This is a genomic window from Streptomyces sp. WAC03905 (genome assembly GCF_057371075.1).
This window is the reverse complement of the sequence record NZ_JBXYDZ010000003.1, coordinates 6,435,064-6,487,500: the sequence shown is the minus strand read 5'-3', so window position 1 is coordinate 6,487,500 and position 52,437 is coordinate 6,435,064. Positions and strand designations below refer to the sequence as shown.

Below are 52,437 nucleotides of genomic sequence, written 5' to 3'. Positions count from 1 at the left end.
ACGGTGTACTCACGCACCTCGGCATCGACACGGTCCAGCTCAACGGCGAGGGCTTCGAGCTGCTCGTCAACAAGGGCGACACCGTGACCCGCGGCCAGGCAGTCATCCGTTGGAACCCCGCTGCCGTCGAGGCCCTCGGCAAGTCCCCGATCTGCCCGGTCGTGGCGCTCGAGGCAACGGCCGAGTCCCTGTCCGGCGTCGTCGAGTCCGGCGACGTGAAGGCTGACGAAGTCCTCTTCAGCTGGCAGTGAGCCCTCCGCCCCGCGCGGGCGTGACGGACATCCATCGCGGCGGCCAGGGCCGCCGCTCAATCGGAGACGGGTGTAATGGAGACAACGCTGCGAGGCGTCGGCGTGAGCCACGGGGTGGCGATCGGCGAGGTGCGGCACATGGGCACGGCGGTCCTCGAGCCGCCGGCCAGGCAGATCACCGCCGATGAGGCGGCGCGCGAACAGGGGCGCGCCCGCCAGGCCGTGAGTGCCGTGGCGGCCGACCTGATCGCGCGTGGCCAGCTGGCCGGTGGCGAGGCCCAGCACGTGCTCGAGGCCCAGGCGATGATCGCCGAGGATCCCGAGCTGATGGCGGACGTGGACCGTCGGATCGCCGTCGGCAGCACCGCCGAGCGCGGTGTGTACGACGCCTTCGCCGCCTACCGCGACCTGCTCGCGGGGGCCGGCGAGTACATGGCCGGGCGGGTGGCCGACCTGGACGACGTACGGAACCGGATCGTGGCGCGGTTGCTGGGCGTGCCGATGCCGGGCGTACCCGACAGCGACGAACCGTACGTGCTGATCGCGCGGGACCTGGCTCCCGCCGACACCGCCCTGCTCGACCCGGCTCTCGTCCTCGGCTTCGTCACCGAGGAGGGCGGGCCGACCAGTCACAGCGCGATCCTCGCCCGTGCGCTGGGCGTGCCGGCGATCGTGGCTCTGCCGGGCGCCGGGGAGCTCGCGGAGGGGACCGTGATCGCGGTGGACGGCAGCACCGGCGACCTGTTCGTCGAGCCGTCCGCCGAGAAGCGGGCCGAGCTGGAGGCCGCTGCCGCCGAGCGCAAGGCGGCGCTGGCCGCCTCGTCCGGTCCCGGTGCGACCTCCGACGGCCACAAGGTGCCGCTGCTCGCCAACGTCGGCGGTCCCGCGGACGTGCCGGCGGCCGTCGAGGCCGGGGCCGAGGGCGTGGGCCTGTTCCGCACGGAGTTCCTGTTCCTGGACGACAGCAAGAAGGCGCCGTCCGAGGAGAAGCAGATCGAGTCCTACCGCAAGGTGCTCGAAGCCTTCCCCGAGGGGCGTGTCGTCGTACGGGTGCTCGACGCGGGCGCCGACAAGCCGCTGGAGTTCCTGACTCCGGCGGACGAGCCGAACCCGGCGCTGGGCGTGCGGGGGCTGCGTTCGCTCCTGGACCACCCGGAGGTGCTGCGTACGCAGCTCACCGCGCTGGCGAAGGCGGCCGAGGGCCTGCCGGTGCACCTTGAGGTCATGGCTCCGATGGTCGCCGACCGGGCGGACGCGAAGGCCTTCGCCGATGCCTGCCGCGAGGCCGGTCTGCAGGCGAAGTTCGGGGCGATGGTGGAGATCCCCTCCGCCGCGCTCCGCGCGCGCTCGATCCTGCGGGAGGTCGAGTTCCTCTCGCTGGGCACCAATGACCTGGCGCAGTACGCCTTCGCCGCCGACCGGCAGGTCGGCGCGGTCTCCCGCCTCCAGGACCCGTGGCAGCCCGCGCTGCTCGACCTGATCGCCATGGCGGCGGGGGCGGCCAAGGCCGAGGGCAAGAGCTGCGGTGTCTGTGGCGAGGCCGCGGCCGACCCGCTGCTGGCCTGTGTGCTGACCGGTCTGGGTGTCACCTCCCTGTCGATGGGTGCCGCGTCGATCCCCTACGTCCGGGCGACGCTCGCCAAGTACACGCTGGCGCAGTGCGAGCGGGCCGCGGCGGCGGCCCGTGCTGCGGACAGCGCCGAGGAGGCCCGCGTGGCCGCGCAGGCGGTGCTCTCCGGCGAGTAACCGGACGCCCGTCGGGCGGATCGTGGGGCCCCCGCCGGTGGCGGGGGCCCCACGGTCGTTCAGTGGTGCGGGCCGGGGGCGTCGACCTCGTAGCCGGGGCAGTACTCGACGCCCGGCTCTGGGGCGACGAGGTCTCCGGTGTCGGCGTCGGTGCAGTAGGCGTTGAAGACGGCGGCCGCCGACAGGGCCGTGAGGCGGCCGCGGTCCAGGCGCCAGCCGTGGACCCGGTCGCGGTGGCCCTCGGTGGTGCTGCGCACCACCAGTCCCCCGGGGCCCCCGAGGGCGAGGCCGGCGGCGAGGACCGTCACGAAGTCGAGGCTCTCGCGCCCGTCGATGCGCGGCTGCGCGTCCGGGTCGCCGGTGGTGTCGGCGTGGAGCACCGCGACGAGCTGCTCGTCCTCGGTCGGGACGCTGCAGACGAAGTGGTGGTGGCCGGGACCGGCTCCGGCGACGAGGCGTTTGAGCGCGTCGGCGGCACGGTCGAAGGAGGCGTGGCCGATGTCCTCGCCGCAGTCCGCGCAGCGTCCCACCCGGGCGAGGACGGCGGTGGCGTACTCCCAGGTGGCGTGGCGGACGGCTTCGTCGACGAGGAGCGGGACGAGTTCGTCGATGGGCTGGCCGGTGTAGGGCAGGACGGTCCCGCTGCCGGCGAGCTCCGCGGTGAAGCGGGTACGGGTCTCGGACGTGTCCGGGTCCAGTCCGTGTTCTCCGCAGTACTCGGCGTACTCGTCGGGGTCGAACAGGGCGACGGTGGTGTGCAGGCCGCGGGCGGCGAAGGACCGGAGCAGGCCGTCCACGTGGTGGAGGTAGTCGGCGTAGTCGGCGTGGCGGTCGAAGCCGAAGCTGCGGTAGCCGCACATGGCCGCGAAGTCCCCGGCGTCGGCCAGGAGGCCGACGGTGCCGGGGACCTCGCGGCGCAGCGCGCGGCGCCGGTGGGTGCTGCTGGTCCGGTGGGTACCGGTGTCGTTCTTGCGTGGCATGGCTGGCTCCCCCTGAGTGCGAACACTTGCTCACTCAGCGTAACCATGACCACTGACAGTGACCTCAGTCGCTGGTGCGGGTGCCGGTGCGCGTGCGGCCCAGCTGCTCGTAGAAGTCGAGGAGGCCGATGTCGTCGACGGAGCCCGCGTTGACCGCCTTGGCCAGCGGGGTGCCCTGGAGGAGGCGCTTGACCGGGACCTCGATGCGCTTGCCGGTGAGGGTGTGCGGGATGCCCGGCACCTCGATGACCTCGTCGGGGACGTGGCGCGGGGACAGTTCCTCGCGGATGGTCGCCTTGATGCGGGCGCGCAGCTCGTCGTCCAGGGCCGCGCCCGGCGCGAGGTGGACGAAGAGCGGCATCCAGTAGCCGCCGTTCGGTTCCTCCAGGCCGATGACCAGGGACTCCTTGATCTCGGGGAGCCGCTCCACGGCCTCGTAGATGTCGGCGGAGCCCATCCGGACGCCCTGGCGGTTCAGCGTGGAGTCGGAGCGGCCGTGGATGATCACCGAGCCGTGGTCGGTGATCGTGATCCAGTCCCCGTGGCGCCAGACGCCGGGGAACATCTCGAAGTAGCTGTCGCGGTAGCGGCTGCCGTCGGGGTCGTTCCAGAAGTGGATCGGCATGGACGGCATGGGGTTGGTGACGACGAGTTCGCCGACCTCGCCGACGACCGGCTTGCCCGAGGGGTCCCACGACTGGAGGTCCGTGCCGAGGCAGGCCGCCTGGAGTTCGCCGATGTGCACGGGGAGGGTGGGAACGGCGCCGGCGAAGCAGCTGCAGACGTCGGTGCCGCCGCTGACGGAGGCGATCCAGAGGTCTTCGGCGACTTCGTCGTGGAGCCATCGGAAGCCGTCGGGCGGGAGCGGGGAGCCGGTGGTGGCGACGCACTTCACCGCGGAGAGGTCGAAGTCGCGGGACGGGTGGACCCCGGCCTTGCGGCAGGCCATGACGTAGGCGGCGGAGGTGCCGTAGAGGGTGGCGCGGGTGCGTTCGGCGATGCGCCACTGGGCGCCCGTGTCCGGGTGGCCGGGGCTGCCTTCGTACAGGACCACGGTGGTGCCGGTGAGGAGTCCGGAGACGAGGAAGTTCCACATCATCCAGCCGGTGGAGGTGTACCAGAAGAACCGGTCCTCCGGGCCGAGGTCGCAGTGCAGGCCGAGCTGCTTGAGGTGTTCGAGGAGGATGCCGCCCTGGGACTGGACGATGGCCTTGGGCAGGCCGGTCGTCCCGGAGGAGTAGAGCACCCAAAGGGGGTGGTCGAAGGGCACCGGCTCGAAGACGGGTTCGGTGTCGGCGCCGGTGAGCGCGGACCAGTCGAGGGCGCCGTCCGGGGCGGGCGTGCCGAGGAGCGGGATATGGACGACGGCGCGCAGGGAGGGGAGCTCCGCGCGGAGCTCGGCGACGGCCTCGCGGCGGTCGTGCTCCTTGCCGCCGTAGCGGTAGCCGTCCACGGTGAACAGGACGACGGGCTCGACCTGCTGGAAGCGGTCGAGGACGCTGCGCGCGCCGAAGTCGGGGGCGCAGGAGGTCCACACGCCGCCGACCGCGGCGGTGGCGAGGAGGGCCACGGCCGCTTCGGGGATGTTGGGGAGGTAGCCGCTGACGCGGTCGCCGGGGCGTACGCCGAGGGCGCGCAGCTCGGCGGCGAGGGAGCCGACCCGGCGGCGGAGTTCGGCCCAGGTGACGGGGACGGGCTCGTGGGTCTCGTCGACGTACAGCAGGGCGGGGTCGTCGGCTCGGGCCGGGTCCTCGGCGGCGCGGAGCGCGTGCTCGGCGTAGTTGAGGGTGGCTCCGGTGAACCACTGGGCGCCGGGCATGGACCGGTCGGCGAGGACGGAGTCGTACGGGGTGGTGAAGCGGACGTCGAACCATTCGGCTACGGCCTGCCAGAAGGTGTCGAGCTCGTCGACGGACCAGCGGTGCAGGGCGGGGTAGCCGCCGTCGGCCGGGGCTCCGAAGCGCGTCGCGGCCCAGGCCTGGAAGGCGGTAATCCGGGCCGCGGAGATCCGGTCGGGGCCCGGCGCCCAGAGGGGTTCCGGCTGGGTGGCTGAGGTCATGGGTCGGCTCCCGGTCAAGTCTGCGGCTCGCGCTTCGTGTGCGTACGGTGCCATCGCGCGGGGGGTGCGCGCGCGGCGGCTCACAGGGACGATGCCATGTGATCGACGGCTGCACCAGGGCGGACCTGGCCGGTGGGGTGAGCGGGCGGGATCCGGCGTGTCCTGCGGATCCGGCCCGACCGGCAGGACGCCGCCCCGGCCCCGGGGGTGCCCCCCGGTGGCCGGTGGGCCGTGCTCGCGGGTGAACGGCAGTTGAACGCCGTCCCCTCGGCCGGGGGCCGGTGGCAGGGTGATCGGCATGGACGGTCGTGAACTGGTGCGTGCGGTGATGGACATCGGTACGGAGCGCGGTCGGCGCGCCTGGCTCTCGGCGTGGCGCCGACGGCGCGCGGACGCGCTGGGGCTCCCGCGCCGGGGCGCGGAGCGGGCGCGGGTGCCGGGTCTGCTGACCGGTACGGAGCCCCGGCCGGGCGGGGGCGTGCTGCGGTTCGCGCGCTCGGAACTGGTGGTGCGGGTGATGGCGGGCGGGGTGGTGTTCTGGGCCTGGGACGGCGCCGGGGCGACGCCGTCGTACGCGGTGGTGGGGAGCGGGCCCGAGCCGGACCTGCGGGCCGTGCTGGAACCGGACACCGGGGGCGGCTGGCGCGTGGTGTCGGAGCGGGTGACGGTGGCGGTGTCGCGGCACGGGGCGGTGGAGGTGCGCACGCCGGGCGGGACGGTGCTGCGGCGGGAGTCGCCGCCGCGGTGGTGGGAGCCGGTCTCCCTCGCCGCGGAGGCCGTGGCCGAAGCCGCCCCGACCGCGGGCGGGCCGCTCCTGGCCGGTCCGCGCCCCGGCGGGGGCGGCAAGGAGGACCGGACGGGCCGGGCAGGCGGGGCGGGAGGGACGGGCGGGACGGACCGGACGGTCGGGGCGGGAGGGACGGACAGGGCAGGCGGACCAGGCAGGACGGGCGGGGCGGGCGGGACGGACCGGACGGTCGGGGCGGGCGGGACGGTTGCGGCCGTGGGGGTGGTCGGGCCGCACCCCGCGGAGGAGCCGACCGACTCGGGACCGCCGGCGGGCGGGCGGTGGGTGGTGCGCAGTGAGGTCTCGGCGGACGCACGGTTCTTCGGGCTCGGGGGGCGGGCCGCGGGGCCGAGGCTGCGCGACGGGGTGTACCGCCTGTGGAACACGGATCCGAAGAGGGGCTTCGGGCCCGCCGTCGATCCGCTGTACCTCACCATGCCGGTCCAGATGGTCGTGGCGGACGCGGGGACGCACCTGGTGTTCCACGACAACTGCTGGGACGGCCGGGTGGTGCTCCGGGAGGGCGAGGAGGGCGTGGGGTCGGGGCCGGACCGCCCGGGAGCGAGCGAGTTGCGCATGGACGGCGGGCCGCTGCGGTGCTGGGTGCTGGTGGGGACGCCGGCCCGGGTGCTCCAGGGCTGGTCGGGGCTGACGGGCTCGGCCGCGGTGCCGCCGGAGTGGGCGCTGGGGTACCAGCACGCGCGGTGGGGGTTCGGGAGTGCGGCCGAGGTGCGGCGGGTGGTCGCCGGGTACGCGTCGCGCGGGCTCGCGCTGGCGGCCGTACACCTGGACATCGACCATTACGACGGGCACCGGGTGTTCACGGTGGACGAGGAGAAGTTCCCTGATCTGCCGGGCCTGGCCGGGGAGTTGCGGGAGCAGGGCGTGCGGCTCGTCTCGATCGTGGATCCGGCGGTCAAGGCGGGGGACGCGCTGCACGCCGCGGGGCTGGCAGTGGGGTCGGGTGGCGCGTTCGTACGGGACGCGCGGGGACAGGAGGTGCGCGGGGAGGTCTGGCCGGGCGAGTGCGTCTATCCGGACTTCACGGATCCGGTGGTGCGGGAGTGGTGGGGCGGGCTGTACGCGGAGCGGCTCGCCCAGGGTTTCTCCGGCTTCTGGCACGACATGAACGAACCGGTGTCCTTCGCGGCGTTCGGGGACTCCACGCTGCCGCGGTCGGCGCGGCACGCGATGGACGGGGCGGGCGGCGACCACCGCGAGGGGCACAACGTGTACGCGCTGGCGATGGCGCGGGCGGGGTGGGAGGGCCTCGTGCGGCTGCGGCCCGCGGAACGGCCGTTCCTGTTCTCCCGGTCAGGCTGGGCGGGGATGCAGCGGTACGGGGGCACCTGGTCGGGCGACGTGGAGAGCAGCTGGGAGGGGCTGCGGGCCTCGTTGGCGCTGGTGCTGGGACTGGGCCTGTGCGGGGTGCCGTACTCGGGGCCGGACGTGGGCGGGTTCGGCGGCTCGCCGACGCCGGAGCTGTACGTGCGGTGGCTGCAGCTCGGCTCCTACCTGCCGCTGTTCCGTACGCACTCGGCGATCTGGGCCGGGCGGCGGGAGCCGTGGGAGTTCGGTCCGGAGGCCGAGGAGCAGGCGCGGGCCGTGATGGCGGAACGGGAGCGGCTGCGGCCGTACTTCGTGACGCTGGCGCACATGGCGCGGCGCACGGGAGCTCCGTACGTGCGGCCGGTGTGGTGGGGGGCTCCGGAGGACCGGCGGCTGCGGGACTGCGAGGACTCGTTCCTGCTGGGGGACGCGCTGCTGGTCGCGCCGGTGCTGGAGTGCGGGGCGGACCGGCGGGCGGTACGGCTGCCGCGCGGCCGGTGGTACGACACCGCGACCGGGGCCGCGCACGAGGGGCCGGGCCAGATCCTGCTGGACGCCCCGCAGGGCCGGATCCCGGTGCTGGCGCGGGCGGGCGCGGTGCTGCCGGTGCGGTCCGGCGACGGGGGCGGGGTGCGGTTGGAGGTCTGGGCTCCGGCCCGGGGCCGCACGGGCGGCGGGGTGGTGGTCCGGGACCCGGGTCCGGGCTTCGGGGCGGGCGTGGTCGAGCGGTACACCTCGCGGTGGGCCGGTGACTCCGTGGTGGTGGAGGACGAGACCGGGGTCGCGGTGCAGGACGCCGTGGTGCGGGGCCTGTAGGCGGGCGGTGGGACGCGCGCAAGTTCAGGACGGGGCTCCGGCCCCGGACCCCGCGACTCGGACGACGGCGGCGCCGGAGATGGCTGTGCCTCGGCCGCCTGCGGGGCGCGGACGGCCCCCGGCACGCGGCTGGGGCCGTCAGGTGTAGGCGCCCGCGAACCAGGAGAAGGCCGCCTGGGTGTGGAGGGGGAAGGCCAGGGGGGCGGGGGCGTGGAGGACGTGCCAGCCCGTCGTTTCGTCCGTCGGCTTCGAGGCCGGGAGGGTGTCCGCGGGGCGGGGCGGGAGGAGGCCGAAGAGGAGGAGGTGGCCGGCCGGGGAGCTGAGGGCGTCGGCCAGGGTGACGTCGGCGGCGGAGGCGGTGATGCCGGTCTCCTCGCGCAGCTCGCGGACGACGGCGTCGCGCCAGTCCTCGCCGAAGTCGATGAAGCCGCCGGGGAGGGCGGTGCCTCCGAGGGCCGGTTCGATCGTCCGGGTGATGACCACGAGGCCGGTGCCGTCCGCGTCCTCGACGGGGAGGAGGGTGACGGCCACGGGGAGGGGGTTGCGGTAGGCGGTGGCACCGCACGACGGGCAGGTGCGGGGCCAGGTGGTCGTACCGTACGGCGCTCCGCAGGTGGAGCAGTGCGAGTCCCTCAGGTGTGCCGGCATGCGGCGATGGTATGCCAAGGGGCATGCGGATGACGGCGGTTGTGGGGTTGGTCGGGGTGCTGGCGGGCGGGGCGGGCGCGCCGCCGGGGTTCACGGCGCTCCGGGAGGTGGATCCGAGCGTCCGGCAGGACATGCGGTACGCCGGCGGGCACAACTTCACGGGGGGTGCGGTCGACGGGTACGAGGAGGCGGAGTGCCTGCTGGCCCGTCCGGCCGCGGAGGCGCTGCGGCGGGCGCAGCGGGTGCTGCTGCGGCGCGGTTACTCGCTGCGGGTGTACGACTGCTACCGGCCGCAGCGGGCGGTGGACCGGTTCGTGCGGTGGGCCCGGGAGGAGGACGGTCCGCACGACATGGCGCGGAAGGCGGAGTTCTATCCGCGGGTGGAGCGCGGCCGGCTGATTCCCGAGGGGTACATCGCGGAGCGGTCGGGCCACAGCCGCGGGAGCACGGTCGACGTGACGCTGGTGGAACTCTCCGGCGGGGAGGTCGACATGGGGACTGCGTTCGACTTCTTCGACCCGCTGTCGCACACCGACGACCCGCGGGTGACGGGTGCGGCCCGCGCCAACCGGGAGTTGCTGAAGCGGGTGCTGGGCGGGCAGGGGTTCGTGAACCTGCCCGAGGAGTGGTGGCACTTCACCTACAGGCCGGAGGCCTACCCGGACGCGTACTTCGACTTCCCCGTCGCTGTCGCCGAGGTCCGGCCGTGAGTACCGTGCCCGCATGACCTTTCGCTCGTACGAGGAGTTCTGGCCGTACTACGTCGCGATGCACTCCCGCGCGGCCACCCGGTGGGTGCACCTCGCCGGCACGCTCACCGGTCTGGCGCTGACCGCGTACGGCGTGGCGCGCGGCCGCAAGCGCTGCCTCGCCGCCCTCCCGCTCATCGGGTACGGGACGGCCTGGCCGGCGCATTTCCTGATCGAGGGGAACAATCCGGCCACCTTCGGTCATCCGGGGTGGTCGCTGCGCGGCGACGCGCAGATGATCCGGATGATGCTGGCCGGGCGGGACGCGGAGCTGGACGAGATCGCCCGGAAGTGGCTCGCCGAGAACCGGTGACCCGGGCCGTCCGGCCGTGGCAGACTCCTCACTTCTGACGTTGCGTCAGCTCTTCGGCATGGGAGGGGTCTTGGCACGCACACGCACACCCGTCGTGAGCGGGTGGTTCACCGAGAACGCGCCGGACGGGGGCGGCTTCCGGCTGCTCGGCACCCGGTGCTCGGCCTGCACGGCGGTGTTCTTCCCGCGCGAGGACGTCTTCTGCCGCAATCCGCGGTGCACCGGCGGTGGGGAGCTCGCCGAGGTGCCCCTGTCCCCGCGGGGCCGGGTCTGGTCCTACACCGACGGGCGCTACCGGCCGCCGGCGCCGTACGTGTCCGACCCGGCCGCGCCCTGGGAGCCGTACACCCTGGTCGCCGTGGAGCTGGAGGCGGAGGGGATGGTGGTGCTGGGGCAGGCCGCGCCGGGGGTCGGGGTCGCCGACCTGGCTGTCGGCATGGAGGTCGAGGTGGTGGGCGGCGTGCTGAACGAGGATGTCGGGACTGCCTGGACCACCTGGCTCTTCCGGCCCGTGGGAGGGGTCGCGTGAGCGCCGAGGTGGCCGTCCTGGGGGCCGGGATGCACCCGTGGGGCAAATGGGGTCGCAGTTTCGTCGAGTACGGGCGCGGCGCGGCGCGTGCGGCGCTGGCGGACGCGGGCCTGGACTGGACGGACGTGGGGTCGGTCGTCGGCGCCGACACCGTACGGTCCGGGTACCCGGGCTACGTGGCCGGCGCCACCTTCGCCCGGGCCCTCGGCTGGCAGGGCGCCCGGGTGACCAGCGTGTACGCGGCGTGCGCGTCCGGGGCCCAGGCGATCGGGGCGGCCCGCGCGCAGATCCTGGCGGGTCTGGCCGACGTGGTGCTCGTGGTGGGCGCGGACGCGGCGCCCAAGGGGTTCTTCGCACCGGCGGGCGGGGACCGGCCGGACGATCCCGACTGGCTGCGGTTCCGTGTGCTGGGCGCGACCAACCCGGCGTACTTCGCGCTGTACGCTCGCCGCCGGATGGCCGTGCACGGGGACACCCTGGAGGACTTCGCGCAGGTCAAGGTGAAGAACGCGGCGGCCGGACGGCTCAACCCGAACGCCCGCTACCGCAAGGCCGTCACCGCCGACGAGGTGGCCGCCTCGGCGGTGGTCGCCGATCCGCTGCGGCTGCTGGACATCTGCGCGACATCCGACGGGGGCGCGGCGCTGGTGCTCACCAGCATGGACTTCGCGCGCTCGCGCGGGGTCGCCAATCCGGTGCGGATCCGGGCGGTGTCGACGGTGACGCCCACCTATCCGCGGACCGTGCTGGACCTGCCGGACATCGCCACCGACTCGACCACGGCCGTGGAGCCGATGGCCGGATCCTTCCGGTCCTCGATCGCGCGCGCCGCGTACGAGGAGGCCGGGCTCGGTCCGGAAGACCTCTCGCTCGCCGAGGTGTACGACCTGTCCACCGCGCTGGAGTTGGAGTGGTACGAGGACATCGGGCTGTGCGCGGAGGGCGAGGGGGCGAAGCTGGTACGGGAGGGTGCCACGGCCCTGGGTGGCCGGATCCCCGTCAACACCAGTGGTGGCCTGGCCTCGTTCGGGGAGGCGGTGCCGGCCCAGGCCATCGCCCAGGTGTGCGAGCTGACGTGGCAGTTGCGGGGTACGGCCGGGGAGCGGCAGGTACCGGGTGCGCGGGTGGGCATCACCGCCAACCAGGGGCTGTTCGGGCACGGGTCGGCCGTCGTCGCCGTGCGCTGAACGGGCCGCACTGCCCCCGCCGGACGGTTCGTCGGCGTGCCCGGAACAGCTCGTGCTGTCCTGACGCTTGACGGCTCCCGGCGGCAGGTTCACACTCGCTCCACGGTCCCGCACCGCCTGTCGGGCCCACGAGACCCCCCGTGAGAGCTGCGGCCCGTACCCCAGTCGGCGGGGGTACGGGCCGCGCCCGTGCCGGCGCGCGGGACGGCCCGGTTCAGGCGCCCGCGGACAGGCTCCGGCGCCGCTCCCGAGCCAGGGACATCGCGTGTTCCACGACCCCCACCAGGACGTCCTTCACGGACTCCCGGTCCCGGGCGTCGCACAGCAGCACCGGAACACCGGGGTCGAGGTCGAGTGCCGCCCGTACGGTCACCACGGGGTGGCGGTCCGCGCCGTCGAAGCAGTTGACCGCCACGACGAACGGGATCGCGCGCCGCTCGAAGTAGTCGACGGCGGCGAAGCAGTCGGCGAGGCGGCGGGTGTCCGCCAGGACCACGGCGCCCAGGGAACCCTGGGCGAGCTCGTCCCACAGGAACCAGAAGCGGTCCTGTCCGGGCGTGCCGAACAGGTACAGCACCAGGTCCTCGCGGAGCGTGATGCGCCCGAAGTCCATGGCCACGGTCGTGGTGCTCTTGCCCTCCACTCCCCCGGTGTCGTCGACGCCGACGCCGGACTCGGAGAGCCGTTCCTCGGTCCGGAGCGGTCTGATCTCGCTGACCGCGCTGACCAGGGTGGTCTTGCCCACCCCGAAGCCGCCCGCGACCAGGATCTTCAAGGTCAGCGGCTCGACCGGCGACACCGCGTGCATGGCACCGGTGCGGCTAAAGCGCCCGAAGGCCATCGATCACCTCACGCAGAATGGATTCATCGGGCAGTTCGGCCGGGGGCACCGGCCTGGTCACGTGGACCAGTTCCTCATCGACCAGGTCGCCGATGAGGACGCGGACGACCCCGACCGCGAGGTCGAGGTCGGCCGCGAGTTCGGCCACGGACTGGGGGCGTTCCCGGCACAGCCCCAGGATGTGGGCGTGTTCCGGGGAGAGGGTCATGTCCCAGACCGGATCGTCGGCGGCCGGTTCGGCGACGACCAGGGCGATCAGGTCGAGGCGGTGCTGACCCGCGTGGCTGGTCCGGCCGCGGGTCATGGCATAGGGGCGTACGACGGGACCCGCGTCGTCGTCGAACCAGTGCGCCGGGTCGGGGACGGAGGGGTCGAACGGCATGCCGGCGGGAACGTCGGCGAGATGGTCCTGGCCTGGGTCGCTCATGCCTTCCGACTCACCCTCCGGCTGGCAGCCCGGTGCGTGGGGCGGTCGCCAGGTGGTCCCCCACCCGCTTCACCATGAGCGTCATCTCGTACGCGACCTGGCCCACGTCGGAGTCGGCGTCTGCGAGCACGGCCAGGCAGCTGCCGTCGCCCGCGGCCATGACGAAGAGGAACGCCTCGTCCAGCTCGACCACGGTCTGGCGGACGCGGCCGGAGTCGAAGTGCCGGCCGACGCCCTTGGCCAGGCTGTGGAAGCCGGACGCGACCGCCGCCAGGTGCTCGCTGTCCTCGCGGGTCAGGTCCTTGGAGCTGCCCGTGGGCAGGCCGTCGCCGGAGAGGACCACCGCCTTGCGGATGGACCCGACCCGGTCGACGAGCTCGTCGAGGAGCCAGTTCAGCGGGCCGGAGCCGCGGCCCCTGCTGTCGTTGCCGGTCTGCGGTGCGGTCATCGACCGTCCCCTTCGTTCTCGTTCGCGGGACCGCCGGCGGGGCGTGTGCCCGCCTCGGTCTCGGACTGCTGCTGTGCGTGCCGGTTCCGGCCCGCCGTCCAGCCGCGCTGGAGGGCGGACATGCGCGTGCGTACGTCCTCCGGGTCGCGGTCCGCCACCTGGTCGGGTGCGGCTTCGGCGGGCGCGGACGACGTGGCGTTCTTGAGCTGCGGGGCCAGGCTGGCCTGGCGGATGCGGCGGGGCAGCCCGCCGGTGTCCGGGGCGACGGCGGGTTCCGTGTCGTCGGGGCCGGCCGTGGGGGCGTGCTGCGGGACCACCGACACCGGGCGGGTGTCCACCCGGCGACCGTGCTCGGCGACCAGGGTCGGGGTGGGACGGCGGCGCGGCAGCGGTACGGCTCCCGGGGAGCGGGGGCCGTCGGGTCGGGGCGCGTCCACGCGCTGGGTGTCCAGCCGGACCGGCCCGGTGGGGGTCAGCGGCTCGCGCTGCCGGTCGCGGTCCCCGTTGCGGGGGGATCCGTTGCGCGGGGATCCGTTGCGGGAGGCGCCGTTGCGCTCGGTGTGCCGGTCGGTGTGCGGCCGGTCCGCGGGGCGCAGGCCGAGCAGGGCGCTGCGCGGGGTGCCGTTCGGCGGGGTCTCGTCGTCGAGGGTGGCCATGGCCGGGCGGGGGTTGCCGGTGCGGCCAGCGACGGCCGGCGGGTCGTCGAGCGCGGCGGTGTCGTCGAGGGGGTCCGGGCCGTCCGGGCCGCGGCTGCCGAGCGGGGCCTCCAGCTCGACGGGTCCGCGCAGTTCGGCGGTGGGCAGCGGGCGGCCGGATGGCGCCCGCTCGACGGCGGAGGTGACGGGGCGCTCGGAGTGCGTCCGGCCGATCTGGCCGGCCTTCGCGGCCCTGCTGCCGGCCTTGCCGGGCCGGGGGCCGTCCAGCCGCACGCCGCTGCCGCTGGTCTCGGGGGCGTCGGTGAGCAGGGCCGACGGGAGGAAGACCACCGCGGTGGTGCCTCCGTACGGGCTGGGCTGGAGGACGACCTTCACGCTGTGGCGCTGCGCGAGGCGGCTCACGACGAACAAGCCGAGCCGGTCGGTGTCGGAGAGTTCGAACTCGGGGGTCTCGGCGAGCCGGAGGTTCGCGTCCAGCAGTGCCTCCGGGGTCATGCCGAGGCCCCGGTCGTGGATCTCCAGGGTGAAGCCGTTGGCGACGCGCTCGCCGTGGACCTGGACCGCGGTGTGCGGCGGGGAGAACACGGTCGCGTTCTCCAGGAGTTCGGCGATGAGGTGGGTGACGTCGGCGACGGCCGGGCCGACGATGCCCAGGCGGCTGAGGCGGCGCACCTCGATGCGCTCGTAGTCCTCGACCTCGGCGACGGCGGCCCGTACGACGTCCATGAGCTGGACGGGCTTGCGCCACTGGCGGGACGGGGCGGCTCCGGAGAGGATCACCAGGCCCTCGGCGTGGCGGCGCATGCGGGTGGTCATGTGGTCGAGGCGGAAGAGGTCGGCGAGTTCCTCGGTGTCCTCGGTGCGGCGCTCCATGGTGTCGAGGAGGGTCAGCTGGCGGTGCAGCAGCACCTGGTTGCGGCGGGCCAGGTTGACGAACACCTCGGAGACGCCGCGGCGCAGGTCGGCCTGCTTGACGGCGGCCTCGACGGCGGCGCGCTGGAGGGTGTTGAGGGCCTGGCCGACCTGGCCGACCTCGTCCTTCTCGTATTCCAGGTGGGGCGCCTCGGTCTCGACGTCGACGTGCTCGCCGGCGGCGAGGCGGCGCATGACGCTCGGGAGCCGGACGCCGGAGGCCTCGTGGGCGTCCTTGCGCAGCCGGGAGAGGTCGCGGACCAGATCGCGGCCGATGCGCACGGACAGGACCAGGGAGACGATGAGGGCGAGGAAACCGAGGAAGCCGGCGGCGGCGGCCTGGATCATCACGTCCGTGGCCACGGGCTCGATGCGCCGCTGGTAGCGGTCGCCGGCGTCGGTGTTCATGTCCGCGAGGTCGTCGAGGACCTTGGAGGAGGCCTCGTCCCACTGGGCGGCGGTGAGGTTGCGCGGCTTGTTGACCGCGCCGCCGGAGATGAAGCGCTCCTCGGCGTCGCGCAGCGGCGCGGTCTGCGGGTCCTTCCAGAACTGCTCGAAGCGCTCGCGGTCGTCGGCGGGGAGGGTGACGAGGTTGAACTCGTAGAGCAGCGCGCGGTTGGCGGCGAGGTCGGAGACGCGGCGGACGTCGACGGCGGTGATGTTGCGCGCGGCGAGGGCGGAGGCGACCACGGCGTCCTCGCGGGAGAGCAGCTCGCGGGCGCGGCTGATGCCGACGAGCGCGCGGCCCTCCTTGTCGACCTCGACGTTGTCGAGGCCGTGGAGGTTCATGAGGAAGTCGTAGCAGGGGTCGACGAGCCGGTTGTAGAGCTCCAGGGCCTGGCCGGGATCGAGGGAGTTCTGGTCGACGGAGCGGCGCATGGAGCCGATACCGTGGAAGGCGGACACGATCGAGCGCAGGTGCTGTGCGCTCTGCGCGCTGAGTTCGTCGACGACCTTCGGGTCGCGGGCGCTCACACTGATCTTCTCGACGGCCTGGTCGGTCTCGGCGCGGCGCTTGGCGAGTTCGGCGGTGGCGGTGGCGGCCCGGGGGTCTCCGAGGACGACGAGGGTCTGGCGGCGCTCCTTCTGGATGACGCGGGCGACGTCCTCGATGGGGTAGCCGACCTTGTCGATGACGTAGGCCACGTCGAAGAGCTGGAGGGCCTCACGGCCGGTGATGACCGTGGCGAAGCCCCAGATGGCGGTCAGGGAGACGAGCGGCACAAGGAGCAACGCCACGATCTTCCGGCGGATGGACTTCCCGCGAAAGCGCATGGCCTCCCCAGCCTCCCCCAGGTCAACCCCGTTGCCGGGGGTCGGTGTTCCGTCATTTAAACGGCGTGAGCCTACTACTGCTGCGCAACAGGTTCGAAGGCGTGTCCGGACGTTTTCGGCCGGACACCCTGAGTAAGATCACCAGTTGTCCGACAGTTCCGGTCAAGTGCAGCCCGATATGTGGCAGATGACACTTGGTGAGGCGTCAGATCGCGCAGGCTGATGGATGGCTGGAATTATTTGTTCCGCGATCTTCGCCGCCTGTAGAGGCGTCCCGCAATGCGGGAATCTCCCGGCACCGCCGTACGTCTGTCTGTACGAGGCACATGTCGGGGTAGACGTGTGGGGGTAAGCGTGGCGGACCGCGTGGGGAGTGAGCGGACCATGAGCAGTGACGAGGGCGGCGGCGCCGGTGCGGCGCGGCGCGGCCTGTGGGTGGAGGAGCCGGCGCGCCGGCGTCGGATGCCGGACACGGTGCGGGCTTCGGCGGTGCGGTCGGTGCTGGTCGTGGCCGTGACGCTGACCCAGGCCACGATCACGTTCTTCCTGAGCCTGACGGGCTCCTGGCTGGCCTTCCCGATGGTGCTCGGCTCGGTCGCCGCGACCGTCGTGGCCACCTGGGCCGTGCTGGACGTGTGGATCACCCGGCAGACGTGGAACCAGCGTTACGGGGTCGTCTCGGAGCCGAGCAGCACGGCTCGGCTGCGCCGCCGCGAGGCCCGACGGGCGGCCCGGGCCGCGCGGGCGGCGCGCAAACTCGCGGGGACGGCTCGAATAGCCCACGAGGACGGGCCCCTCGCGGGCTTCGGCCGCCGTTGAGCGTTCCCGGTCGCCCGGGGCCGCGGACGGCGGCTGCCACGGGCTCCCGCGCCGGCCGGGCGCGGGGGCCTTCCGCGGCCCGTCAGGCGGTCGGCGCGGCGCTGCGGCGGAACATCCGGGTGGCCGTGATCTCGCCGTGGATGGTCTCCCCCTCCGGCGACTGCTGCGGCAGGCCCGGGCGCAGGTGCTCCTCGACGCTGATGTACTTCAGGCCCGCCCGCAGGTCCGCGTCGTTGCGCAGGCGGATCACCAGCGGGAACTCGGCGAGGGCGGTCGTGTCGAAGAGTCCGGTGGTGTAGAGCAGCTGGACACCGAGCGCGTCGGACACGGCCCGCTGGAGCTCCAGCAGGTAGGTGGCGTTCGCGCGGCCGATCGGGTTGTCGAGGAACAGCGTGCCCGCGTGCCGGTGCCTGTCGCGGCCCCGGTCGTTGCTCCGCAGCGCCGCCATCGTGCAGTACAGCGCGATCGCGGCGGTCAGCAGCTGCCCGCCGGAGAACACGTCGCCCATCTGCCCCACCGGCACCCGCTCGGCGCGCAGCACCGCGTCCGGCTTGAGGATCTCCACGGAGATGCCCTTGGGCTCCAGGGCCGCCTGGACGCCCCGCAGCAGCAGGGACATGCCGTCGCGGCGGCCCTCGCCGAAGGCAGCGCCGCCGTTCTTCTTCACGGCCGCGCGCGTGGCCTCGTCGATGACCTCGCCGAGCCGCTCCGTGAGGGTGGCCTGGTCGGGCTCCTCGAAGCGGATCCGCAGGAACTCCTGACCCGACCATTCGCCGAGGCCTTCGGGGAGCTGCGAGAGCCGCTGCGCCGACCGGAGCGTGGCCAGAGCTGATTCGACCAGACCGCGCAGCCGGTCGACGATGCTGTCCCGGTTGCGTTCCAGCTGCGCCAGCTCGTCGGTGAGGACCCGCAGCCGGGGGGCGAAGGCCGCCGCCCAGGCCGCGGCGTGCTCGGGCAGCGCCGAGGCGGGCAGTTCCCGGATCTGCTGGCGCGCGGGCGTGCGTACCTGCTCGTAGCGGGTGGCGTTGGCGTGCCGGACCAGGATGTCGCTCGCCTCGCGCACCGCGGACTCCGCGGCCGACAGGTCGGCGGAGCAGCCGCGCAGGGAACGGCGGGCCTCGGTGGCCGACTGCCGTGCCTCCTCCAGCGTGCCGGGGTGCGCCACCGGCTCCTGCTCGTCGTCCTGGTGGGTGTGGTCGCGCAGCAGGTCCCGCAGGAGCGCCGCGGTCTCGTCGAAGCCGCCGGCGCCGTCCTCGGCGGTGCGGTGGGCGCGCAGCAGGTCCGCGTGTGCGGCGCGGGCGCCCTCCACGGCGGCGGTGTGGGCGGCGAGCTGGGCCGTGGCCGTCCGCAGCAGGGCCTGCGCCTGGTCGACGTCCCCGGGGACCAGCTCCTCGGGCAGGTCGGTGTGCGCCTCGCCCTCGGCGGGGGCGTGCCGTTCGGCCTCGCCGCGCAGCCGGCCGAGCTGCTCGCTGGCGGCCGAGGCGCGGGTCTCCAGCATCTGTACGAGGGACTCGGCGCGGGCGGCCGCGGCCTGGCGGGACGGGCCGTCGGCGCCGTCGGTGCCCTCCAGGAGCTGGGCGGCACGGGTGCGGACCTTGTTGGTGAGGCGGTCGAGTTCGGCGAGTGCGGCGCTCTCGTCGCTCTCGGCGCGGGCCTGTTCGGCCCGCAGGTCGGCGCCGACGCCGACCTTCTCGTACAGCCGGGAGGCGGCGCGGTAGGCCTCGCGGAGGTCGGGGAGCGGCGCGCGCGGGCCGTCGCCGTCGGGCAGTTGGTCGGGGGCGCCGGCGATCTCCGCGCGTTCGGCGCGCAGGGCGCGGGCGGTGCGGCGGGCGTCGTCGGCGGCGCGCTGGGCGGCGCGGCGGTCCTCGTCGGCGGCGCGGGCCCGGTCGAGGCAGACCTCGGCGCGGGCCTCGGACTCGGCGGCCTCGTCGGCGAGTTCCCGGACGCGGGCCTGCCAGCCGGCGCGCTCGCGCAGGCGAAAGGCGAGGCCCGCGAGGGCGTCGGCGGCGCGGCGGGCGCGCTGGGCGGTGTCCTGGCGTTCGTCGCGGACGCGGGCCGCGTCGGCGGCGGCCTCGTCGGCCTCGGCGCGCACGGTACGGGCCTCCGCGAGCTCGGCGTCGGTCTCCTCGGCGAACATCCGGGCGGCGGCCGCGGCCTCCGCGAGTTCGGTGAGGCGGCCGGGCGGGCAGCCGGTGCGCCAGGAGGCGAGCCGGGCGGCGAGTTCGCGGTCGCCGGCCAGGCGGGCGGCGAGGTCGCGGATCTCGGTGTCGCGGGCGGCGGCGCGGGTGCGCAGCGCCTGGCGCTCCTCGTCGGCGGCGTGCTCGTCGTGCATGGCCGGGTTCGGCGGCACGAGGAAGACGGCGGTGTCCTCGCCTCCGGGCCCGGCCGGGGGGACCGGCGCGAGCAGGGCGGCGGCCGTGCCCACGGCGACGGTGGAGCGGGGCAGCAGGGCGGCGCCGGAGAGCACCGCACGGGCCCGGCTGTGCGTGTCGGGGTCGGTGATGACGACGCCGTCGACGAGCTCGGGGCGGGCCGCGAGGACGGCGGCGTGGTCGGCGGGGTCCACGGCCTGGGCCAGGTAGCGCCAGCCGGGGAGTGCGGGGATGCCGTGTTCGCCGAGGTACTCGACGGTGGCGAGGACGTCCGGGCCGGGCGGAAGCAGTCCGCCGTCGCCGAGCGCGCCGAGGATGCGGGAGTCGTCGGCGGCGGCGGTGCGCAGGTCGAACAGCTGGCGTTCGGCGGAGGCGACGCCGTCCGTGAGCAGCTGCGCCAGCTCGTCGGCGTTGCGGTCGAGGTCCTGGGCGGTGAGCAGGCCGACGGCGGTGGCCACCGCGGCGCGGGCGGCGCCCTGTGCTTCGCCCTGCGATCCGCCGGTGGCGGACGCGCCCCCTGGGCCGTCGCCGGTGCGGGGCGAGGGGAGGGACACGTCGGCGGGGTCGACGGCCGAGGGGAGCCCGAGGAGTTCGGCGAGGCGCGGGGCGGCGGCGAGCGACGCGGCGGCCCGGTGCTCGGCGTCGTGGGCGGCCTCGGCGGCCTCGGCGGCGTCCGCGGCACGGGCGGCGGTCAGTTCGGCGCGGGATTCCGCGGCGGCGGCCTCGCGGGCGGATTCGGTCGCGGCGCGGGCGGCCTCGCGGGACTCGTCCCAGGCGGCCACGGCGGCCTTCTCGGCGTCGGCGGCCGCGAGGGCGGCGCGGGCCGGGTCGGCGTCGGGGGCGGAGTCGTCGAGCCAGCCCGCGCGGACGGCCTCGGCGGTCTCCTGCTGGACCTCGCTGAGCCTGGCCCTGAGGTGTTCGGCCTCGCTGCGGGCCCGCTGGGCGGCGGTGGCCGCGGCGGTGGCGTCGCGGTGGGAGTCCTCGCCGGTGGCCTGGAGGGCCGCGGAACGCTCCTCCTCCTCGTTGGCGAGCCGCTCGCCGTCCTCGGCGGCGGTGTGCAGGGCCCGTACGAGCTCGCCCGCGGCCGTGGCGCGGGCGGCCAGGGCCGGGGCGGCGTCGCGCTCGGCCTCCAGGATCGCGGCGGCGACGCGGGCGGAGCGGTCGGCGGCGGCCCGGTGGCGCAGTACGGTCTCGGCGGCCTGCCAGGCGGAGTGCAGGGTGCGTGCTTCGAGGAGTTCGCGGCGCTGGGCGGCGGCGGCCCTGTCGGCGACGGTCAGGGCCAAGGAGGCGTGGCGGTAGGCGAGTTCGGCGGAGACGGCCGCGCTGCGGGCGCGGGCGGACTCGGCGGCGGTGACGTCGTGGGCGGCGGCGGTGACGCGCTGGGCGAGGTCGGCGGCCCGGCCGCGTTCCTCGGCGGCGCGGGCGGACAGCCGCCGGGCGAGGGTGCGCGTACGGCGTTCGGCGCCCGCGTGCACGTCGCGCAGCCGGGAGCGGGTCGCGGCGGCTTCGACGATCCTGGTGAGGAGGTCCACCGAGCCGGCGGTGAAGTCGCGTTCGGCCATCAGCTCGGCGCGGCGGCCCAGCTTGTTGCCGAAGCCGTGGACGAGGTCGGCGAGGCCGTCCGTGTCGCGGGTGTCGGTGACGGCGCGCAGCAGCAGGTCGGTGAAGTCGGAGTCCTTCTTGACGGCGAAGAGTCCGGCCGCCTCGCCCTCGTCGGCGTTCATCTCGCGCTGGTAGCGGAAGAGTTCGGGGTCGAGGCCCAGCTCGGTGAGGTGCTCGTTCCAGCGGTCGTGGATCTCCTCGAAGTACACCTCCAGGTGCGGGTACGCCTTGCCCGCGTCGGTGAGGGCGTCGCGGAAGCCCTTCATCGTGCGGCGGCGGCCCTGGGCACCGGAGGCGCCCTCGACGGGCGGGCGCACGGCGGTGGACTCGGCGACGGGCAGGCTGTCGAGGCTCAGACCGGGGCCGGGGCGGAAGGAGTACCAGGCCTCGGCGAACTTGCGGGGGTCGTTGGAGACCTGGCGGCCGCGCCACTCGCTGACCTTGCCGACGACCACGCACTCGCCGGTCTGCGTGTGCTGCCACTCCAGGGCCACGTGGCCGCAGTCGTCGGCGAGCAGGAACTTGCGCAGCACGCCGGAGCTGGCGCCGCCGAGGGTGTTGCGGTGGCCGGGGAGCATCACCGAGAAGATCAGCTTGAGGAGGACGGACTTGCCGCCGCCGTTCTCCAGGAAGAGCACGCCGGCGGGCGCGGGGCGGCGCGGCGGTCCGGTCGGCTCCTCCTCGAAGAACTCCGCCTGCGTCGGCGCCGGGTGGGGCACCGGCTCGCCGACTCCGCGCAGGTCGAGCACGGTGTCGGCGTAGCGCGCGCCGGCGGGCCCGATGGAGTAGAGGCGGATCCGGGACAGCTCGTACATGGCGGCGGACTCTCGTGGTGTCTGGGTGCGGCGGGGTCTACGGGGATCAGGACTCAGGCGTGGAAGGGCAGCCCGGCGTCGGCGGCCAGCTCCAGGTCGTCGCCCTCGGGCGGCGGCAGGAGGGTGGCGGAGCCGTCGCTGACGGGGACCACGCCGAGTTCCAGGGCTCGGCCATGGCCGCGCTGCCCGCCATGTCGCGGACCTGGAGCTGGTAGCGGGGGGTGGTGCGGTAGGTGCCGCCTGCCTCGTCGCCGGTGCGCTGCAGGAATCCGGACTCGGTGAGGAAGGCTGCGGCCTTGCCGACGATGCCGGTGGTGGAACCGGCGAGGCGGCGGGCGTCCTTGGTGGCGCCGGTCGCGCTGCGGCGGGCGTAGACGCGCCAGGCGGCCTCCAGGCCGGGGGCGTCGGACGCCGGGTCGGTGTTCTCGCCGAGTTCCTCAGCGCGCTCCTCCAGACGGCGGCAGGTCTGCCGGACGAAGGCGTCGACGCCGTTGACGGTGACGCGGCCGATGTAGCCGTCGTCGGCGAGGTCCTCGGGGCGCGGGAAGGCCAGGGCGGCGACGGCGAGATGGGCGAGGCCGTGCAGGAACCGGTCGGCGGAGTCCGCGGCGGTGCGGCGGGCGTAGTCGCCCATCCGGACGGCGAAGACCGAGTCCTCGTCGGCGGCCACGGCCATGCCGGCGCGCGGGGAGACTTCCAGGACCACGAGGCCGAGGCCGGTCGCGACGGCGTCGGCGAGCCGCCCGAAGGCGGGCTCCTCGCGGTAGCGGCGCAGCAGTTCGGCGTATTCGGCGTCGCGGGCGGGCGCGAGCTTGGGCTGGAGCCCGAAGGCGACGAGCCGGGCCGCGTCGGCGGCGTCCGCCGGTGTCACGGCCCCTGCGGTGGCGGGCGCGACAGGAGCCGGCGGCATGTCGGGCTCGCTCCACGCGGGGTGCTCGGCGTGGTGGTCGCTCACGGGTGCGTCTCCTCGGCGGTGGGTGTACGGGGCGTACGGGCTGTACGTGGTGTACGGGGCGTGCGGTGCGGCTGCGCGGGCGTGCGGTTCAGCTGCGTGGCCGTGCGGTCCGGCGGCGCGGGCGTGCGGTCCGGCTGCGCGGCGCGGTGGCGGCCGGCCCGGGAGCCGGGCGCGGCCGGATGCCCGGCGGAGCCGGGGTTTCCGGGGCTCCGCCCCGGGCCCCGCGCCTCACACGCCGGCGGAACCGAATGAGGCGTCGCCGGGGCCGGATGCGGTGCGGCCGTGGCCGTCACACGTCCGGCCGGGGGGAGGGGACGGCGGGTCACGAGGCCTCCGCGCGGTCGGCGGCCATGCCGGCGGCGTCGAGGAGTGCGGTGCCGACGATGAGGTCGGCGCCACCGAACTCCGGGTCGTCGAGCTGCGTGCCGTCGTCCACGGCGAAGAGCAGCCGCTCCTCGCCCTGGCGGTACGCGGTGCCCACGGCCGGGCTGGCGGCGTGCACGGCCAGCAGGGCCACCAGGTACGGAAGGTCGGCGTCGCTGCGGCGGGCCTCCGCGAGCAGCCCCGACAGCCGGCGCGGGGCGTCGTGCGGCAGGTCCAGGAGGCTCATCGCGGCGGCGAGCTGCTCCTCGCTGAAGCGGCTGTCGTCGGGGGTGGCGATCAGGTCCGGCTCCGGCATCTCCGCGCCGAGGTGCTCGCGCTCCACCGGCGGGGTGAGCAGGATCTCGACGAGGTCGGCGACCCGTACCGAGACGGGCGTGCGCAGCCCCGCTCCGGCGGCGAAGAACGCGTCGGTCACCCGGCGCGCCTGCTCCACCGGCAGCGGCAGGAGCGGGGCGACGAGCTGGCCGTACAGGTCGATGCCGGTGCGCGGTGCGGGTGCGGCGAAGGCCTGGCGGTCCTGCTCGGCGCGGAAGAGCGGGCCGGCGTCGAGCAGCCGGGACTGCAGCTGGGTGTGGCGGCGGATGCAGTCCTTGACGATGTCGACGAGCTCGGCGGCGCGGCGCTTGTTCTCCGGCTCCTCGGCCTCGTCGCGGGCCTTGCGGATGTTGGTCAGGATCGCGTTCTCGTGGCGGTAGCGGTCGGCGACGTGTTCGAGGGCTTCGGCGATCATGTCGGGCACGGCCTGGAGCCAGTCCACCGCCCGGACGTTGCGCCGGGTCGCGTCCAGGGTGCGGCGCAGGGTCTCCGCGTACTGCACGGTTCGGTAGCGGGCCTGTTCGGCGGCCAGCTGGGCGTCCGCCAGCCGCCCGCGGCTGATCAGCACCTCCAGCTTGACCTCGGCGGCGATCTGGGCGCTGGTGACGTCGGTGTCGAGCGCGCCGACCAGGACGTTGACGGCCTCGTCGGTGGTGCGCAGGTAGACCGCGCCGCCGTAGGGGACCTCTTCGATCAGCTTGAAGTCGTAGTCGCGGCGCACGTAGACGCCGTCCGGGCCGAAGGTGCCGTAGATCGCGCGGAAGCCGCGGTCCACGCTGCCGACGTTGATCAGGTTCTCCAGCACCCAGCGGGCCACCCGCTCGTGCTCGGCGGCCGGGCGGGCGGGGGCCTGGGCCGCGACGCGCGGCAGGAGCCTGGCCACTATCTGCTCGTGGTCGGCGCCCGTGTCGAAGTCCATGTTGAGCGTGACGAGGTCGATCGCGGCGAGCGCGACCTCCGCCATGGCGTAGATCCCGTACTCGCCCGCCAGATTGGCCTTGCGCACGTCGAGGTCGTGCAGCGGGGCGGTGCAGGCGAGGGCGCGCAGCCGCCGGGCCAGGCCCTCGTCGGCGGCCGGGCCCGGCGCCGGGGAGGGAAGGGTCTTCGCCGGGGCTGGGAGAGTCACGGACAAAGACTAGGCGCTGACACGGACAACATCCCAAACGGCATGGTTCGGCCGGATCGTCCCCGCGCCAGCCCCGGCATCCGGTCCCCCGTCCGCCCCGGCATCCGGTCCCCCGTCGGCCCCGGCATCCGACCCGGCATCCGCTCCCGCCGCCTGCTCTACGCTCAGCGCATGCCTTCCATGATCGCATCCACTCCGGTGATCGACCTCAACGCCGATCTCGGCGAGGGATTCGGGCGCTGGACGCTCACCGAGGACGAGGCCCTGCTCTCCGTCGTCACGAGCGCCAACGTCGCCTGCGGCTTCCACGCCGGGGACCCGTCCATCATGCGCCGGGTCTGCGCCCTGGCCGCCGAGCGGGGCGTACGGATCGGCGCGCAGGTCTCCTACCGCGACCTGGCGGGCTTCGGCCGGCGCTCCATGGACGTGCCGCCCGGCGAGCTCGCCGACGAGGTGGCCTACCAGATCGGCGCGTTGGAGGTCTTCGCCCGGGCGGCCGGCTCCCGGGTGTCCTACGTGAAACCGCACGGCGCGCTCTACAACCGGACCGTGCACGACGCCGGCCAGGCCGCCGCCGTCGTCGCGGGCGTCCGGATGGCGGCGGGCGCCGGGGCGACCGGCGGCCTGCCCGTGCTGGGGCTGCCCGGCTCGCTCCTGCTCGCCGCCGCCGAGGAGGCCGGGCTGGCCGCCGTACCGGAGGCGTTCGCCGACCGTGCCTACACCCCGGCCGGGACGCTGGTGCCGCGCGGCGAGCCGGGAGCGGTCGTGCACGACCCGGATGCGGTGGTGGCGCGGGCCGTGGGGATGGCGGCCGGGGGCACGGTGACGGCCGCCGACGGCTCCGCCGTGCCGGTGGCGGCGCGCTCGCTGTGCCTGCACGGGGACACCCCGGGGGCGGCGGGGCTCGCTCTGCGGGTCCGGGAGGCGCTGGGTGCCGCCGGGGTGCGGGTGGAGGCCTTCACATGAGGACGCTGGTGGTGGGCTCGCAGGCGCTGCTGATCGAGCTGGACTCGGCGGACGAGGTCGCCGCGCTCCACGCCGAGCTGCTGCGCCGCCGCGACGCGGGCGAGCTGGGGCCCGTACGGGACCTGGTGCCCGCGGCGCGGACCGTCCTGCTGGACGGCGTACGGGATCCGGCCGCGCTCGGGGCCCGGATCGCCCGCTGGGAGGTACCGCCGCTCGCGGCCGCCGAGGGGCCCCTGGTCACCGTCCCGGTGCGCTACGACGGGCCGGACCTGGCGGAGGTGGCCCGGCTGTGGGGGGTGGACCCCGCGGGGGTGCCGGGCATCGTGGGCGCCACCGAGTTCCGGGTGGCGTTCTGCGGGTTCGCGCCGGGCTTCGGTTATCTGACGGGCCTGCCGCAGCGCCTGCGGGTACCGCGCCGGGACACGCCGCGCACGGCCGTGCCCGCGGGCTCGCTGGCGCTGGCGGGCGAGTACGCGGGGGTCTACCCGCGTTCCTCCCCCGGCGGCTGGCAGCTGATCGGCTCCACCGGCGCGGTGCTCTGGGACCCGGCCCGCGAGCCGGCGGCACTGTTCGCCCCCGGCGTCCGGGTGCAGTTCACGGAGGCCGGACGTGACTGAGCTGCTGGTGGTGCGGCCGGGTGCGCTGACCACGGTCCAGGACGGGGGCCGTCCCGGGCACGCGCACCTGGGGGTCCCGCACTCGGGAGCGCTGGACACGGCTGCGTACGCGCTGGCGAACCGCCTGCTCGGCAACCCTCCGGGCACCGCCGTCCTGGAGACGACCCTGGACGGGATGTCGCTGCGCGCCGCGGCTCCGACGGTCGTGGCGGTCACAGGCGCGCCCTGCCCGGTACGGATCTCCGGTCGCCCGGTGGCGTGGGGGGCGCCGGTCCGGCTCCCGGCCGGGGCGGAGCTGGAGGTGGGCCGGGCGGAGTCGGGACTGCGCAGCTACGTCGCGGTGCGGGGAGGCCTGGCCGTCCCGCCGGTCCTGGGCAGTCGCTCCACGGACCTGCTGTCGGGCCTCGGGCCGCCGGTCCTGTCGGCCGGGATGACGCTGCCGGTGGGTCCGCCCGGCCCGGACCCGGTGCCCGGGGCGGACGCGTACGGGCTGCCCGCGGCGCCGGCGGAACTGCTGCTCCCGCTGCGGCCGGGGCCGCGGGCGGACTGGTTCACGGGGGCGTCGCTGGCCGGGCTGTGGCGCTCGGCGTTCCGGGTCTCGCCCGGGTCCAACAGGATCGGGCTGCGTACGGAGGGCGGGCCCGCGCTGGTCCGCGCCCGCGCCGGGGAGCTGCCGAGCGAGGGCGTGGTGCTCGGCGCGGTCCAGGTGCCCCCGGACGGCCTGCCCGTGGTGTTCCTGGCCGATCATCCGGTGACCGGGGGCTACCCGGTGGTCGGCGTGGTCCCGCCGGGTCCGGCGCTCGACGCGGCGGCCCAGGCCCGTCCGGGGACTCCCGTCAGGTTCGTACGGGCCCGGTGAAACGCTTCCGGGGGCTGCGGCCAAGTACGGAGTGAGGGGGCCGACCGGTCCCCGACGCAGGGGAGGAACCGGGTGCGCAGCCCACGACACGAGACCGGGCCGCCGGATCTCACGACGTCCGAGGGATTCGGGACGTTCTACGAGGACCACGTCGACGCCGTCCTCGGCTTCGTCACCCGCCGGGTCGCCGATCCGCACCTGGCGGCCGACCTGACGGCGGACATCTTCCTCGCGGCGATGGGTTCGGCCGGCACGTACCGGGGTCACAGGGGAGCCCCGGTCGCCTGGCTGTTCGGCATCGCCCGGAACGTCCTGGCCGGTCACGCCCGCGGGAAGGCGCGCGAGAGCGGAGCGCTGGCGCGCCTGAGCGGGCGCCGGCTGCTGGAGGACGAGGACGTGGCCGCGCTGGAGGAGCGCATCGACGCCCAGCGGGCCTTCAGGAAGCTGGCCGAGCGCCACGCGGCCCTGTCCGAGCCGCTGCGTGCCGCGCTCGACCTGGTCGTGCTCGACCAGCTCACCCCGGCCGAGGCCGCGCAGGCCCTCGGCGTCACCCGGGCGACGGTCCGCGTCCGCCTGCACCGTGCCCGGCGCGCCCTGCGCGCCTCGGGCCCCGTGAGCGAGTCCCGGCTGGAGGTAGCCCGATGAGCAGCAGGCCCCACGGCTTCGAGGACCGCCTGAAGGCGGCCCTCCTGGCCCGCCTTCCCGAGTCTGCCCCTGCGGTTCCCACCAGGTCCGTCGCCCGGCGGTACGGCATCCCGCTCGCGGTGGGCGTCGCCACGGCCGCCGTGATCGCCGTCATGACCGTGACGGGCAGCACCCACACCGGCTCGCTGCCCGCCGGCACGCCGAACCCATCGGGCACGGACGCGCCGAGGATCACGAAGGACCCGGACGGGTCGCTGCGGTTCGATCCGCCCCGGCAGGCGCAGCTCCCGGCTCTGGCCGACCGGCTGAAGGAACTGGGAGTCCGGGCCTTCGCGGTCCCGCAGCTGCTGCCGGAACGCGAGTGCCGTGCGGTCAAGGGCTGGGCCCGCGGCCCGCAGGACGATCCCGCGGCCGGACTGTCGCGCGGCGATGACGGGCGCACCCTCAAGGTCAACCCGAAGGCGGTCCCTCCAGGACACACGCTCGTGTTCACCTGGACGTACTTCAACCCGCTGTGGGAGGCGAGGCAGGGAGTCGCCTTCGGAGTCCTGCCGAACGAATACGTCCCGTACTGCTCGGACGACTACACGGAGGCCGTCAAGGAGGCGCAGCGGTTGGGGCCCCCGACTCCGCCCCCGGGGGTGCCGGCCACCATGTCGCCCTGACCGGGCTCCGCGGCGGTACGCCGTCACAGCACTCGGCCCGGCCCCCTCATCTCAGGGAGCCGGGCCGAGGCGCGTCGGGGTACGGGCCGGGGCGCTACACGGCCGACTCCGGGGCGATGCGGCTGCGGACGGCGGACTGCACGTCCTCCTCCTCCGCCGGGTCCGCCGCCAGGCGGCGCAGGCGGGGGGCGACGCGCGCGTCGGCCGTCTCGGCGTGGCGGGCGGCGACCTCGCGGGTGGTCTCCTCGCAGTCCCAGAGGCATTCGACCGCGAAGCCCGCCGCGAAGGAGGGGTCGGTGCTGGCGAGGGCCCGCGCGGCCCGGCCGCGCAGGTGGGACGAGGAGGTCTCGCGGTAGACGTGGCGCAGTACGGGGGCCGCGCAGCCGATGGCGAGCCGGCCCGCTCCGTCGACCAGGGCGAACAGGCGCTGCGTGTCGGGGCCCGCGCCGCGGACGGTGGAGCGCAGGGCGCTGAGGACCAGGGGTGCGTCCTCGGCTCCGCCCCGGGCGGCCAGGACGGCCGCGGCGGCCTCGCCCAGGGCGTCGGGCCGGTGGACCCAGCGCCGGGCGCGTTCGACTGCCTCGGGGCCGCACATGCGCTCGTAGGCGGCCACGGCCGGCTCGTCGGCGGCGGCTTCGATGAGGTCCAGCACGGCCGGGTTGCCCGGTTCGGCGAGGACCAGGTGGTGCAGGGCGGTGGCCCGGGCGGCCTCGCCGTCGGCGCCGGCGGCGGCCGCGAGGATGGCGGAGCGGTCCTCGGGCTGGGCCACTGCGGCGAGGCAGCGGGCGGCCGGGACGTGCAGCGGGGTGCCGCGGCGCAGCCCGTCGGCGGCCCAGTCGAAAACGGCCTGGACGCCCCAGCCGGGCCGGGGCCCGCTCGGGGTCAGCTGGCGCTGCCAGCGGTCGAAGGAGCCCTGCCGTCGGGCGGCGCCCAGGCGCTCCGCGTACAGCGGGGACTCCTCCCACAGGCACCACGGCCGGGGCTCGTAGGCGTCGCGGACGGCGGCGGCCAGCCGCGCCTCGCCCTCCGCGGTGGCGGGGAAGCGGGCGAGGACGGGGGCGGCCAGTGACCGCAGCCCCTCGTCGTCGTCGCGCAGGGCGAGCTCGTCGAGGGCCCAGGCCCAGTTCGCCCCGGAGGCGGCGTAGCGGCGCAGCAGCATGAGCGCGTCGTCGCGGCCGTACGAGGCCAGGTGGCCCAGGACGGACAGGGCGAGGCCCGTGCGGTGGTCGGTGTCGTCGACGAGGTCGTCGGCGCTGAAGAGGTGGCTGTCGATCTCGCCGAGGGGACCGTCGAGGTCGAGGTAGAGCCGGGCGTAGTACAGCGAGCGGTTCTCGACCTGCCAGTCCTGGCGCGGATCACGGAGCACGCACCGGTTGAGGGCCGCGAGGGCCTCCGCCCTGGGCGCCGCGAGTGCGTGCAGCGTGCCGTCGCCACGGCCCCGCTGGAGGAGGCCGAGCAGGGTACCGCTCGGCGCTATGACTGGTTCGAACATGGGAATGGCCTCAAATCAAGCTGGGGACGCAACCGGGAATCGGGATTCACAGGGCCGCGTAACAGCATGTGAGGACGTCCGCCGTCTTGTTCCGCTCGATGTAGACCATTGCCTTCTCACTCTCGTCGGTGGTTCGTGACCAGGGTTGGCCGGACCGGGGCCGGGACACCCTTCGTGTCCTGGCCCTCTGCCCGTCCCCCGTGCTCGCGAATCGAATCCGACGCCATGATGACCCAGCCGGTTTGTGCGCCGCGACCACATTTACGTCCGCCGTGATCAACCTGTGAGGTCTGTACCGGGTCCTGGCCGGGCAAAAAGCGGATTACTCGGCTCCGAAGAGTTCCAGCAGGTCGGCCTTGGCGAACATGCGCGCCGTGTCCACGGCGGAGGGCGTTCCGGCGTTCGGGTCGGCCCCTCCGGCGAGCAGCGCGCGGATCACCGCCTCCTCCCCCTTGAAGACCGCGCCGGCGAGCGGGGTCTGGCCGCGGTCGTTGGCGCGGTCGGCCTCGGCGCCGCGGGCCAGCAGGGCCGTCACGGCGTCGGCGTGGCCGTGGTAGGCCGCGAGCATGACGAGGGTGTCGCCGCGGTCGTTGGTGAGGTTCGCCGGGACCCCGGCGTCGAGGTACGCGGCGAGCCGGGCGCTCTCACCCTGCCGGGCGAGGTCGAAGATCTTGGTCGCCAGTTCGATGACGTCCTCGTCGGGGCCGTCCGGGGAGGTGCCCTCGGGGTGCTCGCTCATCGTGCGTACCGCCTTTCACTCGCTGCTGGCATGAAGCTTCCCCAGGCCGTGCGGGGCAGGGGTGCGCACGGCGCTGCGTCCGTACGGGTGAAGCGCCAGAGTAGCGCCCTGGCCTGGGCATGTCCGGGTCGGGCCGAGGCGGGGACCACCGCGGACCCGGGTGGGGCGGCCGCGCCAGCCGGGCTGAGCCGGTCAAGTGAAAAACTCCCAGATTCACCCGTATGCACCTTTTTTCGCATTGATACTTCCTGTGAGCCTGGAACAACTGATGGTGACTGTCCCCACCACTCAGGAGAACCTCTCATGGTCCTGTCCATCTCAGGCGTGGTCCTGCTCGGCATCATCGCCTTCCTGTTCTTCAAGAAGGACGGGATGAAGCTGACGCACGCGTTCGTCTGCTCGCTCTTCGGCTTCTTCCTCGCCGGCTCCGCCATCGCCCCCAGCATCACGGCGAGCACCGCGAGCCTTGCCAGCCTGCTCGGCGGGATCAAGCTCTAGCCCCCGCCGAGCAGGAACACCAGCCCCACCCGGAACACCGCTCACCACAACTCCAGGAGACGCCCGTGGCCCGGCGCCCACTCCCCCGCATCCTCAGCAGCGGCACCACGTCGCTGGCCCGGGGCCGCGACTTCGCTCGCACGGCCGCCGACAGTGCCACGGACGTCCTCCATCCGCTCCTCGTCATCGGACGCGGCCTGCGCATCCTGGCCGCGGCCGGGCGACGCACATGGTCCGAGACGCCCAAGGACAAGCGCGGTCCCGCCCTGTTCCTGGGCGCGGCCTGCGTCCTCGTGGTCGCCCTCGTCCCCTACGGCCCGCTCCTCGCCCTGATCACCCTCATGGCGGCGGCGGCCTGGCGGGGACGCGACCGCACCCCGGTGAAGACCGGCCCCAGCGATGCCGAGGCCGAACGGCTCGGCTCCCTCTACGAAGCCCTCGTGCCGTACTTCTCCATCCCCGAGGACCCCAGTCCGCTCTTCGCCCACGGCGGCGAGTGGGACAAGGCCTTCAGCGGCTACGAGTTCGACGGGGCGGGCCGGCTCACCCGGCTCCACATCCGCTACCCGGCCTACTTCACCGACGGCGAGGCCGCCTCGCGCGCCCGGATCGAGGCACTGCTCCACGCCAAGTCCGGACGCGGCCGGGAGTACCTCTTCGACTGGGACGAAGAGGGCAACCAGCTCGACCTGAGCGTGCTGGCGGCGCTGCCGACGGGCATCGCCGCCCAGCCGTTCGTCACCTCCCCCGGCGAGAGCGTGCTCGGCTTCACCGACTCCGCGAGCGTGCAGCGCACCCTGCCCGTGCTGGAGGGCGAGCAGCCGCGTGACGTCCCGCCGGTCATCTGGCGCACCGGACCCCGCTCCACCGAACCGCACCTGCTCGCCGTGGGCCAGCCCGGCAGCGGCACCTCCACCCTGCTCCGCTCCCTCGCCCTGCAGGCGCTGCGGCACGGCGCCGACGTACTGGTCGTCGACGGCGGCGGCAGCAGCGAGTACGCCTGCCTGACCGGCCGGGCCGGCGTCCTCGCCGTGGAGTGCGGGCCGGTCGGCGCGGTCGCCACCCTGGAGTGGGCCGCGCAGGAGACCGAACGGCGGCTCATCGCCACCCACCGGGCCCGCGAGGCCGGCCGCCCCGCGCCTGAGGACACCCGGCGTCCGCTGTGGATCCTGCTGGACCAGCCGAGCGTGCTCGCGCACCTCGCGGTCACCGAGGGCGGGCCCGACCCGATGAACCACCTGCAGGTACCGCTGCGGCACGGGCGGCCCGCGCACGTCACGGTGGCCGTCGCCGAGCAGTTCGACCACCTGGAGGTACTGCACGACGCGGTGTGGCAGCACACGCGGGCACGGATCGTGCTCGGGCCCGCCGGGATCCAGCAGATCACCGACGTGCTGGGGCTGCCGCCGCACACCACGCCCCCGGGCCAGGTGCCGCCCGGGCGGGGGTACGCGCGGCTCGGGACCGGTGCCGTGCACCGGCTCCAGGTGCCGGCCACACCTGACCCGTACGACGAGGCGACGCCCGCGGGGCACCGGCAGGCGGTGCTGGAACTCCTGCCGGAGCGGCAGGCGGGGGCGGCGGTCCCCGCCGCGTCCGCGCCCGCGGCCGAGGCGGCCCTGGTCAAGGCCGCCGAGGCGCCGGAGCCGTCCTGAGGTCGTGGTGCCGCGGCGCGGGCCCTTCGGCAGCCGCGTTACGCCACGAAGGTGCGGGGCGGTTCGCCCGTGCTGTCGCCCGCGCCCCTGCCGACCAGGCGGGCCGCCGCCGCCAGCCGGGTGGCGGCCTCCTCGGCCACCGGGCCGCCCACCGTGAAGGGCAGTCGGACGTAGCCCTCGAAGGCCCCGTCGACGCCGAACCTCGGCCCCGAGGGGACCCGTACGCCGACCCGCTCGCCCACCTCGGCCAGGCGGGAGCCGGAGAGACCGCCCGCGCGGGCCCACAGCGTCAGGCCGCCCGCGGGCACCTCGAAGTCCCAGTCCGGGAGTTCCCGCCGGACCGCCGCGACCAGCGCGTCGCGGTTCTCGCGGGCCTGCTGCCTGCGGATCTCCACCGCCTCCTGCCAGCCGCCGGTCCGCATCAGCCAGTTCACCGCCAGCTGTTCGAGCACCGGGGTGCCCAGGTCGGCGTAGGCGCGGGCCGCGACCAGGCTGCGGATCACGTCGGGCGCCGCCCGGACCCAGCCGATGCGCATGCCCGCCCAGAAGGCCTTGCTGGCGGATCCCACGGTGATCACCGTGCTGCCGGCCGGGTCGAAGGAGCAGACCGGGCGGGGCATCTCCAGGTCCGGGTCCAGCTGGAGTTCGAGCATGGTCTCGTCGGCGACGAGGACGGTGCCCGCGGAGCGGGCCGCCTCGACCATCGCGCGGCGCTGGTCCTCGGAGGCGAGGGCTCCGGTGGGGTTGTGGAAGTCGGCGACGACGTAGGCGAGGCGCGGGGCGGAGTCCCGCAGGACCTGGCGCCAGACGTCCATGTCCCAGCCGGCCAGCCCGTCGGCCATGGCCACGGGTACGAGCCGCACCCCGGCGGCGCGCATCAGCTGGAGGATGTTGGCGTAGGAGGGGGATTCGACGGCGATCCGTTCGCCGCGCCCGGCGAACAGGCTGCAGATGGCGTCGATGGCGCCCATCGCCCCCGTGGTCACCATGATCTGCTCGGGCATGGTGGGGATGCCCTGCTCGGTGTAGCGGTCGGCGAGCATCCGGCGCAGCGCCGGGAGGCCCGCCGGGTAGTCGCCGTGCGTGTGCGCGTACGGCGGCAGTTCCTCCAGGGCGCCCTGCACGGCCCTGGTCAGCCACGGTTCGGGCGCGGGCAGGGCGGCGCAGCCGAGGTCGATCATCGAGCCGAGGGACTCGGGCGGCAGCGGCTCCAGGCCCCGGGCGGGCAGCGGGTTGCCGGCGGGGACGGCGGTCCAGCTGCCGGCACCCCGGCGGGATTCCAGGAAGCCCTCCCCGCGCAGGGCCTCGTACGCGGCGGCGACCGTGGTACGGCTGAGGGAGAGGGCGACGGCGAGTTCCCGCTCGGCGGGCAGCCGGGCGGCGACCGGGACGCGGCCTTCGAGGACGAGCCGCCGGACCCCGTCGGCGAGGGTGCGGTAGGCGGGCGGCCTGCGGGCGCCCGGTACGGCGGTCCGCTCCTGCTGCGAGGTGATCAGGCGGGCGAGCTGCGCGGCACCGACCGCTGAGGTCCATTCGGCCATGTCGTCGGTCCACTTTCGTCCGATTGGCCTCGACAGAAGCCTGGATTGGATTGCCCTGAGGGGCACAGCGTGCCACGGGTCAGTCCACTTGCACCAGGGCCGTACGCGGCCCACCCGCATCCCGTTCACCTCGCGTACCACCGCCTCTCGCCGGGGCGGGGGATACTGCCGCCGTGACGCACGTACGCCTTCGCCATCCGTATCTGGACCACCCCGCTCCGATCCCGTTCGCGCACCGGGGAGGTGCCGCCGACGGGCTGGAGAACACCTCCGCGGCCTTCCGCCGGGCCGCAGAGGCGGGCTACCGGTACTTCGAGACCGATGTGCACGCCACGGCCGACGGCAAGCTCGTCGCCTTCCACGACTCCACGCTGGACCGGGTCACCGACGGCCGGGGCCGGATCGCCGAGCTGCCGTGGAAGCGGGTCCGCGAAGCGCGGGTGGGCGGCACGGAGCCCCTGCCGCTCTTCGAGGAGCTGTTGGAGGAGTTCCCGGACGCCCGCTGGAACATCGACGTCAAGGCCGAGTCGGCGCTGCACCCGCTGGTCAACCTGATCGCGCGGGCCGGGATCTGGGACCGGGTGTGCGTGGGCTCCTTCTCGGAGAGCCGGGTGGCCCGCGCCCAGAAGATCGCCGGCCCGCGGCTGGCGACCTCGTACGGCGTGCGCGGGGTCGTCGGGCTGCGGCTGCGCTCCTACGCGATCCCGGCGGCGCTGCGCGTCGGCGCGGTGGCGGCCCAGGTGCCGGAGACCCAGGCGGGCATCCGGGTGGTCGACCGGCGCTTCGTCCGGACCGCGCACGAGCGGGGCCTGCAGGTCCACGTGTGGACCGTGAACGAACCGGAACGCATGGAGGCTCTCCTCGACCTGGGTGTCGATGGCATCATGACCGACCACATCGACTTGTTGCGCACGGTGCTGGACCGGCGCGGCGCCTGGGCCTGACCCGCTCCCGGCCGTCGCGGCGGACGCGGCGGCCGACGCGGTACGGGACCACCAGGGGGGACGACGAGTGAGCGCGGACAACAGCAGCCGGACCAACGAAGCGGAACCGGGGGCGGAGGGCGGCAGATCGGCCCCGGCCGAGAAGACCCCCGCCGCCCCGGCTGCCCCGGTGGCCTCGGCCGACGAGCGCAAGCGCGAGCAGCGCGGCTGGTACTTCTACGACTTCGCCGTGTCGGTGTACTCGGCGAGCGTGCTGACGGTGTTCCTCGGTCCGTACCTGACCTCGGTGGCGAAGGCCGCCGCGGACGCCGAGGGCTTCGTGCACCCGCTGGGGATACCCGTGCGGGCCGGTTCCTTCTTCGCCTACTCGGTCTCCGCCTCGGTGATCCTGGCGGTGCTGCTGATGCCGATCGCCGGCGCGATCGCGGACCGGACCGGCCGCAAGAAGCCGCTGCTGGCGGTCGCCGCGTACACCGGGGCCGCGGCGACGACCGCGATGTTCTTCCTGGGCGGCGAGCGGTACCTGCTGGGCGGCTTCCTGCTGGTCCTGGCGAACGCCTCGCTGTCGGTGTCGATGGTGCTCTACAACGCCTACCTCCCGCAGATCTCCACTCCGGACGAGCGGGACACCGTGTCCTCGCGCGGCTGGGCGTTCGGCTACACCGCCGGCTCCCTGATGCTCGTCATGAACCTGGCCCTCTACCTGGGCCACGACGCCTTCGGCGTCTCCGAGGGCATGGCCGTGCGGATCTGCCTGGCCTCCGCGGGTCTGTGGTGGGGGGCCTTCGCGCTCGTCCCGCTGCGCCGGCTGCGGGACCGGGCCGTGGTCCGGGAACCGGGGGCGGCGCCGGCCGTGAGCGGCTGGCGGCAGCTGGTCGCGACCTTCAAGGACATGCGGCGCTACCCGCTGACCCTGTCGTTCCTGCTGGCGTACCTGATCTACAACGACGGCGTGCAGACGGTGATCTCCCAGGCCTCGATCTACGGCTCCGAGGAGCTGGAGCTGGAGCAGGGCACCCTCATCGGGGCCGTGCTGCTGGTGCAGGTCCTGGCGGTGGGCGGAGCCCTGGGCATGGGCCGGCTGGCCCGGACGTACGGCGCCAAGCGGACGATCCTGGGCTCGCTGGCCGCGTGGGCCGTGACGCTCGCCGTCGGCTACTTCCTGCCGGCCCGGACGACGGTGTGGTTCTTCGTGCTCGCCGCCATGATCGGGCTGGTGCTGGGCGGCAGCCAGGCGCTGTCGCGCTCGCTCTTCTCGCACCTGGTGCCCGCGGGCAAGGAGGCCGAGTACTTCTCGGCGTACGAGATGAGCGACCGCGGCCTGAGCTGGGTGGGACCCCTCGTCTTCGGCCTCACGTACCAGGTGACGGGGAGCTACCGGGACGCGATCATCTCGCTCGTGGCCTTCTTCGCACTGGGGTTCCTGTTGCTCGCGCGAGTGCCGGTGCGGCGCGCGGTGGAGGCGGCGGGCAATCCTGTACCGGAGCGGATCTGAGACCGGCGGGACACCCGCTTCCGGTCCGGACGCACGAACGAATTCCGAACGGATTTAGACGTTGAAGCAAAGGGCCGGTAGTGTACGCCTTTGGCCTGCCAGGCGGACCGTTACTGCGCGCTAAAGCGGACTAGACGTTGGGTGACATCTGCTGCCAGATGTGACAAAACGGGCACTGGTGGGTACAACAAGGGGCGGTACGACGGGCGACGCATGACCCGGAGCGGGAATCTATACCGCCGGCCGGACGTTGACCGGATGACGACGACAGCGACACCTGTCCTGTGGGCGACAAGCCCGGGAGGCACGATTCATGAGTGAGCGAGCTCTCCGCGGTACGCGCCTCGTGGTTACCAGCTACGAGACGGACCGCGGCATCGATCTGGCCCCGCGCCAGGCGGTGGAGTACGCATGCCAGAACGGACATCGATTTGAGATGCCGTTCTCGGTTGAGGCAGAGATTCCGCCGGAGTGGGAGTGCAAGGCGTGCGGCGCCATGGCACTCCTGGTTGACGGGGACGGGCCCGAAGAGAAGAAGGGCAAGCCTGCGCGAACGCACTGGGACATGCTCATGGAGCGACGCACTCGCGAGGAGCTGGAGGAAGTGCTGGCCGAACGGCTGGCGGTCCTGCGCTCCGGCGCCATGAACATTGCCGTGCATCCGCGGGACAGCCGCAAGTCCGCCTGACAGCCGGACGAACGCACGAGCCGAGGGGCCCCGCCACACATGTGTGGCGGGGCCCCTCGGCGTGCTCCCCGCTCCGGCCGGTCGGGCCCGAGCGGGGGAACGTCGGACCTTAGGGGGCCAGCGGCGGACGGTACGTGGTGTCCGGACCGGACTGCGGGGCCGGCCGGTCGTCACGGACGACCTCACCCTGGACGATCTTGCCGTCGGGGTAGTGGATCCGGGCCTGCTGGAAGGCGTCGCCGAAACTGCCGGCCTGCGCCGAGGCCATCTTCCGCTCCAGGGACCGCGAGGCCCCGCGCGCGACCCGTGCGCGGACGGGCGGGAGTAGCAGGAGCAGGCCCGCCACATCGGAGAGCAGACCCGGCAGCATCAGGAGCAGGCCGGCCAGCATGGTCAGGCCGTTGCCCCGCCCGGGCTCCTGCGGAGTGGGCTGCACGCCCTGCTGCGCCTGCTGGAAGGTGTCCGTCAGGTTCTTGAAGGCCCGGCGGCCGGCGCGCTTGATGACCACCGCGCCCAGCACCAGTCCGCCCGCGATCAGCGCGGCCACGGCCAGCCCGCCCGCCGCGTCGGCGACCAGGCCGAGCAGCCAGATCTCCAGGATCAGCCAGGCGGCGAGGGCCAGGGGGAGGAAGGTTCGGGCGGGCGAGCGCCGACGGGGGGCCGTCGGGGTGCCCGTTCGCAGGGATCCAGTGCCGGTCGTCATGACACCCAGTGTGCCTGGGGCGGGATAAAAGTGTCCTCAGCCGGAGGTACGGGACACCCCCTAGGGGTGTCCCGTCGATCAGGCCGGATCAGGCGGCGCCGCCCCGCCCGCCCGGGCCCCTGCCGGTGTCCTTGCCGGTGTCCTTGCCGAGCAGCTTGGCCGCCTGGGCCTTGAGGCCCCACTGGGTGACCCGCCACAGGGCCTCCACCACGATGTCCTTGCTCATCTTGCTGTCGCCGAACTCACGCTCGACGAACGTGATGGGGACCTCCACCACGCGGAAACCCTTCTGCACGGCCCTGCGGGCCAGGTCGACCTGGAAGCAGTAGCCCGCGGAGGCCACCTCCTCCAGGCCCAGGCCCTCCAGGGTCTCGCGCCGGAAGGCGCGGTAGCCGCCGGTCACGTCCCGGATCGGGACGTCCAGCATCAGCCGGGAGTACGTCGAACCGCCGCGCGAGAGGAACTCGCGCGTCTTGGGCCAGTTCACGACGCGACCGCCCGGCACCCACCGGGAGCCCAGGACCAGGTCCGCCCCGGCCAGCGCGGTCAGCAGGCGGGGCAGCTCCTCCGGCTGGTGGGAGCCGTCGGCGTCCATCTCGACGATGACGCCGTAGCCCTCCTCCAGGCCCCACACGAAGCCCGCGAGGTAGGCCGCGCCCAGCCCCTCCTTGCCCTTGCGGTGCAGGACGTGCACGTGGTCGTCGCCGGCCGCGAGCTCGTCGGCGAGCTTCCCCGTGCCGTCGGGGCTGTTGTCGTCGGCGACCAGGATGTGGGCCTCGGGCACCGCCGCCCGGACGCGGCCGACGATCAGCCCGATGTTCTCCGCCTCGTTGTAGGTCGGAATGATCACCAAGGCTGTTCCGAGCGGCCCGTGGGTCCGCTGTCCGCCGTCGCTCACTGAGTCCCCTTTTGTGCTCGTGGCACGTCCTGTACGTCTGGTCGCAGAGGATGACTTTAGAACATCGGCCGCGGCCCGCCCCGGCGGTGCGCTGCCGGGGGGCCTCCGCCGGGGCGCCCGGTCGGGTGATCGGGGCCCGCGGTCCTTCGGGCCGATCAGACTCCCGCTGGCTGCGGGCCGCCGTGACCGTTGTCTACTGGACCGCCGGACCCCGACCTGGGGCCACCCGCCGCCCGGCGAAACCTTCCCTCGCCCCCGAGGCGCGGGCGCGCTGAGCAGACGGATCCGTCCGGCACGACGTCCTGTGGTGGACCCGGCCGAACCTATCCGGGTCCGACCGCCCGCACCGAACCGAGGCCGACCGGATCACCCCTGTGGGCGTACGAATACCTCCCGCCCGCCGACGACGGTCGCGAGGCACACCGGCAGTTCGGATCCGGGGGTGAGATCGGGCAGTCCCGGAGTGCCCGAACGGGGGTCGGTGGACCAGCGGGCCACCCGGTCGTCCGGCGCCTGGACGACCAGTTCCCCGGTCCGCCAGACCGCGTAGTCGGCCGGCGCGCCCGGGACGAGGACGCCCGCGTCGTCACGGCCCAGCGCCCGCCAGCCACCCCGGGTGTGCGCGGTGAAGGCCGCCCGCACCGACACCCGGTGCTCCGGCGTCCGGTGGAAGGCCGCCGCACGGACCGTGCCCCACGGGTCGAGCGGGGTCACCGGCGCGTCCGAACCGAAAGCGAGGGGCACCCCCGCCTTCAGCATGGCCGCGTACGGGTTGAGGGTGCGGGCCCGGTCGGCCCCCAGCCGGTCCGCGTACATCCCGTCCTCGCCGCCCCAGGCCGCGTCGAAGGCCGGCTGCACCGAAGCGGTGAGCCCCAGCTCCGCGAAGGCGGCGATCGTGGCCGGGGTCATCATCTCGGCGTGCTCCACGCGGTGCCGGGCCGCGCGGACCCGGGCCGCGCCGACCTTCTCGGCAGCCGCCCGGACACCCTCGACCACCGCGGTGATCGCCGCGTCGCCGATGGCGTGGAAGCCCGCCTGGAGCCCCTCCTCGGTGCAGGCCGCCACGTGCTCGGCGACGGCGACCGCGTCCAGGTACTCCGTACCCGTGTGCGCGGCGTCGGCGTACGGGGCGTGCAGGCAGGCGGTGTGCGAGCCCAGGGCGCCGTCCACGAACAGGTCACCCGCGGCCCCGACGGCCCCCAGCTCCCGGGCCAGGTCCAGGTCCCGGTCCGCCCAGTACCCGAACACGCGCGGCCCGGGCCGCTCCGCCGCCAGGGCGAGCAGGCCCGTGAAGTCCTCGGCGGAGGAGATGTCGGGCCCGCCGCACTCGTGCACGGACCCGATACCGAGGGAGGCCGCCCGGTCCAGCGCCGCCCGCTGCGCCTCGGCGCGCTGGGCGGGGGTGACCGCGGCGAACGCGGCCCGCCGGACGGCGTGGTGGTCGTCGGCGGTCAGCGGCCGGTCCCCGTCGGGGCGCACCGCGGGGACCAGGTCGAGCAGGGCGGTGGTGACCACGGCCGAGTGGACGTCGATGCGGCTGAGGTACAGGGGACGGCCGCCGGCGGCGGCGTCGAGTTCGGCGCGGTGCGGGGCGCGGCGTTCCGGCCAGCGGGCGGCGTCCCAGCCGTGCCCGAGCAGGACCCGGTCGCCGGGCCGGCTCGCGGCGTAGGCCCGTACCAGGTCCAGCGCGTCGGCCAGCGACCCCGCTCCGGTGAGGTCCAGCCCGGTCAGGGCCAGGCCCGCGGAGGTCGTGTGGACGTGGGCGTCGGTGAAGGCGGGCGTGACGAGCGCGCCGCCGAGATCGACGACCTCGTCGACGCCCTGCGCGAAGGCGTCGGCCGCGCCCTCGGAACCGACCCAGGCGACATGGCCGCGCTCGACGACCATGGCCGTGGCGAAGGGATCGGCGGGGCTGTGTACCTCGCCCCCGCGGAGGAGGACGGTCCTGGTCGGTGCTCCGGCGGCTTCGGCGGAGTGGGCGGTGCGGTCAGTCATGCCGACCAGTGTCCCGCGTCGCCCCACCCCGCCCGACCGCCGGGTACCCCCCGGCGGGTCACACGCGGGGCGGGCGCGCCTCGTAGGGGGTGGAGAGGACCACGGTCGTCCGGGTCGCGACGTGGGCGAGGGCCCGCAGCCGGCCCAGGAGGTCCTCCAGCTCCAGCGGGGTGGCGACGCGCACCTTGAGGATGTAGTTCTCGTCGCCCGCGACGCTGTGACAGGCCTCGATCTCGGGTACGCCGGACAGCCGGTCGGCGATGTCGTCCGGGGCGCTCGGGTCGAAGGGCTTGACCGAGATGAATGCCGTCAGCGGCAGGCCGACGGCCTCCGGGTCGACCACGGCCGCGTAGCCGCGGATCACCCCGCGCTGCTCCAGACGGCGTACCCGCTGATGGACTGCCGACGTGGACAGTCCCGTGGCCTTGCCCAGATCCGTGTAGCTCATCCGCCCGTCCCGCACGAGCAGATCCACGATCTGGCGGTCCAGCTCCTCCATTGCGCTCATAGCCGCTCAACTTACGGCCAAAGGCACTCCAGGCCCAGTGCTGTCCGCCCACTGGAGGCATCTGCGCCGGGCATGTGACCAAGGCCACAGGGGTATGCAGGTGGAGGCTGGTCTGTTGTGGTTACTCGTGACGCTCGACGGGAAGTGGTTGCTGTGGCCGAGGCCGAAGCGCCAGCCCGCCCGGCCCACCCAAGGGGGAGTACATCCATGCCGAACACCCAGCGCGCCGGTCGCATCGAACCGGAGCCTCTCGAACCGCCCGACTCCGGGGACGACGCCTACCCCGAGGACGGCGAATACCTCGCCGACGGCGAGGGGTTCGAGATCCACCACGCGATCTGCCCCGACTGCGGCCAGTCGATCGCCCTCGTCGCCGACGAGGAGTACCTGCCGCAGCACGCGCTCTGCCTGACCCCGTGGAACCCCTTCGGCCTCACCGTGTGCGCCGGCACCGGCCGGCCCGCCGCCGACGCCCTCCCCTCCGTGGGCGCGCACCCGTCGGCCGAGGCGCACGAGTTCGACCCGTTCGCCCTGCCGGCCCTGCCCCAGGGCCTGGACTGGCGTACGCAGCCGTTCTCGCACGTCGGCGGGCCGGGCTCGCGTCCGGTCCGCGTCGTGCGCCCCGTGCTGCCGCAGCCGCAGGCCCAGACGCGCCAGCAGCACGCCCAGGCGGCCTGAGACCGCCCGGGCGGGCCGCCTACCAGTACGTGCCCTGCACCATGGCCGCCAGGCTGGCGTGGTGCAGGATCAGGCCGTCCGGGTCGCCCGGCACCTCGACCTCGCCGAAGTGGGCCTGCCGGTAGGCGATGCGCAGCATGACGATCGCGTGCCGCAGGGCGGCGTAGAGGGTGTGGAACTCCATGTCCCGCGGGGTGTGGCCGGTCAGCTCGGCGTAGCGGCACTCCACGTCCTCGCGGCGCAGGAAGTCCGGCAGGCCGGGCTGGCCGAAGCCCACCGTGAGGTCCTGGAAGAACCGGTGGAGATAGACGGTCCAGCCCAGGTCGACCTCGCGCGGTGCGTACGCCGCCATCTCCCAGTCCAGGACGGCCACCGGTGTGAAACCGTCGTAGACGACGTTGCCGATCCGGGCGTCGCCCCAGTTCAGGACGGCCGGACCCTCGTCGGACGGCCACAGCTCCTCCAGGCGCGCGAAGGCCCGCTCGATCAGCGGTGAGGGGGCGAGACCGCCCACCACCCAGGCGTAGTAGGCGCGTTGGGCGTCCACGTGCCGGCGCAGCGGGCTGCCCTCCCCCTCGGGCAGCAGGAACGCGGCCTCCTCGGCCGGGAACTGGTCGTGCAGCCGGGCCAGCAGCGAGATGCTCGCCTCCTGGAGCGCGGCGCGCTCGGCGTCCGTCGCCGCGTGCAGCCAGTTGCCCTCGTAGGTGTAGGGCATGACGTCGGGCGGGACCCGGCCCTCCGCGCGGGCCATCACGAAGAACGGCGCCCCCAGCGGCCCGGGGTCCTCCTCCAGCCACTGCACGCGCGGAACCGGCAGGTCCGTGTGCGCGGCCACCAGGCTCAGGACGCGGTGCTGGCGCGGCATGTCGTACGTCGGGAAGACGGTGTAGGCCGCCGGGTCGGCAGCGAGCCGCAGCGCGCAGGCACGCAGCGGGGTGTCCGGGTGCTCTATGTCGAAGAGCAGCGTCTCGCTGGACATCCCGTTCGAGCCGGGGACGGAGACGTTGGTGACCTTCGCCCCGGGGAGCCGGCTGTCGAGCCAGGCGGCCAGTCGCCGGCCGAGTTCCTCGGGCTCTCGGGTGGAGGTGCGCGGACGTGGTGCGGTGGCCATGGGTACCCCTTCTCCTGCTCGGACGTGGACCTGGACGCGCGGGGCCTACGGGGCGACGGAGGCGTGGTCGGCGAAACCGCTCGGGTCGTGGCGGCCGAAGGTGCCGTGCTCGAAGATGCCGTGCCCGGTCTGCCCGTCGAGGGTGAAGCGGGCCGAGTGGTCGGTGACCCCGAAGGCGGCCATGGGGTGGGCGGCGGGGTGGGAGAGGTCGTAGACACGCCGGTCGCACCAGCCGCGCCCCTGCCAGGTGCCGTGCTGCCAGTCGGCCGCGGGCGGGTAGCCGGCGCCGACGGCGAGCGGTGAGGAGTTGAGGATCTCCACGCCGAGTTCGAGGGGCTTGCGGGACGGGTCGGTCAGGTGGACGACGGCGCGCTCGGGGTGCCGGCTGCCGGAGCGGTAGCGGATCTCGGTGTGCGGCCAGCCGAGCTGGACGTCCGGGCGGCCGCTGCCTTCGGGGAAGACCTGCACGGCCTCGCTCAGGGTGCGGTGGCCGTCGGCGTCCTCCTGGGCGATGACCATGACGAAGCGGTCCGCGAACCGGACCGGGATCCAGAGCCAGTGGAAGCCGTCGGGGCGGTGCTCCTCGGCCGCCCTGCCCCCTTCCTCACCGGGGATGGGGCGTACGCCCCAACTGCGGTCCCGCGTACCGGTCCACTCCCCCGACGTCAGCGTGAACTCCTCGCCCTTCGCGCGGATCGTTCCGGTGACGTTGCCCGCCTGGACGAAGCGGCGCCCCTCCAGCATGAGGCGGTCCCCGCGCCGCTGGACGTGGTGGGGCTCCCACACGGCGGGGAACTCCGCGGTCCAGGTGATGTCGTACGAGAGTCCCTGCGGGTCGTCGGAATCGGGGGCGCAGCGCAGCGTGAGCCGGCGGAGCGGCACGTCGACGACGATCGAGAGGGGACCCACCGAAAGGTTCATGCGGTCGTCGGTGAGGGCGTCGGAGGCCCGGACCGCGAGGAGTTCGTCGCCGATGCGGAGGGTGGCGTAGGCGTCGATCACGCCGGCGTTGGGGTAGACGCCGAGGCCGAGGATCAGGACCGCGCGGCCGGCGTGGTCGAAGACGTGGAAGATGCACCGGTCGTAGGCGTTCCGGTCGCCGCTGACGAGGTGCTTCATCGAGAGGGGGGCCTGGTGGACGGGGTACTCGTCGAGGGCGACGGGCCGGTCTACGGACATGACGGACCTCCGGGTCGGCGAACATCGGGGGGGCGGGGCGGGGGCTTCGGGGGCTCGGGGCTGGGCTTCGGGGCCGGGCTTCGGGGCTGGGCTTCCGGGCTGGGCTTCGGGGGCGGCGCAAGCGGATATGACGGTACGTCAGAAACACCCGCAACGGCCACCCTTCTGGCACGGTCTGACACGAGGGCACGAAGTGGCGGGACGGGGGCTTCGGGAGGCTCGGGGGCGGGACCACCCGGACGGGACCGCGAGCCACGGCGGGGCTCCGGGAGGCGGCATCCACTCGACCGGCACCACCAGACCAGGGCGGGGGCTCCGGCAGCGGCGAACACCCGGACGGCACCACCAGACCAGGGCGGGGCTCCGGGAGGGACGGGATCCAATCGACCGGCATCGGAGACGTCCTGGGGTTTCCCGTCAGTCCCATCGTCTTCCGTGTCGGGCCGGCCCCTCAAGGGCGCTCCCTGCGGTCGCGTCGCTTCGCGATGGCCTTCGGCCACCCTTGACCGCCCGTCCCGCCACGGAAAGTCGAGGACTGCCAGGAAGCCCCCAGAAGAACGGGCCGGGCCATCGATCAAGGGACGGGCGGTCGGAGACACCCAGCGGGGCCAGGGGTGCGCACCACATCGCTACGCGCTCCTCAACGACGGCGTCAGCGATCCGTCTGGGGCGGGGCTGGGGTTGTTCCTGTTTGGCGGACAGGTTGTTTGTGTTGGTCAGGCTGCGGTGTTTTCGTATTCGGCTGGGCTTTGGTAGCCGAGGCTGGAGTGGAGTCTGCGGGTGTTGTACCAACCCTCGATGTAGTCGAAGATCGCGGATCGGGCGACCGATCGGCTGTGCCATCTGCGTTGGCTGACCAGCTCGTTCTTGAGTGTGGCGAAGAAGGATTCGGCGAGGGCGTTGTCCCAGCAGACGCCGGTGCGTCCGACGGAGAGTCGGATGTCGTGGGTAGCGGCGAGGGCGGCGAAGGCCTGGCTGGTGTATTGGCTGCCGCGGTCGGAGTGGAAGACGACCGGTCCTTGGGGTTGCCGTTGATGGCAGGCGGCGTTAAGGGCGTCCGCGGCCAGCTGGGTGCCCAGGTGATCGGAGGTGGACCAGCCGACGACGCGCCGGGAGGCGATGTCGATCACGGTGGCGAGGTAGAGCCAGCCCTCACCGGTCGGAATGTAGGTGATGTCGCCGCACCAGCGGGTGTCGACGGCCTCCGGGTCGGGCTGGAAGTTGCGTCGGACCAGGTCGGGGCGGGTTTGCGCGTCGGGGTCGGGAATGGTGGTGCGGTGTCCGCGCCTGCGGTGCCGGCCGGCCAGGCCAGCGGCCCGCATGAGGCGCGCGACCCGGCGCCGGCCGCAGGCGTGGCCGTCCCGCAGGAGAACGGCGTGGACGCGCGGGGCTCCGTAGAGGCCGCGGGAACGGGCGTGGACTTCGATGATCCGGGCGCTCAGCTCGGCGTCGCGAACGGCCCGGGGGCCGGGGACGGAGCTTCGGCGGGCGTAGTAGGCGGACCGGTAGACCTTCATCAGCTCACACGCCCGTTTGACGCTGTGACCTGCCTGCTTCTCCGCCTCGATGAACGGATCAACCGTCACCGGGTCCCCCTCGCGAAGAAAGCCGTGGCCCGCTTGAGGATCTCGATGTCCTCCCGCAGGCGGCGGTTCTCCCGCCGCAACTCTGCAAGCTCGGCGCGTTCGTCACGCTCGAGGGTCTTGTGCTGATGGCTTTCGTCGGCCTGGGCAAGCCACAACCGCACGGCGGTCTCGGTCAGGTCGAAGTCCTTGACCACCTCGGGCACCGACCGGTCACCCCGCAGACACAACTCCACGATCTCGGCCTTGAAATCGGCCGTGAACTGCCGCCTGGGCCGCGGCTTCTTCTTCGGCATGTTCTCCATCATGGACACCCCTCCCCGGGCGCGAGCCCAGATCTCGGATGTCCGCCAAACAGGAACAACCTCAGGGCATAAGCCGCCACCAATCGCTACGCGCTCCTCAACGACGGCGTCAGCGATCCGTCTGGGGCGGGGCAGGGGCCGCCATCGACCGCTACGCGCTCCTCGACGACGGCGTCAGCGGGCACCTGTGGCTGGCCATAAGCCGCCACCAATCGCTCCGCGCTCCTCAATCACGCGTCTGCGATCCGTCTGGGGCGGGGCAGGGGCCGCCATCGACCGCTACGCGCTCCTCGACGACGGCGTCAGCGGGCACCAGTGGCTGGCCATAAGCCGCCACCAATCGCTCCGCGCTCCTCAATCACGCGTCTGCGATCCGTCTGGGGCGGGGCAGGGGCCGCCATCGACCGCTAAGCGTTCCTTGGGACGGCGCCTGCGGGCCCCGTGGGCTAGGCATAGGCCGCCCTCGACGGCCGTGCCCTCTCGATCACGCGCCTGCAGTTCGCCTGTGGCGGGCGGCAGGCCGCAAAAACCTTTCCCCTTCTCCCCACGGATGGCGTCCGGTGCTTGTTCGTGGCCGGGAGGGGCGAAATCGGTGAGCGGGAGGACGATCCATCGACCCAGCCGATGCCAACCCCGGACAGAGTGATGGTGAGATCTCACCCGCCCGTACAGACAGGGGCAATAGGGGCAAGTTGCCGACACTCCGAGGTACCCACCCATCCAGACCTGGATTCGGATCGGTCCAGCCGTCATCTGACCCTCGCCCACGCCGAGGGAGGGGCGGACGCCGCCCATGAGAGGTATTGGAAGGTTTCTGCGGCCTGCGGCCTGCCCTGGACGAACTGCGGACGCGTAATGGAGGAGCGCACGGCAATCGCCTGGCGGCCCGTATCCAACCCACGGGACCTGCAGACGCCGTCCCACATGAGCACGTAGTAATTGGTGGCGGCCTATGCCCAGCCCACGGGGCCTGCGGACGCCGTCCCGCAAGAGCACGTGGTGATTGGTGGCGGCCAAAACCCAGCCCACGGAACCTGCGGACGCCGTCCCGCAGGAGCACGCAGCGATCAGTGGCGGTCTATGCCCAGCCCACGGAACCTGCGGACGCCGTCTCGCAGGAGCACGCAGCGATCAGTGGCGGCTTATGACCAGCCACAGTGGCCCGCGGACGCCACCCGACAGGAGCGCGTAGCGATCTGGGGCGCACCCCGAGCACCGGCCCGCATCTGAGATCTGCCCGTCCCTGGAACGGAACGCCCGGCCCGTTCTTCTGGGGGCTTCCCGACAGTCCTCGACTTTCCGTGGCGGGACGGGCGGTCAAGGGTGGCCGGAGGCCATCGCGTAGCGACGCGACCGCAGGGAGCGCCCTTGAGGGGCCGGCCCGACACGGAAGACGATGGGACTGACGGGAAACCCCAGGACGTCTCTGATGCCGCCCGGCCGGGACCCCGATACCCGAAGCCCCCGCCCCGCAAGCAACCGCCCTCCGCCACCGACGCCGCCGCGGCTGACGGGCGCCGGGCCGCCGGGGTGGAGGTCCCGGGTGCGCGGGTGTCCGTACCCCCGGGGAACCCTCGAACGGATACCCGTAGCGCCCGGGCGATTACCCGTGGCTTCGGTCCCGCGTTGGCCGTGCATGAGCACGCTTCAGTCTTCAACGGGCCGAAGGCGCCGTCCGATGCCGCCGCATTTCGAAGAATCGGTTCAGCGTCCGCTTCGGCGTGAGCCGCCGCGCGAGCAGCAGGCGCCGGATCCGCCGATCTACCGGGACCTGCTGGCCCGGTGGGCCGATGCCGGGAGGACGCTGCCCGGACGACGGGACCCGGAGTGGTCCCGCCTCACGTCCTCCCCGGTCTGGCCCTCCACGAGCAGCGGGCTGTACTGACCCGCCCGGGACCGCGTCAGCGCGTCTCGGGTCCGGCCAGGTGGCGGGCGATGACCATGCGCTGGATCTGGTTGGTGCCCTCGACGATCTGGAGCACCTTCGCCTCGCGCATCAGGCGCTCGACGGGGAAGTCCGCGGTGTAGCCGTAGCCGCCGAGGATCTGCACCGCGTCCGTGGTGACGGCCATCGCCGCATCAGTGCAGAACAGCTTGGCCATGGCCGCCTGCCGGGAGAACGGCTTGCCCGCGTCCCGCAGCCGCGCGGCAGCGAGGTACAGCGCCCGGCCCGCCTCGATCTTGGTGGCCATGTCGGCCAGCATGAACCGCAGCCCCTGGAAGTCCGCGATCGGGTGCCCGAACTGCTTGCGGTCCAGCGCGTACGTGAGCGCCTCGTCGAGCGCCGCCTGGGCGACGCCGATGGCGCAGGCGGCGATGCCCAGCCGTCCCGCGTCGAGCGCGGCCAGGGCGATGGAGAAGCCCTGCCCCTCCTCGCCGATGCGGCGGGAGTCGGGTACGCGGACGCCGTCGAAGTGCAGCTGGGCGGTGGGCGAGCCCTTCATGCCCATCTTCTTCTCGGGCACGGCCGCGGTCAGCCCCTCGGCGTCCCCGGGGACCAGGAAGGCGGTGATGCCCTTGGGGCCCTCGACGCCGGTCCGGGCCAGGACGGTGTAGAAGTCGGCGACGCCGCCGTGGGTGATCCACGCCTTCGTGCCGGTGATGACCCAGTCGTCGCCGTCGCGGACCGCCTTGGTGGTGAGCGAGGCGGCGTCGGAACCGGCGGCCGGCTCGGAGAGGCAGTACGCGCCCAGCAGGCCGCCGCCGAGCATCGCGGGCAGGTGCGCGCCCTGCTGCTCCTTGGTGCCGTAGCCGGCGAGGCCGTGGCAGGCGAGGGAGTGCACGCTGACGCCGAGGCCGACGGTGAGGCGGGCGGCGGCCAGCTCTTCCAGGACCTGCAGGTAGACCTCGTACGGCTGCTCGCCGCCGCCGTGCTCGCCGGGGTAGGGCAGGCCCAGCAGCCCGGCCTCGGAGAGCAGCGTGAAGACCTCTCGGGGGAAGCGTCCGGCGTCCTCCTCCTCGGCGGCCCGGGGGCGGATCTCGCGCTGGGCGATCTCGCGGACGAGGGCGAGGAGGTCGCGGGACTCCTCGGTGGGCAGCTGTCGGTCCACCGGCTGCGGGGCGCGGTCGTTCATGGCGGCGCTCTCCTCCATCTCGGGCACGGCGGCGACGCGCGAGGTGTGGGACGCGCCGCCGGGTCTCGGGCTCTGTACAGCCGATGCTGCCCTCCCGGGTCACGGAAGGGGCTGTTCAGCGGCTGCGGCGGCTTGAGTATGCCCGATCAGGGGCTTCCCGTCACCGGGGCAAGATCATCAGCAGGTTCGGACGGCTCTTGGGCGCCGGGAGGTGCCGGACACTCCGGGGCGAACTCCTCGATCACCGCCAATGTCGCGCGCAGCTGGCGTACCAGCAGGGCTCCGAGCCGGGCGCGTCCGGGCCGGTCCGGGGCGCTCGGCCCGCCGATCCATTCCAGGGTGGTCCCTTCGACCGCGGAGAGCCAGCCCACGAGGGCGAGGCGGGCGATCGGGGGGAGGTCGCGGTGTCCGTACGCGCCGTCGGCGATGGCGTTGACCAGTTCCTCGCGCACGGCGTCGCGGAGGGCGAGCACCTCGGCGTCGCATCCGACGCCGCCGGTGACGATGGTGCGGTAGGCGGCGTGGTGGTGCTCGGCGTAGTGGAGGTAGCCGTCGATGGTGCGGCGGACGCGCTCGGCGCCGGGGAGGCCGGTGTCGTCGCCGGCGCGGGCGAGGAGTCCGGCGACGGAGTCCTCGACGATGGCGAGGTAGTAGCCGCGCTTGCTCTTGAAGTAGTAGTAGACCAGCCCTTTGGCGACGCCCGCCTGCTGGGCGATGTCGTCCATGGAGAGCGCGTCGTAGGGGGTGTCGGCGAACAACGTGCGGCCGATGGCTATGAGTTCGGCCCGGCGTACCTGTGAGCGTCCGGTCGTTGCGCGCTGCTGACTGTTGTTCACGTCCGGCCCCAGCCTCGAACTGCCACAGGATGCCGGAAGTATGGCAGACCTGCGTGCTGCGGCCGGCGGGCCCGGGGGCGGCTACCGGGCGGGCGTCAGAACCAGCCCACCTGGGTGACGAACATGGCGACGACGACCACGAGGGTCCAGCCGAGTACGTGCTCCAGCCAGGCGGAGTCCTCCTTGGGGCCCCCGGTGCGGACGAGGTTTCCGGCGGGTGCGGGTGCGGTCGGGGCGGCGGTGTCGGCAGTCATGGTGTCCAATGTGCCAGCGTTCGCGGCATTCGCGGTAGAGACGTGGGTCACTGGTGGCGCACCTCACGCGGCCGGGCCCCGGCCGCTCCGGCGGGTGCGCGGTGCGGTCGGGGCCCGGCGGCGTTTGGTTCCGGCGCCGCCTTCCGGGTCAGACCCGGGTGTCGCGGTTGCGTCCGGCCATGGCCGCCATCGCGAGGCCGAGGCAGAGGGCTACGCAGCCCGTGATCACGTTGCTGACCACGGAGCGCGTCACGTCCATCTCGCCGGCGATGGCCCAGGGCGCGATGATCGTCCAGGCGCCCAGGACGACCGCCGTCCACGCCATGGCGTGGGTGCGTTCGTAGGCGGATCCCAGCCCGCCCATGCACAGGCAGAACGCCAGGCCGACGATCAGGTTGTTGATCGCCAGTGGGGTCAGGACGCTGAATCCCGCGATCCACGGCGAGGCGGCCAGGTACAGGCCGGTTATCAGGGCCAGCGCCTCCACTGCCTGTGCGCGGGGGGTGCTGGTCACCCGCTCGAACCGGGTGCGCATCTCGGCGAGGTCGGGGTGGTGCTCGATGCTGGGATGGGTGGTCATGGCGGGCCGCCTCCTATGAGAAGCCTTTATGTGCCATTTACCCCATAATATTCCGCTCACCCCGCCCGCCTGGTCAACGGGTAATTTCGCCGCGGCCCTCAGAGCACGCCCACGCTCCGCAGGGCGAGGATCTGGGCCGCGGTCGGCAGCGCGGGGGCGTACAGGTAGCAGACGCCTCCGCTGCCGGAGGCGACCTTCCCGGTGGTCGTCGTGCGCTGGGTGCGCAGCCAGACGTTCTCCCATTCGGCGCGCCGGTAGACACGGCGGACGGACGGGTTGTCGCGCGCGTGGGGGTCGTTGACGACCACGTCCCCCGCGGCCGTGAAACCGATGACGACCATGAGGTGGCCGGCCGTGCTGTAGCCCGCGCCCGTCAGCTCGTCGGCGCGGAAGGACGTGGAGGTGATCACGGGGAGGCCGGCGCGCACCACGGCCTCCAGGTCGGTCAGCGACGCGAGGCGGGTGACGACTCCGGCGAGGCCGCTGTAGGTGGCGGCGTAGGCGGCGTTGAAGGACCAGTTGCCGCAGCCCTTGTAGGCGGCGTCGTAGGTGGAGCGGGCGGCGTGACAGACCTGCGGGTCGGAGTAGGTGGGGTCGACCCAGGCCAGGGCGGCGGGATCGGCCCTGCGGCCGAAGTGCTCGATGACCATCTGGGAGGAGGTGGGGCTGCACCAGGCCTCGCCGCCGTTGTCGTATTCGGGGTAGCGCCCGATGTGGGTCTGCTGCGAATAGCGCGGGACGGTCAGCTCGTGGGCGGCGCCGGAGGGGCGGGAGGCGGGGACGGTGGACCGGACGGGAACGGCGGAGACCATCGCGCCGGCGAGCCACACCGTGGGGCCGCCGGTGGCGCCCGGCCGGCGGTGGAGGGTCAGGCGCAGCTGCCAGCCGGCCATCCGCAGGCCCTCGGCCGCCGAGGACGCGCCGAGGGCGAGGGTGTCGGTCCAGACGGTGGAGCGGCCGTCGGTCTGGCCGTCCACCGAGGTGCGGCGGATGTCGGCGTCGCCGGAGGCCCACCGGCCCATCACGTACCAGGGGGTGACGGTGCCGTCGGTGTAGGTGGCGCGCAGCTCGACCTGGATCCAGGTGCCGGCGGGGGTGCGGGCGTTCCAGGAGGCGACGGCCTCGGTCCCGGGGACCGTGGAACGGTGCACCGGGGAGGTCCAGGTGGCGCACTCCCAGGTGCTCTTGCGGCCGGTGTGGGGGTCGGCGTACTCGGTGCGGCCGAGGGGGGTCGAGATCTGCAGGCCGGGGCGGGTGCCGGAGACGGCGGCGGTGCCGCGGTGGGTGCCGGCCAGCCAGTGGCCGTAGGCGTACCAGAAGCGGTTGTCGACGCCGGGGCCCTGTGCGCGGGGGGCGGGGGCGGCGGCCGCCGGGGCTCCGCCGCCGGGGACGGAGGCGGCGGCCGCGGTGGCGACGGCGAGCGCGGCGAGGAGTACGGCCCTGCGTGGCGTGGGTGCGGTCATCGCTGGTCCCCCGGGTGGGTCGGCGCTTGGGTGGTGTCACCCTTCCAGGTTCCCGGCGGCCGAAGGCCCAAGCCGGGGGTCGTGTCGGGCTTGTCTACGCTGGTCGGGTGGAAACACACCAGTCA

General features: G+C 74.0%; 45 protein-coding genes and 1 pseudogene (2 of these 46 cut by a window edge). 20 read left to right on the top strand and 26 right to left on the bottom strand.

Annotated features, from left to right (window positions below; genetic code table 11):
* Positions 1–251: the 3' portion of a PTS sugar transporter subunit IIA gene (locus AC2RP6_RS31845; protein WP_053677655.1), read on the top strand. 199 nt of this gene lie to the left of the window's left edge; 251 of the gene's 450 nt are visible here — the last part of the coding sequence; its start codon lies beyond the left edge, outside the window; its stop codon occupies positions 249–251.
* A 75-nt stretch (positions 252–326) separates the two neighbouring features.
* Positions 327–1,997 (top strand): phosphoenolpyruvate--protein phosphotransferase, encoded by a 1,671-nt coding sequence (ptsP, locus tag AC2RP6_RS31840; RefSeq protein WP_486449296.1) that lies wholly within the window; start codon positions 327–329, stop codon positions 1,995–1,997.
* A gap of 59 nt (positions 1,998–2,056) precedes the next feature.
* On the opposite strand, the gene AC2RP6_RS31835 is transcribed toward ptsP, so the two are convergent.
* Together AC2RP6_RS31835 and AC2RP6_RS31830 are read right to left on the bottom strand one after the other, a co-directional pair.
* On the bottom strand, positions 2,057–2,977 hold the full coding sequence (locus tag AC2RP6_RS31835; protein WP_486449295.1) for a hypothetical protein: 921 nt from the start codon (positions 2,975–2,977) through the stop codon (positions 2,057–2,059).
* Positions 2,978–3,041: 64 nt separating this feature from the next.
* On the bottom strand, positions 3,042–5,036 hold the full coding sequence (locus AC2RP6_RS31830; RefSeq protein WP_486449294.1) for an acetoacetate--CoA ligase: 1,995 nt from the start codon (positions 5,034–5,036) through the stop codon (positions 3,042–3,044).
* Positions 5,037–5,334: 298 nt separating this feature from the next.
* On the opposite strand from AC2RP6_RS31830, the gene AC2RP6_RS31825 reads away from it, so the two are divergent.
* On the top strand, positions 5,335–7,968 hold the full coding sequence (locus AC2RP6_RS31825; RefSeq protein WP_486449293.1) for a glycoside hydrolase family 31 protein: 2,634 nt from the start codon (positions 5,335–5,337) through the stop codon (positions 7,966–7,968).
* 138 nt (positions 7,969–8,106) lie between these two features.
* Here AC2RP6_RS31825 and AC2RP6_RS31820 read toward each other — a convergent pair whose 3' ends face one another.
* Positions 8,107–8,616: an NUDIX domain-containing protein gene (locus AC2RP6_RS31820; protein ID WP_486449292.1), complete on the bottom strand. Its 510-nt coding sequence runs from the start codon at positions 8,614–8,616 to the stop codon at positions 8,107–8,109.
* A gap of 29 nt (positions 8,617–8,645) precedes the next feature.
* On the opposite strand from AC2RP6_RS31820, the gene AC2RP6_RS31815 reads away from it, so the two are divergent.
* The 4 genes from AC2RP6_RS31815 (at position 8,646) to AC2RP6_RS31800 (ending at position 11,394) form a co-directional block, all read left to right on the top strand.
* A complete protein-coding gene (locus AC2RP6_RS31815) occupies positions 8,646–9,326 on the top strand; it encodes a M15 family metallopeptidase (RefSeq protein WP_486449291.1) in 681 nt (226 codons plus the stop codon).
* 13 nt (positions 9,327–9,339) lie between these two features.
* Positions 9,340–9,678, top strand: a complete 339-nt coding sequence (locus tag AC2RP6_RS31810) for an Mpo1-like protein (protein ID WP_486449290.1) — start codon at positions 9,340–9,342, stop codon at positions 9,676–9,678.
* A 70-nt stretch (positions 9,679–9,748) separates the two neighbouring features.
* Positions 9,749–10,207, top strand: coding sequence for a Zn-ribbon domain-containing OB-fold protein (locus AC2RP6_RS31805; protein ID WP_486449289.1), 459 nt, complete (start codon positions 9,749–9,751; stop codon positions 10,205–10,207).
* On the top strand, positions 10,204–11,394 hold the full coding sequence (locus AC2RP6_RS31800) for a lipid-transfer protein (protein ID WP_486449288.1): 1,191 nt from the start codon (positions 10,204–10,206) through the stop codon (positions 11,392–11,394). The genes AC2RP6_RS31805 and AC2RP6_RS31800 overlap by 4 nt, the downstream gene beginning before the upstream one ends.
* Positions 11,395–11,608: 214 nt before the next feature.
* Here the strand turns inward: AC2RP6_RS31800 and AC2RP6_RS31795 are convergent, their stop codons facing one another.
* Genes AC2RP6_RS31795 through AC2RP6_RS31780 form a run of 4 tightly spaced genes read right to left on the bottom strand, consistent with a single transcriptional unit; the run spans position 11,609 to position 15,953 of the window.
* Positions 11,609–12,235 (bottom strand): GTP-binding protein, encoded by a 627-nt coding sequence (locus AC2RP6_RS31795; RefSeq protein WP_486449287.1) that lies wholly within the window; start codon positions 12,233–12,235, stop codon positions 11,609–11,611.
* Positions 12,216–12,617 (bottom strand): DUF742 domain-containing protein, encoded by a 402-nt coding sequence (locus AC2RP6_RS31790; protein WP_486450522.1) that lies wholly within the window; start codon positions 12,615–12,617, stop codon positions 12,216–12,218. Before AC2RP6_RS31790 ends, AC2RP6_RS31795 begins: the two co-directional genes overlap by 20 nt.
* 55 nt (positions 12,618–12,672) lie before the next feature.
* The gene (locus AC2RP6_RS31785) at positions 12,673–13,110 is read right to left on the bottom strand and encodes a roadblock/LC7 domain-containing protein (protein ID WP_030964627.1); all 438 of its coding nucleotides are present in this window, start codon (positions 13,108–13,110) and stop codon (positions 12,673–12,675) included.
* Positions 13,107–15,953 carry a sensor histidine kinase gene (locus tag AC2RP6_RS31780; RefSeq protein WP_486449286.1) on the bottom strand — a complete coding sequence of 949 codons (2,847 nt, stop codon included), beginning with the start codon at positions 15,951–15,953 and terminating at the stop codon, positions 13,107–13,109. Before AC2RP6_RS31780 ends, AC2RP6_RS31785 begins: the two co-directional genes overlap by 4 nt.
* Before the next feature lie 384 nt (positions 15,954–16,337).
* On the opposite strand from AC2RP6_RS31780, the gene AC2RP6_RS31775 reads away from it, so the two are divergent.
* The gene (locus AC2RP6_RS31775; RefSeq protein ID WP_486449285.1) at positions 16,338–16,772 is read left to right on the top strand and encodes a hypothetical protein; all 435 of its coding nucleotides are present in this window, start codon (positions 16,338–16,340) and stop codon (positions 16,770–16,772) included.
* A gap of 82 nt (positions 16,773–16,854) precedes the next feature.
* On the opposite strand, the gene AC2RP6_RS31770 is transcribed toward AC2RP6_RS31775, so the two are convergent.
* The 3 genes and pseudogenes from AC2RP6_RS31770 to AC2RP6_RS31760 all read right to left on the bottom strand — a co-directional run bounded on the left by AC2RP6_RS31770 (position 16,855) and on the right by AC2RP6_RS31760 (position 24,341).
* Positions 16,855–21,561 (bottom strand): hypothetical protein, encoded by a 4,707-nt coding sequence (locus AC2RP6_RS31770; protein WP_486449284.1) that lies wholly within the window; start codon positions 21,559–21,561, stop codon positions 16,855–16,857.
* A gap of 53 nt (positions 21,562–21,614) precedes the next feature.
* A pseudogene (locus AC2RP6_RS31765) lies at positions 21,615–22,516 on the bottom strand (hypothetical protein).
* A gap of 322 nt (positions 22,517–22,838) precedes the next feature.
* Entirely contained in the window at positions 22,839–24,341 is a 1,503-nt protein-coding gene (locus AC2RP6_RS31760) for a hypothetical protein (protein WP_486449283.1), read from the bottom strand.
* Between the two features lie 171 nt (positions 24,342–24,512).
* Between AC2RP6_RS31760 and AC2RP6_RS31755 the strand changes: the two genes are divergently transcribed.
* From AC2RP6_RS31755 to AC2RP6_RS31735, 5 genes are all read left to right on the top strand, one after another.
* Positions 24,513–25,307 carry a LamB/YcsF family protein gene (locus tag AC2RP6_RS31755; protein WP_486449282.1) on the top strand — a complete coding sequence of 265 codons (795 nt, stop codon included), beginning with the start codon at positions 24,513–24,515 and terminating at the stop codon, positions 25,305–25,307.
* Complete coding sequence (locus tag AC2RP6_RS31750) at positions 25,304–25,924, top strand: 5-oxoprolinase subunit B family protein (protein WP_486449281.1); 621 nt, start codon at positions 25,304–25,306, stop codon at positions 25,922–25,924. The genes AC2RP6_RS31755 and AC2RP6_RS31750 overlap by 4 nt, the downstream gene beginning before the upstream one ends.
* Positions 25,917–26,783 (top strand): 5-oxoprolinase subunit C family protein, encoded by an 867-nt coding sequence (locus tag AC2RP6_RS31745; protein ID WP_486449280.1) that lies wholly within the window; start codon positions 25,917–25,919, stop codon positions 26,781–26,783. Before AC2RP6_RS31750 ends, AC2RP6_RS31745 begins: the two co-directional genes overlap by 8 nt.
* A gap of 72 nt (positions 26,784–26,855) precedes the next feature.
* Positions 26,856–27,428 (top strand): RNA polymerase sigma factor, encoded by a 573-nt coding sequence (locus tag AC2RP6_RS31740; protein WP_486449279.1) that lies wholly within the window; start codon positions 26,856–26,858, stop codon positions 27,426–27,428.
* On the top strand, positions 27,425–28,093 hold the full coding sequence (locus AC2RP6_RS31735; RefSeq protein ID WP_486449278.1) for a hypothetical protein: 669 nt from the start codon (positions 27,425–27,427) through the stop codon (positions 28,091–28,093). The genes AC2RP6_RS31740 and AC2RP6_RS31735 overlap by 4 nt, the downstream gene beginning before the upstream one ends.
* 94 nt (positions 28,094–28,187) lie before the next feature.
* Here the strand turns inward: AC2RP6_RS31735 and AC2RP6_RS31730 are convergent, their stop codons facing one another.
* Together AC2RP6_RS31730 and AC2RP6_RS31725 are read right to left on the bottom strand one after the other, a co-directional pair.
* Positions 28,188–29,585, bottom strand: a complete 1,398-nt coding sequence (locus AC2RP6_RS31730; protein ID WP_486449277.1) for a HEAT repeat domain-containing protein — start codon at positions 29,583–29,585, stop codon at positions 28,188–28,190.
* 322 nt (positions 29,586–29,907) lie between these two features.
* Complete coding sequence (locus tag AC2RP6_RS31725) at positions 29,908–30,324, bottom strand: ankyrin repeat domain-containing protein (protein WP_486449276.1); 417 nt, start codon at positions 30,322–30,324, stop codon at positions 29,908–29,910.
* A gap of 303 nt (positions 30,325–30,627) precedes the next feature.
* Between AC2RP6_RS31725 and AC2RP6_RS31720 the strand changes: the two genes are divergently transcribed.
* Complete coding sequence (locus AC2RP6_RS31720) at positions 30,628–30,822, top strand: hypothetical protein (protein ID WP_136210723.1); 195 nt, start codon at positions 30,628–30,630, stop codon at positions 30,820–30,822.
* Between the two features lie 65 nt (positions 30,823–30,887).
* Positions 30,888–32,477, top strand: coding sequence for a hypothetical protein (locus AC2RP6_RS31715; RefSeq protein ID WP_486449275.1), 1,590 nt, complete (start codon positions 30,888–30,890; stop codon positions 32,475–32,477).
* A 38-nt stretch (positions 32,478–32,515) separates the two neighbouring features.
* Here AC2RP6_RS31715 and AC2RP6_RS31710 read toward each other — a convergent pair whose 3' ends face one another.
* Positions 32,516–34,018, bottom strand: a complete 1,503-nt coding sequence (locus AC2RP6_RS31710) for an SCO1417 family PLP biosynthesis transcription factor (protein WP_486449274.1) — start codon at positions 34,016–34,018, stop codon at positions 32,516–32,518.
* Between the two features lie 173 nt (positions 34,019–34,191).
* Between AC2RP6_RS31710 and AC2RP6_RS31705 the strand changes: the two genes are divergently transcribed.
* The 3 genes from AC2RP6_RS31705 to AC2RP6_RS31695 all read left to right on the top strand — a co-directional run bounded on the left by AC2RP6_RS31705 (position 34,192) and on the right by AC2RP6_RS31695 (position 37,145).
* On the top strand, positions 34,192–34,962 hold the full coding sequence (locus tag AC2RP6_RS31705; RefSeq protein WP_486449273.1) for a glycerophosphodiester phosphodiesterase family protein: 771 nt from the start codon (positions 34,192–34,194) through the stop codon (positions 34,960–34,962).
* 169 nt (positions 34,963–35,131) lie between these two features.
* Positions 35,132–36,457, top strand: coding sequence for an MFS transporter (locus AC2RP6_RS31700; RefSeq protein ID WP_486450521.1), 1,326 nt, complete (start codon positions 35,132–35,134; stop codon positions 36,455–36,457).
* Positions 36,458–36,770: 313 nt separating this feature from the next.
* Positions 36,771–37,145, top strand: a complete 375-nt coding sequence (locus AC2RP6_RS31695; protein ID WP_007262928.1) for an RNA polymerase-binding protein RbpA — start codon at positions 36,771–36,773, stop codon at positions 37,143–37,145.
* Positions 37,146–37,254: 109 nt separating this feature from the next.
* Here the strand turns inward: AC2RP6_RS31695 and fxsA are convergent, their stop codons facing one another.
* From fxsA to AC2RP6_RS31675, 4 genes are all read right to left on the bottom strand, one after another.
* The gene (fxsA, locus tag AC2RP6_RS31690; RefSeq protein ID WP_486449272.1) at positions 37,255–37,848 is read right to left on the bottom strand and encodes an FxsA family membrane protein; all 594 of its coding nucleotides are present in this window, start codon (positions 37,846–37,848) and stop codon (positions 37,255–37,257) included.
* Positions 37,849–37,936: 88 nt separating this feature from the next.
* Positions 37,937–38,746 (bottom strand): polyprenol monophosphomannose synthase, encoded by an 810-nt coding sequence (locus tag AC2RP6_RS31685; RefSeq protein ID WP_486449271.1) that lies wholly within the window; start codon positions 38,744–38,746, stop codon positions 37,937–37,939.
* 366 nt (positions 38,747–39,112) lie between these two features.
* Positions 39,113–40,741 (bottom strand): amidohydrolase, encoded by a 1,629-nt coding sequence (locus AC2RP6_RS31680; RefSeq protein WP_486449270.1) that lies wholly within the window; start codon positions 40,739–40,741, stop codon positions 39,113–39,115.
* A gap of 58 nt (positions 40,742–40,799) precedes the next feature.
* On the bottom strand, positions 40,800–41,240 hold the full coding sequence (locus AC2RP6_RS31675; protein ID WP_030663734.1) for an Lrp/AsnC family transcriptional regulator: 441 nt from the start codon (positions 41,238–41,240) through the stop codon (positions 40,800–40,802).
* Between the two features lie 216 nt (positions 41,241–41,456).
* On the opposite strand from AC2RP6_RS31675, the gene AC2RP6_RS31670 reads away from it, so the two are divergent.
* Positions 41,457–41,927, top strand: coding sequence for a hypothetical protein (locus AC2RP6_RS31670; protein WP_486449269.1), 471 nt, complete (start codon positions 41,457–41,459; stop codon positions 41,925–41,927).
* A 19-nt stretch (positions 41,928–41,946) separates the two neighbouring features.
* Here the strand turns inward: AC2RP6_RS31670 and AC2RP6_RS31665 are convergent, their stop codons facing one another.
* From AC2RP6_RS31665 to AC2RP6_RS31625, 9 genes are all read right to left on the bottom strand, one after another.
* Positions 41,947–43,038, bottom strand: coding sequence for a phosphotransferase family protein (locus AC2RP6_RS31665; RefSeq protein WP_486449268.1), 1,092 nt, complete (start codon positions 43,036–43,038; stop codon positions 41,947–41,949).
* Positions 43,039–43,083: 45 nt separating this feature from the next.
* On the bottom strand, positions 43,084–44,217 hold the full coding sequence (locus tag AC2RP6_RS31660) for an Rv3169 family protein (RefSeq protein WP_486449267.1): 1,134 nt from the start codon (positions 44,215–44,217) through the stop codon (positions 43,084–43,086).
* Positions 44,218–44,933: 716 nt separating this feature from the next.
* A complete protein-coding gene (locus AC2RP6_RS31655; RefSeq protein ID WP_486449266.1) occupies positions 44,934–45,803 on the bottom strand; it encodes an IS3 family transposase in 870 nt (289 codons plus the stop codon).
* Complete coding sequence (locus AC2RP6_RS31650; RefSeq protein WP_486449265.1) at positions 45,800–46,096, bottom strand: transposase; 297 nt, start codon at positions 46,094–46,096, stop codon at positions 45,800–45,802. The genes AC2RP6_RS31655 and AC2RP6_RS31650 overlap by 4 nt, the downstream gene beginning before the upstream one ends.
* 1,910 nt (positions 46,097–48,006) lie before the next feature.
* The gene (locus AC2RP6_RS31645; RefSeq protein ID WP_486449264.1) at positions 48,007–49,179 is read right to left on the bottom strand and encodes an acyl-CoA dehydrogenase; all 1,173 of its coding nucleotides are present in this window, start codon (positions 49,177–49,179) and stop codon (positions 48,007–48,009) included.
* 146 nt (positions 49,180–49,325) lie between these two features.
* A complete protein-coding gene (locus tag AC2RP6_RS31640) occupies positions 49,326–50,015 on the bottom strand; it encodes a TetR/AcrR family transcriptional regulator (RefSeq protein WP_486449263.1) in 690 nt (229 codons plus the stop codon).
* 95 nt (positions 50,016–50,110) lie between these two features.
* A complete protein-coding gene (locus AC2RP6_RS31635) occupies positions 50,111–50,269 on the bottom strand; it encodes an SCO1431 family membrane protein (RefSeq protein ID WP_486449262.1) in 159 nt (52 codons plus the stop codon).
* Between the two features lie 148 nt (positions 50,270–50,417).
* Complete coding sequence (locus tag AC2RP6_RS31630) at positions 50,418–50,849, bottom strand: SPW repeat protein (RefSeq protein WP_486449261.1); 432 nt, start codon at positions 50,847–50,849, stop codon at positions 50,418–50,420.
* 98 nt (positions 50,850–50,947) lie between these two features.
* Complete coding sequence (locus tag AC2RP6_RS31625) at positions 50,948–52,312, bottom strand: peptidase C39 family protein (protein WP_486449260.1); 1,365 nt, start codon at positions 52,310–52,312, stop codon at positions 50,948–50,950.
* Positions 52,313–52,419: 107 nt separating this feature from the next.
* Here AC2RP6_RS31625 and AC2RP6_RS31620 point away from each other — a divergent pair, with 107 nt between their 5' ends.
* Positions 52,420–52,437: the start of a uridine kinase family protein gene (locus AC2RP6_RS31620; RefSeq protein WP_486449259.1), read on the top strand. Its footprint extends 618 nt past the window's final position; the window shows 18 of its 636 coding nt (coding positions 1–18); its start codon is at positions 52,420–52,422; its stop codon lies beyond the right edge, outside the window.

What these genes read in the sequence shown, in the direction of transcription:
- fxsA (WP_486449272.1), bottom strand. Translation starts at nt 37,848, where the DNA reads ATGACGACCGGCACTGGATCCCTGCGAACGGGCACCCCGACGGCCCCC.
- AC2RP6_RS31730 (WP_486449277.1), bottom strand. Translation starts at nt 29,585, where the DNA reads ATGTTCGAACCAGTCATAGCGCCGAGCGGTACCCTGCTCGGCCTCCTC.
- ptsP (WP_486449296.1), top strand. Translation starts at nt 327, where the DNA reads ATGGAGACAACGCTGCGAGGCGTCGGCGTGAGCCACGGGGTGGCGATC.
- AC2RP6_RS31695 (WP_007262928.1), top strand. Translation starts at nt 36,771, where the DNA reads ATGAGTGAGCGAGCTCTCCGCGGTACGCGCCTCGTGGTTACCAGCTAC.
- AC2RP6_RS31785 (WP_030964627.1), bottom strand. Translation starts at nt 13,110, where the DNA reads ATGACCGCACCGCAGACCGGCAACGACAGCAGGGGCCGCGGCTCCGGC.
- AC2RP6_RS31725 (WP_486449276.1), bottom strand. Translation starts at nt 30,324, where the DNA reads ATGAGCGAGCACCCCGAGGGCACCTCCCCGGACGGCCCCGACGAGGAC.
- AC2RP6_RS31650 (WP_486449265.1), bottom strand. Translation starts at nt 46,096, where the DNA reads ATGCCGAAGAAGAAGCCGCGGCCCAGGCGGCAGTTCACGGCCGATTTC.
- AC2RP6_RS31830 (WP_486449294.1), bottom strand. Translation starts at nt 5,036, where the DNA reads ATGACCTCAGCCACCCAGCCGGAACCCCTCTGGGCGCCGGGCCCCGAC.
- AC2RP6_RS31790 (WP_486450522.1), bottom strand. Translation starts at nt 12,617, where the DNA reads ATGCCGTTCGACCCCTCCGTCCCCGACCCGGCGCACTGGTTCGACGAC.
- AC2RP6_RS31645 (WP_486449264.1), bottom strand. Translation starts at nt 49,179, where the DNA reads ATGAACGACCGCGCCCCGCAGCCGGTGGACCGACAGCTGCCCACCGAG.
- AC2RP6_RS31675 (WP_030663734.1), bottom strand. Translation starts at nt 41,240, where the DNA reads ATGGAGGAGCTGGACCGCCAGATCGTGGATCTGCTCGTGCGGGACGGG.
- AC2RP6_RS31635 (WP_486449262.1), bottom strand. Translation starts at nt 50,269, where the DNA reads ATGACTGCCGACACCGCCGCCCCGACCGCACCCGCACCCGCCGGAAAC.
- AC2RP6_RS31670 (WP_486449269.1), top strand. Translation starts at nt 41,457, where the DNA reads ATGCCGAACACCCAGCGCGCCGGTCGCATCGAACCGGAGCCTCTCGAA.
- AC2RP6_RS31735 (WP_486449278.1), top strand. Translation starts at nt 27,425, where the DNA reads ATGAGCAGCAGGCCCCACGGCTTCGAGGACCGCCTGAAGGCGGCCCTC.
- AC2RP6_RS31820 (WP_486449292.1), bottom strand. Translation starts at nt 8,616, where the DNA reads ATGCCGGCACACCTGAGGGACTCGCACTGCTCCACCTGCGGAGCGCCG.
- AC2RP6_RS31755 (WP_486449282.1), top strand. Translation starts at nt 24,513, where the DNA reads ATGCCTTCCATGATCGCATCCACTCCGGTGATCGACCTCAACGCCGAT.
- AC2RP6_RS31750 (WP_486449281.1), top strand. Translation starts at nt 25,304, where the DNA reads ATGAGGACGCTGGTGGTGGGCTCGCAGGCGCTGCTGATCGAGCTGGAC.
- AC2RP6_RS31795 (WP_486449287.1), bottom strand. Translation starts at nt 12,235, where the DNA reads ATGGCCTTCGGGCGCTTTAGCCGCACCGGTGCCATGCACGCGGTGTCG.
- AC2RP6_RS31815 (WP_486449291.1), top strand. Translation starts at nt 8,646, where the DNA reads ATGACGGCGGTTGTGGGGTTGGTCGGGGTGCTGGCGGGCGGGGCGGGC.
- AC2RP6_RS31770 (WP_486449284.1), bottom strand. Translation starts at nt 21,561, where the DNA reads ATGTACGAGCTGTCCCGGATCCGCCTCTACTCCATCGGGCCCGCCGGC.
- AC2RP6_RS31680 (WP_486449270.1), bottom strand. Translation starts at nt 40,741, where the DNA reads ATGACTGACCGCACCGCCCACTCCGCCGAAGCCGCCGGAGCACCGACC.
- AC2RP6_RS31710 (WP_486449274.1), bottom strand. Translation starts at nt 34,018, where the DNA reads ATGGCCGAATGGACCTCAGCGGTCGGTGCCGCGCAGCTCGCCCGCCTG.
- AC2RP6_RS31825 (WP_486449293.1), top strand. Translation starts at nt 5,335, where the DNA reads ATGGACGGTCGTGAACTGGTGCGTGCGGTGATGGACATCGGTACGGAG.
- AC2RP6_RS31665 (WP_486449268.1), bottom strand. Translation starts at nt 43,038, where the DNA reads ATGGCCACCGCACCACGTCCGCGCACCTCCACCCGAGAGCCCGAGGAA.
- AC2RP6_RS31660 (WP_486449267.1), bottom strand. Translation starts at nt 44,217, where the DNA reads ATGTCCGTAGACCGGCCCGTCGCCCTCGACGAGTACCCCGTCCACCAG.
- AC2RP6_RS31630 (WP_486449261.1), bottom strand. Translation starts at nt 50,849, where the DNA reads ATGACCACCCATCCCAGCATCGAGCACCACCCCGACCTCGCCGAGATG.
- AC2RP6_RS31720 (WP_136210723.1), top strand. Translation starts at nt 30,628, where the DNA reads ATGGTCCTGTCCATCTCAGGCGTGGTCCTGCTCGGCATCATCGCCTTC.
- AC2RP6_RS31625 (WP_486449260.1), bottom strand. Translation starts at nt 52,312, where the DNA reads ATGACCGCACCCACGCCACGCAGGGCCGTACTCCTCGCCGCGCTCGCC.
- AC2RP6_RS31835 (WP_486449295.1), bottom strand. Translation starts at nt 2,977, where the DNA reads ATGCCACGCAAGAACGACACCGGTACCCACCGGACCAGCAGCACCCAC.
- AC2RP6_RS31780 (WP_486449286.1), bottom strand. Translation starts at nt 15,953, where the DNA reads ATGCGCTTTCGCGGGAAGTCCATCCGCCGGAAGATCGTGGCGTTGCTC.
- AC2RP6_RS31810 (WP_486449290.1), top strand. Translation starts at nt 9,340, where the DNA reads ATGACCTTTCGCTCGTACGAGGAGTTCTGGCCGTACTACGTCGCGATG.
- AC2RP6_RS31775 (WP_486449285.1), top strand. Translation starts at nt 16,338, where the DNA reads ATGAGCAGTGACGAGGGCGGCGGCGCCGGTGCGGCGCGGCGCGGCCTG.